The sequence below is a fragment of the Peribacillus sp. N1 genome, assembly GCF_054600815.1.
Window position 1 is genome coordinate 288,357 of the sequence record NZ_BAAHZO010000006.1, and the last position, 57,248, is coordinate 345,604.

Sequence of the window (57,248 nt, forward strand, 5' to 3'; positions counted from 1 at the left end):
CAGCTAACTGTTTTTTGAATGACGACAATGAATGAGGTAGAAGTCAACCCCATGCCTACACCGACAAAGAATGATCCCATGGCAGCAATCAGTGGCCCGGCCTCCGGCTTCATCCATACTAGGATCAAACTCCCAAGGACCAATGAGCACCCTCCAAGGAGGGAGGTTGATTTGAATCCTATTTTCATCAATAACCTGCCTGAGATCATTGATGCGATCGGCCAGCCAATCGACATGGCTGTCAATGTAAAACCAGCTACCGTGGGTGAGCGCTCCATCACGCCCTGAACGAATGTCGGGAGGAAACTTGATAATCCAATCATCATCACCCCTGTCGTCAGGGATACAAGGTTCGCAATCAGAATCGAACGCTCCTGCCAAATTTCAAATGGCATCATCGGTTCGGCCGCTTTCTTTTCCTGAAGGATGAATAAGATGAAGGTGATGATGGCCACTAATGCTAAGGAAATGACCGGAGCTGAAGCCCATGACCATTTCACTCCTCCTTCTACGAGTATCACCATAAGAGTGGATATGGATAACGTCAATAGCGCTGCACCCAAGTAATCGATATCACGTTTTTTCTTTTCGATTTTTTCATGAAGGAAAAGCCAAATCCCAATAAAAGATAATAAGCCCAAAGGAACATTAACCCAAAAGACAAGCTTCCATGTCAGGGATTCAACGAGCACGCCGCCCAAAGCGGGTCCCATGACCGCTGAAATGCCCCAAACGCTCGATAGATACCCTTGAACGCGGGCCCTCTCTTCATTTTTATAAATATCACCAACAATCGTCGAAGCTACAGGAGCTACAGCTCCCGCCCCGAATCCTTGTACAAAGCGATAAATGATGAGTTCCGTCATGGAATCGGCAAAGCCGCAAAGAATGGAGCCAATTAAAAAGACAACGATTCCAAACAATAAGACAGGTTTTCTTCCGAGAATATCCGATAGCTTACCATAAATCAAGACTGTTACGGCGTTCATTAGCAAATAACTTGAAAACACCCAGCTGTAAAGTGAAAAACCACCTAAATCACTTACAATGGCTGGCATTGCCGTCGAAACGATCGTTCCTTCAATAGCATTCATAAACATAGCCAACATGATGGCAGCTAGTATGAAGGGACGTTTCAATTTTTCATTCTGCACTTTTGCACTATCCACTGCTTGGCCCAATTCCCGCATCCTCCCCTTAGACCTTAATTGTTTTTATAGACTTTACCACTAGCTGGGTAGAATATGTAAAAAAACAAGAAAACTCGCCAACTGGCGAGTCTTGAGGTTAACCATCATTTTATGCCTTGCTTATTTATCAGGTGTATTTTGTTTAAATACCTTTTTCAAGATTGCCCTTCTCGTTAAGATACCTTCAAATACATGTTCGTCATTCTCTACACAGACAAACGGATGATCAATCAACAATTCCACACCCTTGGTCAATGTATCTTCAATATGCAGGCGAGGTATTTCTATATTCATTATTTCGGAAACTTTTTTATTCTCAAGATTATCAAATTCAATTCGCTCCAGTCCCAAGATTGAATCAAGAATGACTGGTGTGCTAATTAAACCATGCAGTTTATACATTGGATCTAACACAGGAATGGCCGTATAACCGCTCTTTGTTAATACCAATAGTGCATGTTCTAAATTATTGGTTACCTGCACGTGGGCCACGCGTTCAGAAGAAATCATTAAGTCTTTAACGCTGGTTTCCAATAAATCCCCATCATGAGTACCGATCATGTTAAAACCCCTTACCATATGTTTTTATATACAGCTCTTTCTATAGTTTAACATATGTAAGCGGAAAAGGCTCATTCCTAGACCAATAAAATCCCAATCGGCGGGATTTCCGCAATAGACCCTTAGCCCTTACTAGTTTTGATGTTAACCTGTTTAAAACCGCATTCCGGGCATTGGTAAATCACATTTTGGTTGGATTGTGCGGTTAATACATTTTCCATTTCCCTTTCCTCACCGCATGCCGGGCATATTACCATTGGATTTTTCATTTACATCCCTCCAATTAATAAGATGTCGTAAAAATCACTACTTCATTCAAGTAAAAATTGACCGGTTCAAAATAAAAAAGCCGCTTCCAATGGAAGGCGGCTTTTTGTGATTTTTTTAAGATTGAAGAAGATCAAAGATTTCAATGGTAATCATATCAATATTATCGAATTGATATTTAGATGATTTCCCTTTATCACTGTATACTTCAAGCTCGAACATTTCTGTTTTGCTGAAATATGTAACCTGGCACTTTTTCACACCATCTATTTCAAAAAAACGTTGAGCAGATTCAGATTCCTTCGCTTGCTCTTGAAGACTTTTCAATCTGGTAAGGATGCCCTGTAATTGAGACATACTCCCTCTCCTTTCTGAATAAAACCTTTTCGATAGGTTTCACTATACCATACTTTTCTATCCAGTAGCCACGCTGAAATAAATTCAGAATAATTTAAAACTTCATTCTTTACATGGCACTATTAACAGAATAAAATAAGGAATGGATTTTGTACATGAAAAATTTTCTGGGGGTAGATTCAGTTGCAAAACATTAGTGAGCTTGGATATCGCATTTCATTGATTGATGGTTTTGATTTGGATAGAAGAAATCGTACAGGAACATATGTAATTGCCGATGAAGACATCACCTTAGTCGAAACTTCTGCCAGCCCTTCCATCCCCCACTTAATGAAGGGGCTCGAACATTTGGGAATCGCCCTCGAAGATATTACATATATCATTCTTACCCATATTCATTTGGACCATGCAGGCGGAGCAGGACTTTTTTTACAACATTGTCCGAATGCGAAAGTGATCGTCCACCCAAAAGGCGCACGGCATCTAGAAGATCCAACACGTTTGATAGCTGGGGCTAAAGCGGTCTATGGTGAAGAATTCAACAAGCTTTTCAATCCGATATTACCTATTCCAATAGATAGAATCCTGACTAAACATAATAAGGAATCGCTAAAAACAAGTGAAAATTCCAAGTTGACCTTTTATGACACGCCAGGACACGCTAACCATCATTTAAGCATTTTCGATTCAGTTTCAAAAGGGATGTTTTCAGGTGACACCGTAGGCATCTATTATCGTGAACTCGATGAAGAAGGTTTGGAATTTTACTTACCGTCCACATCGCCAAACCAATTTAATCCCGATGCGATGCTTGCTGCAGCGGAATTGTATGAAAGCATCGGCGTCGAACGTATATATTTTGGTCATTACGGGGTATCGGAAAATCCTAATGAAGTCTATAAACAACTTCATTACTGGCTGCCTAAATTCGTGGAGACTGCCAAATCGGCATATAGGGAATATGCTGGCTTCGAGGAACAAGTGGCAGCTACCAGTAAAAATATTTTCACGAAGGTCGCTGTTCATTTAAGCGAAAAGGGAATCACAGCTGATCATCCTGTTTTTGATATCATTGCCATGGACCTTAACGTTTGTTCCATGGGATTGATAGACTACCTGATAAAACAGGATAAAGATCGGTAGAATGGTCCTTAAGGTTTTTTCCTATTCAAATGTCTTGGCATTCTCTATAATGAAAAAGTAACCCTTACCTAAAGCATACATGGAGGAATGAAATGAAAGACGTTACGCTCTATACCCAACCTGATTGCCCTCCCTGCAAAATCATGAAAATGTTCTTTGATGATAATAATGTCGTATACAAAGAAAAAGATATTAAAGCGGATGGACATGCACGAAAAGAACTAACGAATAAATATGGCGCCTATTCCACACCGACGGTCGTCATCGATGGGAAAGCCATTATTGGTTTTGAATTGGACGAAATAAAGAAAGAACTGAATATATAACAAAAAGTCCAGGGAAGGCTGTAACCTTCCTTGGACTTTTTCATTTCAGCCTCTATACTTTTCAGCTTTGAAGGACTTTCCTCTAAATCCCTTATTCCATTTTTTCACTTCCATACTTTACGTCCATTATCTTCCAAACCCCATTTTCCTTTTTCAAAGTAACTGATTCAACATGTTTTTCCATCGATACAGGTCCGTCACCTGTGTCCTGGAATTCCTCCTGAACATAAATGAAGTCACCGTTTTTCCCATATATAATTTCCGTATTTTTGTCGTAGCTGAAAAATGGGATATAATATGGTGCGAAATCTGATCCAAATGCGGTATAACCGCCATCGACTTTCACTACATTCGCTTGGACGAACTTCTCGATGAAGTCATCTGTGAAATGTTTATCCAACTTCCCTTCAATCGCTTCCTTAGTACGTACTTCCTCACTGATCGAACCTTGATTCTCCATGGCATCCTGTACTAAGGATAATACTTCCTCTCTATGTAAGCCCTCCGCTGAAGCAGTGAACCCTCCACTTAAAAATAAAAGGACGCTAGCAAGACAAGCAACTAAATATTTACTCATTACAATCATCTCCTAATTATAGAATTTCTCCTAATGATTCGGATTTTTGCCCATGTCTTTCAATACCCGTCAAGATCAAAGCCAAACTACAAAAATTAATTTCTCCGTTAGACCTTGAAACCATTGCCCATTCTTCACAATAAAAAAGAAGATTTCATGATATTGAAATCTTCTTCTTACACCTATCGAAAAGCATAGTAAAAAATAAAACCGGCAACCAAAATCGTCCCAACTAAAAGAGAAACTAATATCGGGTTCTTTAAATAAGGATGTTCTTTAACTGTATCATCGATAGTCGAATCATATCTGGCTTTCACTTTCTGTGCCCTTGCCACAGAATAAGTATAAAAGAGCAGATATAACGCCATGACTGTAACGATTATGATTAGAATCCAGATGTACGTGCTCAAAATATGTCTCCTCCAAGCGCATCATTTCTGCTTATCGTTACACATTTAAAGCGATTATATTCATGAATCGTTTTTTATAACAATGCTTCATTTTCATATAAATAACTATAAGAAAGATCACAGAAAATGTATTCCTTATTATTCAGGGGATATGAAAAGGTCCGAATGGTTTCTCCCGTTTCGATATCACTGTATAAATCGGATAGTATTCCTGTTTTCCGATTACGCATCTTTACGATATTTTCGAGAAAGTAAGGTCTCCAGCTCCAATTTTTATTCATATAGCTCGGTTGGACTAACCATTGCCCGTCCTTATGGAGGATATTGGGAGATTTTTGATACCCTTCTTCATCACAAATATAAAGCCGGAAACATACGGAATCCAACTTTTTCGCCAAAACTCCAAGAAACTCTTCATGGGAGCCGGCCCGTTTATGCTGCTTTAAGAAGTTTTGCATATTCTCGTTGAATTGCAAAGTCTTTTGATAAACGGCTTCAAGCTTCTTGGTCTCTAAAGAAATGAAAGACTGACATTCTTGATGGAATTTTTCACGAAGTAAATCTTTATTAATGAACTCGCCTTCCGGTTTCGCCAAAAAATACCCTTGATAATATCGTCCCCCATTCTTCCATGCAAAGCGAAGCTGGTATTCGGACTCAATGTTTTCAAATAGTAAATTGGCGCCGATTTTTCGTGCAAGCATGCTTAGAGAAAACAGGATGACCTGATAGGCATCTCCACCTGAAATGCGAAGCTGGTCCAGGTTAACTTTTAAAATATTCGGAGAAATCTGTGCGATTCGGTCCAATTGCGTATCTTCCCCTAAATGATCTAAAGCTATCTTAATCCCATATGTTTTAAAGTAAGCAAGCACATGCTGCAAAGGATCTAAGTTTTCCGGACTGATCGTGTCTGATAATTCCAGCACGATCCGGTGCATTTCCTCCGGTTGAAAATGACGATGTAATATCTCCATGAATTCTTCGCCATGATCCAGCATAAGCAAATTAGGATCTCTGTTGATAAAGATAAGAAAATCTTCACCATAGTCTTTTATTCTCTCCAAGGCAATTTCAAGTACGTAATTATCCACTTCCACCCTATACTCTTCCGGCACTGCAGAATCGTGAAAAAAAGGGCCAAGGCTTTTATATTCCGCCTGTTCCTCATAGCGCCCTAGAATTTCATACCCGATTACCTGATGTTGATCTGCACTGAAAATCGGTTGAAAGAATGGTGTCACCTTGTCTAAATTCTTTAATATCTTTTCTGTATCCATGATGCATCTTCCCCCTAATTACGAAAACACCAATATGCCAAAATTATACCATTAGTTTCCGGCATTGATAATAAATAATTTTAATTCCTACTGAACAACTCTTTTTTCAGAACATTAAAATACCCGTTCATCCTATCGTTTTGAAAAGAAATACATTGAAAAGGCATTGTCCATAAATGGAACAATGCCTACCGTTTTTTATGGTTAGTACAATGAACGCTGATTTCCTCTCCAGGCACTCGCTTTCCGCGGGCGGTCCGGGAGCCTCCTCGGCGCCTTTGCGCCTGCGGGGTCTCCCCTGGCCTCGCTTTTCCCGCAGGAGTCTCGTACCTTCCGTTCCAATCAACTTTGTTTAACTTTTAGATAGAACCCTTTGCCTAAAGTCTTCATGGTTTTAGAATTAATAAAACTTGATGTGATGAGGATGCATATCTGTGTCATCATCAAGATATAAAACCTATATATGCTAACGTAAAGAAACGATTGAGCTTGTATCCGCAGATGCAAAAGAAAAGCATGGTATGCATTGAATACTTTAAGGGGACTTAAAAAATTTTCGGCTGCGATGCTTACTTTCGCTGCGATTAATTCAAAGAAACCGAAGGCATTGTCCATAAATGGAACAATGCCTTCAGTCTGATCAAAAAGGGAAGAACCACGGAATTGTGATCACCATGATAACACCAATGAAGATCTGTATGGATATCCCGATCATGATAAAATCTTTATGCTTGTAATCACCCGCCGTCATGACAAGCGCGTTGGTAGTGGCAACCCTTGGAGTGGATAACGCCAAACTTCCAGCAACGGCAAGGCATAGAAACACAGGAAGCGGATCGATTCCTTGATTCACCGCAGATGTCAGGGCAATGGGCGTCATGATTACTGTCGCGGCTCCATATGGGATGAATTGGCTCAGTATCAGTGTCAGGAGGTAAAAGACCGCCAATATGCCGTGTGCCCCGATATTACTGAATAAAACGGCCAGCCAATCACTTATCATTCTCACTCCACCCGTATTATCCAAAGCAGCCGTTATTCCGAACATGGCAGCAATCAAGAGAACAGGTTCCCAGTTAATCTTTTGGTATGCATCCTCCATCGAACGGACACAGCCAGTAATCACCATCAACAACGCTGCAGTCAGTACCGATAATACAGCAGGGACGGACTCCATCGATAAAAGAATGACCATCAATGCAGTGATTCCCAATGCGATCCATGCTTTCCCCCTGGAGTTGACCGGAGAGCCATCTTCTGAAGTACTTCCAATAACGATGACATCCTGTAAATCCGAGGAAATCCTCTCAATGTTCTCCCATTCTCCATGTATCAGGATTGCATCTCCCGGTTTCAAGCGTTCCGTTCCGACATCCGCTTGAATATATTCGCCATTCCGATTGATTGCCAGCACATTACATTGGTATTTCTCGCGAAAATGCACATCTATCAAGGTTTGATTTTCATAATCCGAATTCGGGACGATTAATATTTCTGTCAATCCAAATCTACTGCTAAGAAAATGTTTCTTTATTTGTTCTGTATTGAAATGTTTAAACTCCAGTTCATAGTTAAGTGCCAACCTCTCGACTGCTTCTTCTTCTCCAAACACCAAAATGACATCTTCAGGATGAAGAACTTCATCCGCCCTGGCTGAAATCGTCAGCTGTCTTTGCAGCAGCGGCAATTGTTTGTCCTTTGGCTTCCGCTGGATTTCAATCAAAGTTAATTCATACTGAATAGGAAGCTGGAGGTCTGACAGCCTTTCTCCAACAATATCGGAAGTAGCGGGTATGTGCAGATAATGCAATCGGTCATACACTTTGTACATGCCGGCAAGCTCCCCTGCAGACAGTCCCTTGACACTGTTATTCGCGGCAATCGTTTTCTCGGGAAGCAACAGGCGCCCGAGTGTCAACATGAAGAATAACCCTGCTGCAAAGGCGATTAAGCCAACAGGTGTAAAGTCGAAAAATTCTAAAGTCCCTATTCCGTTTTGACGTAATACATCAGCGACGATCATATTGGAGGGAGTACCGGTAAGTGTTAATAGCCCCCCAATACTGCTTGCATAGGCAAGGGGCAATAAATACCTTGTCGGACTTGTTTTTTGTTGTAAGGCCATGCTCATAACGAGCGGAAGCAGTATGGAAACAATTCCTGTTCCGCTTAGAAATGCACTTAATATTCCTGCAGTCAGCATGACGATAAGCAGCGATTTCCATTCACTGCCCCCACATAAACCTAACAACTTATTTCCTGCCTTTTCCACGATTCCTGAATTTAACAGGCCGGCACCGACGATAAATAGCCCAGCCAGCATGATGACCACTTGATTCGCAAACCCGGCCACCAGTTCATCCAATGTAAGAATCCCCAATAAACCCAGTATGGAAAGTGCACTAAGTGCAATTAAATCAGCTCGAAATTTTCCTTGTATAAAAAGCGCAATCGCGCATAGAAGTATAATCAGTGTAATAAACATTGGTTCGGTCATCATGTTACCTCCGTATAGATGTTCAATTTCAAACCGGATACGGTTTCATCAAACCCCAGTTTACATGTTTTTCATAGGCTTATAGAAGATATTTTCTTCAATTTATGTATATTGTTTGTTAGTATGAGGAAGTAACATTTTTATATTAGATAGGTTGATTAATTTGAATAAACCCATATCAAGAAGAACATTCTTAAAGAAAAGTCTTGGTACATTGGCTACCATAACCGGTTTAGGTATTGGCGGAAACTATTATGCCCATAATTTGGAGCCGAAATGGTTAGAAATCAAGCACAAAATCATCAGACACCCGCTTATCCCAAAAAGTTTTCATGGCATGAAAATGGTCCAATTCAGTGATACGCATTTAGGCTTTCAATTTCAGCTTAAAGATTTACAAGCAATTGTCAATAAGATAAATCAACTGGACCCTGATGTTATTTTTTTTACCGGAGATTTAATGGACCAGCCTAATAAATACAAGGCTCACCAGAAAATCCCTCTCGTTTTGAATCAGCTCAAAGCGCCGCTTGGAAAGTTCAGCATCTATGGCAACCATGATCATGGGGGATATGGCTCAGAAATTTACAGTGATATCATGGAAAAATCCCATTTTACCATGTTGCAGAATACTTCAGCTAAGATAACCTTATTAACGGCTGAAGAAATAATCATTGCCGGGGTTGATGATGCCATGCTAGGAAAGCCGGATTTTGAAAAAGCCCTTTCCGGCATCCCGGAAGAAGTGTTCACCATTATGCTTTCACATGCCCCTGATCTTGCCGACATATCAAGGACTTACGACATCCAATATCAAATAAGCGGTCACAGTCACGGAGGCCAAGTACAAATTCCGTTTGCCGGTGCCCTTGTAACTCCTCCATACGCTGAAAAGTACCGGGAAGGCACATATGAAATCGATTCATTAACGTTACATGTTAATAGAGGGCTTGGCACTACCCGTCTCCCCTATCGTTTTCTTTCACGTCCGGAGTTGACTGTTTACGAATTACAAGCCGAAAAATGATAGAAAACGAAAACAGGGGAAAACCGCCAGACTTATTAACAAAACCTGTGCGGATAAAACAACTTGTTGCCATGTATCATTTATAATGGACTCCTATGAATTATAGCATTAGAAGTATATCGAGAAAACCAGGTCTTTTTTACCAGAATCAACGGTAATGCCATAAAGGTTATACCATACTTAAATAGCCACACAGGAAAGTGCCGATACACCCTAAAACAGACACCGTTATATAGATAAGGCTATCTATATAACGGTGTTTTCTAATAAGTTCAAGCGTTTCCATACTGAATGTCGAAAAGGTCGTAAAAGCACCCAGAAAACCTATCGTCAGAAAAACCTGCAAAGATAAAGCCCAGCTCTCTTTTTGCGGAAACACCAATCCCAGCCCGAAGGAACCTAAAAGGTTAATCAGTAAAATGCTAATGGGTATAGAGACCGCTGGCAAAAGCCTATTAAAAATAATCTGCAAGACATATCGAGAGGCCGCCCCAATAAAACCTCCTATAAAAACAGAAAGAAACTCAATCAAAGCGAGTCACCTATTTGTCTATTAAAAAGGCCCAGTCCGAGGAAACCAGCGACCAAACCAAATAAAAGCGTAGCTCCAAGATACAGTCCCGCCATTGGCAGAGAAGTCTGCAGTAGATTAACCACTTCTTGGGAAAATGTGGACATCGTGGTGAAGCCGCCGCAAAACCCGCTGCCCAGCACTAAAAAAACAAGCGACTTCTTTTTCGCGGCGAAATAGCCATTGATCATTCCAAGCAAAAAGCTGCCTACTATATTTATCAATAGGGTTCCAAACGGGAAGAAGGAATGGCCAGCAGTCAAGATTACGCAATAACGCAATATTGCTCCTGCCGCTCCTCCAAAACCGACTGCAAAGATGCTTTTTAATCGATCCATTTAGGTCCCCCCGAATTTTTCTCATAAGTAGACTCATTATAACAGATTAAGATGAAACAGGCTCTTTTCTTAAAAAAAACCATACTATGTAAAGAATTTGAGAAAAGGAGGCTAATTATGCAAACACAGTATTTTCCTTACTACCACTATCCACAGACCATGATGCTACAGAACGAATACAGAAATTCATATAGGAATGAATATGGACCTGAATATTGGAATGACGAGCGCTTCTTTCCTTTCTTTCCTCTATTGGCGCCTGTAGCTTTTGTTGCAGGATTGGCAATTGGGCCGTTGCTATTCAATAACCGTCCACCTGTCTATCCTCCATATCCTCCTCCATACCCGCCCGCTTACCCTCCTTACCCTGCTTATCCAGCTTATCCTGCTTATCAAGGCTTTCAGGGTTACCAGCAACAACAATTCGGCGCACAGGCTGGGGTATCCGAAAATATCAATATATACACTCAATAAGGATTGCACAGAAGGCGACATTGAACGCCTTCTTTTTCTTGGACCAAAAGCCGTCAGATTGAATTTTACTTCACTATATATTTTGAAGTGGTATAATATGAAAATGAATAGAAGGTAAAGTGTTAGGAAATGATGGTCATACCTTAGAGATGTACATGCATTGTTTTTTCACTATTTCTGCCTGGTTGCGCACACGTCTCTATTTCAACCAATATATAAGAACAGGTTTTGATTGAAGGACGTCTGTTTGTAACGTCCTTCTAACCTTATTAAGAAAAGGAGTTTCCATGATGAACCAAACGAAAGGACATTCTGAAAGGGATGAGTTTTCGATTAACTCCATTGCCCAAGCCGTGTTTATTGTCAATAAACATGCAAAGACTGCATTGGAGCCCAAAAATTTATATAATTTAAAACGGCTCGCATTAAGCAAGCTTATGCAAGAAGGAAAAGCGAAGAAGATTGGACTTCATTTCTCTGATAACCCTCGCTTTGCAGCACAACAATCCGACGTCATCGTCGAATGCGGATCATATGTTTTTCATTTACCTCCAACTAAGGAAGATTTGAAAAAACTACCCCACCTCGGCAGCCGGGCAGCCTCCATACGGAACCCTAAAGCCGCATTGTCATTATCCAAGGCAAAACAGATCCTGCAATCTTACGTTGGACAAGCAGGTGAAAAACAACCTAACCCTACCAACACCGAGAAAAGGGCTCACGGGCGTGGGTCGGTCAAGCAACCTTTCCACAATCCATTTCCATCCTCCTTTTTAGGAAAAGGTTCCAAGTATTAATCATTGATAAACCAAACAGGCCGTGAGGTAATGCCTCACAGGCCCGTTTCACATTCATAATACCAATCTGTCTATCAACTTTATTAGCTCTGCAATTTCTGGCTTGCTGATCTGTGCGTCAGCCCCTACGACCTGACCTTTATGACGCAGGCTGTCCGTAATCAAAGAAGAGAAAATAATCACCGGCAATCCAGCGAGTTCCCCGTTTTCCTTTATTCTTCTAGTCAAATGATGCCCATCCATTTGAGGCATCTCAATATCGGTAATCACCAGTTGCACTTCTTCTTCAACCACTTTTCCTGAATCAATTAAATTCTCCAGATAATTAAATGCATCAAGTCCATTTTCATAAAACTCCAAGTACTTGAACCCAGCTTCTGACAATGTATCAAACAGCAGCTTCCTCAGTAATGGAGAATCTTCTGCAATCAGGATTCTCTTGTCTGAATTTTGCCGGATACCAAGCTTTTTAACCTGTTGGATGTTTATTCCTGATTCGGGATTGATTTCGACCATTATTTTTTCAAAATCGAGTAATAGTAACATGTCACTATTTAATTTTATTACTCCGATAATCTGACTTTCAAGGCCTTGATACATATCTGAAGGCTTTTCGATTTGTGACCAGGAAATACGGTGGATCTGTGTTACGGTATGGACATGGAAAACCACTTTTTGCTGATTGAATTCAGCCACTATGAATTTATCCTGCTCAGGAGTTTCAGATGGCGGAAATCCTAAAGCATCCGCCACATTCACAACTGGAAGGACTTCTCCGCGAAGCTCAATGATCCCCTCCACATTTGGATGCGAATGCGGGACTAGCGTAATGGGGACAGGATTGATGATTTCCTTCACCTTAATTACGTTAATGCCGAATTTATTATTTCCGAGACCGAATTCCACTATCTCAAGCTCATTCGTTCCACTTTCAAGTAATATTCCTTTATTTGCTTCCATTGTTTCATCTCGCCCTTCTACTTTTTCATTTCATAATCCATAAATCATTTAACCGCTAGGAAAAATACCATGGTTTCATCAATGAACTCATACCTAATAATTCGGTTAAATATTTCTTTTGTTTAGGGCACAGCTAAAAAAAGAATCAAGAAGTGATTATTTATTAATACCAAACTAAAAAGGGACCCATCAGAGTCCCTTTTTCCATTCTCATTATTCACCACTGCCATACCGGCCATCATATCGATCGTAAGGCTGTCTCTTCGATAAAAACCTCCATATTGGGTGGATCAGCAAATAACGCCTTGCAGCCCTTCTAAACCCACTTAAAATAGCAGGTCAGTTGGGTCTTTTCATCTCCTTCGCGACCTTTTCTTTGGATTGAGCCATCCTTTTTTAACAAAGAATAAAAACATCATCAAGGCAATTCCGCCCATCATTCCAAGAATGAGGAAATAGCCATAATGCCAATTTAATTCCGGCATATATTCAAAATTCATCCCGTATACGCCCACTATGAAGGTCAGCGGCATGAAAATGGTAGTGATGACAGTCAATGTCATCATCGTTGAATTCATATTATTAGAGTTCACAGACAAATAGCTATCTCGGATATCTGACGAAAAATCTCGATACGATTCAAGCATTTCAGTCAATTTAAGAAGATGATCGTACACATCATTAAAATAAAGGTGCTGATCCTTCAAGTAATTCAGACGCTCTGATGAGATCATTCTGTACAATAAATCACGCATCGGCAATATGGTCCGACGGAGCTTGGACATATCTGTACGTAAATCGAAAAGCTGATCCATCAATTCGTTAATCGTGTCATTTTCAGTATTTTCCTCAATGCTGCCCAATTCGCTTTCTATTTTATAAACAGGCGGGAAAAATTCATCGACGATTCTGTCAATTATCCTATGCATCAAGAAAAAGGGACTTTGCTTCAACATTTTATTACCAGCAATTTCTTCCCATACTTTTTCCAGTTCAAGCATGTCTTCCTTATGAAAACTGACTATCCATTTTTCACCAACAAACATATCCAATTCCACTGCTTTAAATACCTTCTCCCTTAGAGCATGTATCACAAGAAATTGGTAGCCCTCATAAAAATCCATTTTGGGACGTTGGTTAAAATCATCCAGGCAGTCTTCGATTGCCAGCGGATGAAAGTGAAAATGATTGGTTAAAAGTTCGATTTCCTTGTTTGTGGGGTTGGAAAAATCCACCCAGTACCACTCGATATCCGAATTATTCATTTCGGTTAGCGGTAAACCAAAACTGACTTCATGATTAGAAGTTATTGCGCAAGTCCTTATCATATGTATCAACCCTCAAAATTTTCTTATCATACATTATACCTTTAATTCATTAATCTCAAAAAGTTTTCTCCCCCTCCAAACTAAATGATAAAATAGAATGAATGAGTCAAACATTGTACATAATTCATATAGTAAGAAAAGGGAGGATATTCATAGATGGAACATTTAATAAACCCTCTAGTAAAAGACGTTAAAATATCAGGAATCCGTAAATTCTACAATATGGTAGCTGATATCGAAGGCACCATTTCCTTAACGATAGGACAGCCTGACTTTCCAACTCCGATGCATATTAAACATGCTGCAAAACATGCCATCGATAATGACTATACCGTTTATACTCACAATGCGGGCTATTTGGAATTACGGGAAGCCGCTTCAAATTATGTAAAGGATAAATACAAGCTTAACTATGATCCGGAGAATGAAGTGATAGTGACCTCTGGTGCCAGCGAAGGCATAGACATTACGTTCCGGACGATCCTCACCCCAGGGAACGAAGTAATCTTACCGGGTCCGGTATATCCGGGATACGAACCCATCATAAAGATGTGCGGGGCAACACCTGTTTATGCCGATACAACAAAAAATGGATTTCGTTTGACTGCTGATATACTTGAAAAATACATAACTGAGCATACCCGGTGCATCGTTCTGCCCTATCCATCGAATCCGACCGGGGTTACATTATCTGCCGAAGAATTATTAGACATTGCCGAACTTGTCAGGGGCAAGGACATCTTCATATTGGCTGACGAGATATACAGTGAACTGGTATTCGATCAGGAGCATGTTTCGATTGGCACTTTCTTAAAAGAACAAACCATCGTCCTGAACGGACTGTCCAAGTCCCATTCCATGACCGGGTGGAGAATCGGCCTTCTGTTTGCGCCTGCAGCCATCTCTCAGCATCTCCTGAAGGTTCACCAATACAATGTGACCTGTGCCGCCTCCATATCGCAGAGAGCTGCCTTGGCAGCATTGACGGCAGGCAGAGATGATGCAATCCCCATGAAGACTGAGTATGCACGGAGACGGGAATACGTATTCAGCCGCTTACAAGCGATGAATCTGGAAGTAGTCAAACCAAATGGTGCCTTTTACTTTTTTATAAAGCTGCCTGAAGGCTATACCTCTTCGCTTGATTTTTGCCTTAAGCTTGTTCAACAGGAAAAAGTGGCAGTGGTCCCTGGAGATGCATTCTCTCCCCTTGGTGAAGGGTACTTCAGGATATCTTATGCATATTCCATGGAAACCCTTGAAAAGGCTTTGGATCGTATTGAGGCTTTTTTAGCCATAAAGTAACCGAAAATAAAGCGGCCTTCAATTGAATGAACAATTGAAGGCCGTTTTCCTATTTTCAAAGTTGTATGCTACCGAAGGTTTTTCACCAAGTCAGTCAATTAATACAACCTCCGTAAGAAACGAATTTCCCGATATCCCTCTTCCTTATTTGTCGTGGTAAGGCTCACTTCAACGATTGACCCAAGTAAATCAGCCATCACTTCTTCAAATTCCTTTGCGGAGCGCGGCTTTGAAAAACCTAAACTCTTCAATTCGCGCATCAGGATCTGAAAACCGGCATTCGTTTCGATATGACTGAATTTCACCGGCAGTATCAGCGGACTTTCATTCATTAATTTCAGATCCCAACGAATGGGCTTTGTTTGGTGAATGGTTTTTTCTCGCTTAAAACCTTCAATCCTTACAATATATCGACCATCTTCTAATTCCTGGAATTTCATATTGATATCATCGAATTCGCCCATAGCTTTCACTCCTTTTTGTAAAGGCTGTCGCTATCAGCTTATTCATGATATAGAAATGCTAGCACTAATTATAATGTTTATATAATGCTTGTGTACCGCTATTTTCCTCGCCAGCTTCTGCCAGCCCCTCATATAGGGATTTGCTCAGGCTTAATCCAGGAGCGTCCATTCCCATTCTTTCCGCTTCATCAAGTGCAATCTTCATATCCTTGATAAAGTGCTTGATATAAAAACCAGGTTCAAAATCCCCTTCAACCATTCGCGGCACAAGATTGGACAGTGACCAGCTTCCGGCGGAACCCGATGATATGCTCCTTAAAACCCGGTCCGGATCCAACCCGGCCTTTTTGGCATAGGAAATCGCTTCAGTCACTCCGATCATATTGGATGCAATGGCGATTTGATTGCACATTTTCGTATGCTGTCCTGAGCCAGCCGGGCCTTGATGGACAACATTGCTGCCAATGATATCAAAAATGGGCAGGACAGCTTCAAATGCCTCACTAGACCCGCCGACCATGATCGTAAGCTTCGCATCACGAGCACCGATATCTCCTCCGGAAACCGGTGCATCCAATGATTCCATGCCCCTTTTCTTGGCTTCTTCTGCAATTTTCACTGCCAAAGATGGAGTGGATGTCGTCATATCGATTAAATGGGTTCCTTGTTTCCCGTTCTCGATAAGCCCATTTTCCCCCAGATAGATTTCTTCCACATCACTAGGGTATCCCACCATGGAAATGATCACATTGGCTCTCTGCGCAATTTCCTTTGGTGCAGATGCCCACTTCGCTCCCTGTGAGAGCAGCTCACTTGCCTTATCTTTCGTCCTTGTATAAACAAACACCTCAAATCCCGCCTTAAGAAGATTTGCGGCCATGCTTTTTCCCATAACTCCTAAACCTATGAAGCCGATCACTTTGTTCGATTGCATATTGCAGATTCCTCCCAATCATTTTGTTTCAAAAAGTCTTAAATGGACTTTATCATTCCTCCGTCAACTAAATACGACTGGCCCGTTAAATATGTATTAGCGCCTGAAACAAGGAAAGTAACGAACCTTGCAAATTCCTCGGGTTCCCCATAACGGCCAAGAGGGATTTTGTTAATCGATTGTTCAGTCACCTCCTCAGGAGTGACGCCATGTTTCTCCGCATTCATTTCATCAAGGTGCTGAACGCGGTCTGTTGCGATTCTTCCTGGACCGACTGTATTGATCAAAATCCGGTCCGGTGCTAATTCTGAAGCTAACGTCTTTGACAATCCAACGATTGCCGTCCGGAATGTATTCGATAATATCAATCCTGGAATCGGTTCCTTAATGGATGAAGAAGCAATATTAACGATTTTCCCGCCCTGTTTTTTTAAATGTGGCAAGCTTTCACGGATCGTCCTGATGAAACTTAGTAAATTAAGTTCGAAGGATTGTTGCCATTCTTCATCATTGAAATCCGTAAATGAACCCCCTGGAGGACCTCCGGCGTTATTAATAAGAATGTCGATACCGCCGAATTCCTCAGCAGTTTGCCCAACCAGGCTTTTAATATCTTCAGCTTTTGTTATATCCGTTACCTTATAAGAAACTTTCCCCGTCCCAAGCTGCGATAATTCCCTTTGTACGGCTGCAAGCTTTTCTCCATCACGGCTTGCCAGCATGACATTTGCCCCTTCCTTAACCAATTCAGCTGCCATAGCCTTCCCCAAACCTTGACTTGAAGCTAAAATCAAGGCATTTTTCTTTTCCAAATGTAATTCCATATAATATTTAACCTCCATTTTCTTAAAATCATAATTCCATTATATCGTCATAACCGTAAAGTGAAAAATCTGAATAATCATTATTGTGATTTTTATTTACAAAAAATAGCCGGTTGGATAACCCAACCGGCGTCAAAGGGGGAAATGAGAATGTCAGCTGCCCTAATAGAGCTAAACAACTGTGCTTGCTTTTTATTTACCCCCATTTTGAAGCAATAAACATTTATTCTCAAATAATCAAGCAAGAATTACAGGACAGCACCCCATCCGAAGGTTCTGTGGATGGGGTGCGTTTTTCCTGATATATTTATTTCTTCAAAGCGTTAACTACCGCTTCTTTCACATTATCATTCGTATCCAGCCCTAAAACTTCCTGAGATAGTTTTTTCATCTCTTCAAGTGAAAGTTGGCTAATTAGAGAACGTGCTTTTAAAATCGAAGTGGCACTCATTGAGAATTCATCAAGGCCCAATCCGATCAATATCGGTATGGCCACTTCATCTCCAGCCATTTCCCCGCACATTCCGGCCCATTTCCCTTCTTTATGAGCTGCATCTATTACCATTTTAACCAGGCGTAAAATCGCTGGATTGTATGGTTGATATAAATAGGATACTCTCTCATTCATTCGGTCAGCGGCCATCGTATATTGAATCAAGTCATTAGTGCCAATGCTGAAGAAATCGACTTCCTTAGCAAAAATATCCGCCATCACTGCAGTTGAAGGGATTTCAACCATGATTCCGACTTCAATTTTTTCGGCAACTTGAACACCATTATCAAGCAATTCCTGCCTAACTTCAGCCAAAACGGCTTTAGCTTCGCGGAATTCAGCAAGCGTGGCAATCATCGGGAACATGATTTTCAAATCTCCGTAAATGCTTGCACGAAGCAGGGCACGGAGCTGAGTCCGGAAAATCTCCTGCTCATTTAAGCATAGGCGTATAGCACGGTATCCAAGGAAAGGATTCATTTCCTTAGGAAGCTCTAAATATGGCAGCTCCTTGTCCCCGCCAATATCAAGCGTTCTGACGACTACAGGCTTACCTGACATTCCTTCCAGCACAGCTTTGTATGCCTCGAACTGTTCTTCTTCACTTGGAAAGTCATTTCTGCCCATATAAAGAAATTCCGTACGATATAACCCGATGCCTTCACCGCCATTTTGATGAACGCCCTCAAGATCTTTCGGCGTACCAATATTGGCTGCCAATTCCACATGATGGCCATCATTTGTAACGGTTTTTTCATTAACCAGCTTAGCCCACTCAGCCTTTTGCATGGCATAGGCTTCCTGCTCCTCTTCGTAGCGTTTCACGAGTTCAGGAGTAGGATTGATGTGAACTTCACCCTTTAGCCCGTCAATTATGACCAAGTCACCATTTTCAATGGACGAGGTCACTGACTTCGCTCCAACGACTGCTGGAATTTCCAATGAACGTGCCATAATGGCTGAATGGGATGTACGTCCACCAATATCTGTCGTAAATCCTTTAACATATGCCGGATTCAACTGTGCTGTATCGGATGGAGTCAAATCCTCCGCAATGATGATCACTTCTTCAGCAATCATGCTCGGATTAGGAATATGAACACCTAAAAGATGTGACAGAACCCGTTTCGTGACGTCACGGATATCCGCCGCACGTTCCTTCATGTATTCATTATCCATTTGTTCAAACATCGTAATGAACATGCTTGCGGTTTCATTTAAGGAAAACTCAGCGTTGACGCCTTCTGATTGTATTTTATCCTGAATTGGAGTGATAAGTTCCGGATCAGCTAAAACAAGCAGGTGCGCGTCAAAGATAGCGGCTTTATCGGCCCCTAAATCTTTTTCGGCTTTATCCCTGATTATCTCCAATTCATTTGTTGACTTTTGAATAGCTTCCTTAAAACGGGATATTTCAGCCCCGACATCTTCTATGCTTCTTTTTTCAATCGATAAATCTGGCTCAGTCAGTCGATAGGCTTTAGCGATGGCTATTCCGTTTGAAGCTGCTATTCCACTAATCAAAGTGGACATTATTCTGCTAATCCTTCTCTGTTTAACGTTTCAGCAAGTGTGTTTAGTGCATCATTTTCATCGCTTCCTTCAGCAGAAATCGTAATTTCCGCCCCTTTGCCAATACCTAGAGACATTACACCCATAATGGACTTAAGGTTCACTTTTTTCTCTTTATAAGCAAGGTTTATTTCTGAATCAAATTTTCCTGCAGCTTGTACAAGCAATGTAGCCGGACGAGCGTGAATTCCTGTTTCTGCAGTTACTGTAAATGTTTTTTCTACCATATAAATCAATCTCCTTTAAGATAAATTAACAAAAATAGGTTATGTAAGGGGTTTTCTCCATCCATCAGGAAAGAAACGAAAAAAAGAAATGCCCTTTTCCTTATCAGGATAGCATTATCATTCCCAACAAACAAACCAAAACTATTGGTACCTACAAAATAGTACAAAAATATAGAAGGAACTGCAACTATTACTTTTCAGATTCTTCAATGTTTAAATGGACAGCTGTGCATTTTTGGTAAAAAAAGCCCTGAAACTCAGCATAATGAAAAGGACCACCGTTAATGAAACACTTCCGAGAATCCCGATTAGTATCGCAATCTGGTACTCAATAGCGATTAGCGGGCTTATCCCCGACAGGATTTGCCCTGTCATCATTCCTGGGAGGAAGATAATCCCCATCCCGAGCATATTGTTCAAAGTCGGGAGCACTGCCGAGTCGAATGCAGCATCCACATATTTCTTAACAGCCCTCGCTGGAGTCGCTCCAAGCATCAGCATCGCTTCTACCTTTTCACGATTACTGCTAATCCCATCATGGAGGTTTTTAAGCGCCAATGTCACTCCTGTCATCGCATTTCCCACGATCATTCCAGCAATTGGAATGAAATACCTCGGCTCATACCATGGGGTGAAATGGATCACGACCACATTAAAATAAAACAAGGCAGCCATGGGACCTGATAACATACTTAGGATAACCATCCTTTTGATTTTCTTATTAAGTGTATGGGACACTTGCTTAAAAATATTATGGATGGAAAACAGGGACATCGCACATAGAAATCCCAAAGAAAGTAAAGGGTGGGGATTTTCAAAGATATATGTCAAAACATAACCGGCGAGAACGAGTTGGACCGTCATCCGTACCGTAGCGAGCACGATTTGCTTTTCCCGTGAAATCCCGCGCCATTTCACGATTATGAGCAGGATTACTACAAACACGTAGGCCGCACAAAGACGCCAGAACTCAATATCTATTATCCCATTCGCCTCCATTAATAGTCACCCTCCTTCGCCTTTTTCAGAACGATCCTCTTTTCAGCACAGATGTCCGCAAGCTGTTTTGAATGGGTTATCATGATGACCGTTCCTTTTTCCCGCTTTACTTCTTCTAAAAAACGGCTCATGACCGTCAGCTCGGCTTCCTCATCGAGAGCCGAGGTCGGCTCATCCAGTAAATACACCTCGGGTTTCAATAAAAGTAGCCTCGCCAGTGCCAGCCTCTGTTTCTCCCCGCCAGAAAGATTCTCCGCCCCCTCGTCTAAAGACTTCTGCAACTGGACGGTTTCAAGTGCTTTAACCAATTCGGCTTTATCCTTTTTTTCCTGTTCCGTCAATTCCAGGCCAATCTGAAGATTTTCTTCAATCGTACCAGGTAAAGTGAACGGTGCCTGAGAAAGCATTGTGACTTTACGCCGGAGCTCTATCGGGTTGAATTTATCCAGCAGCTGATCCTTATAATAGATCGAACCGCTATCCGGGTCATCCATCCTGTTCAATAATCGGAGCAGTGAGGTTTTTCCTGCACCGCTTTCCCCAGTCAAGCAAGTAACCATACAAGCGGGTATTTTCAAATCATCAATTTTCAAAATCCCTTTATACCTAATATTTTCAAGCCTAAATATCATTTTGCACGCCTGCCTCCCTTACTCCACCATATCATTATAAGAAACTATCATGATACGGGGTAGCGATGCATGTAAAATTTTTCATTTTCTTTCGCTTTTTTATGGGTTAGTATTAGTCCTGCCGAATATATCCATGACGGACATGGAAAACACCTTAATAAATGGGGGGACTTATCATGAACGGAAATTCCTTGTTACATTCTTATCTGAATGTTTTTCTCCTGACTGCACTTTGCCTGATTACGTTGTCTGGCTGCCAGGCAGCATCAGATGACCAGATTAATCAATCCAAACAGGAAGATTCAATTTCAAATGAAGAAAAAGGCAAGACATTCACAGCCGAGATCATCAAAGTTGTTGACGGTGATACAGTAAAAATCAAAATGGATAATGGAAATGAAGAAACGGTCAGGCTCCTTTTGGTAGATACTCCAGAAACCGTGCACCCATCCAAGCCCGTTCAGCCTTTTGGACCTGAAGCAAGCAAGTTCGCCAAGGAACTCATGCCTGCTGGCTCTGAAGTGGAAGTAGAAACCGGCATAGGTGAAAGGGATAAATACGACCGGCTGCTGGCCTATTTTTATGTTGATGGCAAAATGGTGAATAAACTCCTGCTGGAAAAAGGACTGGCAAGGGTAGCTTATGTTTATGCACCGAACACGAAATATCTTGAAGAATTGGAAGATACTCAGAAACAAGCCCAAAGAGACGAAATCGGTATTTGGTCTATTGAAAACTATGCAACTTCAAAGGGGTTTGATGATTCCCATTCAAAAGAAGTAACAGTGGAAAATCCGACTGGATCTTGCAGTAACCCGCAAATTAAAGGGAATATAAACTCTAAAGGCAATAAAATATATCACATTCCTTCGGGCCAATATTACGAAATAACTAAACCAGAAGAAATGTTTTGTACCGAACAGGACGCACAGGATGCCGGTTTCCGAAAATCGCAAAGTTAACAAATTCAACGGTTTATCAATATGCCCGCTTCCGAACTCGCATTTGGAATTTTTTAGGGGTGATACAAAATGAAATACAACCAAAAATATTTCGTTACTGCTTTTCTCCCCCGCTTCCTTATTTTTAAAAACTAAATGATGATTTGGAAAATTACACATCTTTAAATGTACAGACTGCAGGCAAATTAAAAGAAGATCCGTTTGCCTGCAGTTTTTTATTTTAAAAAGATCCAGCGGATTTCAGAAATCCGCTCCCTTTCCGCCGTCTGCCTGCCTCCATCCAGATAGTTTCCATCATATGTATAATAAGCAAAGAAACAAGTAGGAACCTATTTTCCTTTAAAATAATGGTCGGGGTGAGAGCCTTTCGAACCTTCGTTATTATCCAGTTTGTAGACAAAAGGAGTTCTATCTTTTAAAACATATTTGATTGGAACTGAAGGCGTGAGACTCCTGCGGGAAAAGCGAGTGCCCTACCAAATTTTACAACCCCTCCAAAAAAAGTTTTATATTCACAATTCGGAATGAGACCTTTCCAAGCTCCCTTTTCTCTACAAACGGAGCATTCATGTGTATGGCTTTACATTGAATGAAGAGGAAAAACTAAAAAAAATAGTAGTGAATTGTTTCGGCACATCCAATATCAGGATGTGTTTTTTTCATTTGGTCACCTTTTTCAAGATTATCTGAATCTAGTTTTTCCCTTCAATAAGGTTCTTTTCAGCTCCCTTAAAACCCACTTTTTCCCCCTCCATTTTTCCGTTACGCATTTTGGCTATATATGATCGTTTTATTTATGGTAGAAGCACCCGGGAATACAGAAAAGTGCACTTTCTAAAGGTGACTTGCTTAATGGAAGATTTCTCAGCACTAACGAAGGAATTCACCCCGATGATCCATCATATTATCCGCTCACTTTCCATCTATAAAAATAAGGAAGAATATTTTCAAGTAGGCTTGATTGCTTTATGGGAGTCATTGGGGAATTTCAATGAGGAATACGGAAAATTCTCCAACTATGCCTATACGGTAATCAAAGGCAAAATTCTGAACGAATTAAAGCATCATCATAAATATGAGATCCGCACTGAACCCTTTGATTCCTTCATATTAGAGATTAAGGATCCTTTTACGATGCATGAAGAGGCCTTTGCCATCGATAATATCTTAACCTACACGGAAGGATTGACACTGAATCAGCAACGCTGGCTTTTACAGACATACCTCGAAAATAAAACAGTGTCTGAAATCGCTGAGGTCTATCAAGTCACTGCAGCAGCCGTCAAATCATGGAGAAAGTCCGCTTTAAATAAATTAAGGAACAAGTGATTTTTCCATTGTAAATAATTTGGGGTGGCTCAATCATGAGCCACCCCAAATTATTTACATCGATTAACTTCTCGCTTCTTCTAAATACGTATAAATTATCACACCGTTATGTTGGGCATTCCCCCGAAAATGTTTAAAGTCTTCCCTTTTAACAAGAATCTCACGAAAAGCTAAAAATTCTTCTTTTGTTATCCTGAATTCATCCATTTCCCGGTTCGCCAGTTTATCGAGTACTTCTTTTGCTTCATCTGCATTCATCATATTATCCTCCTTAATTATCAAATGTTCCATCATATTCAGACAGGAGAAATTCCGTTTTCATTTTAACATAAGCAGGCCACTAAATATAAATCAGAATTTTTTGAGGCCCTCTTGCTACATTATTCTTTACGTATGCTTTAAAATAGTGCAAACTGTATAGTAAAATATCATAATGTAAAATGATTGGCATATTTTGTACATAGAATTACATACTGGTACGTATAACTGCGTTTGCAATATATACCAAATTATGCCATATCATTACAGCTGGTCCATTTCAAGAATCGCACCTCCCTTTAAAAGTTTAGCTTACTGTACCGACATGAGAGATAACTAATTCTCTTACTGGCACTTCCCACGTCAAAATCTAAACGGCAAGATGTTCGAATAATCCAATTACTCCATAGTTACTTTTTGATCATTGGAAACAAAATGGGAAAGGATGATTACCATGAAGAAAGCGGAAGTTGGAAATATCATTGAATTTAGAGAAGGCTTAAAAGGAATCGTCGAGAAAGTGAACGAGAACTCAGTAATCGTGGACGTCACGTATATGGAAAATTATCGTGATTTGGAACTTGAACAGAAAACCGTCGTCAACCATAAAAATTATAAAATCATAGGTTAATACAAAACGGGATGGTTTCTCTATACCATTCCGTTTTTACTTTTTAGCGAGCGTATGAATTGATTCTTCAGTTTTTTGTAACCATTTCCATTTTACTCCGTCTAATTCATTAAAGGGCAAAACACTTGTATGTGGTGCAACATATCCAAATTCAGATTGGAATTTCTATCAGAAAGATGAGGGAAACAAATGACTCGTTGGACACGTTATATTGGCTGTGTCACATTCGCCGCTATTCTGCTGACTGGCTGCGGTACGACCACAGACGAAAATGCAGATGAGCCACAAGAAGGTTCAGTAAAGGAGGGGAACGAAGGCAATACCTCTCAAGGAGATAATCGTAATAACAAAATAAGACTGATGGAGCAAAACCTGCAATATTCAATTAACGGGGAAGCAAAGGAAAAAACAGCGTTCTTAAAAAAAAGTGATAATCAACCGTTCAGCCTTTATGTTTTGCAACAATTCAGATTAAGTGCCGAAGAACCTGGAAAGGATATTGTGTTCCTGACTGAAGATGACTCCATTTATATGAGAATAGAACTATTGAAGACGGATGTCAATTGGGATGAGGTGGAAAAAAATGTTCAATCCCAGCTGGAAAGCATTTCAGAAACGATTAGGGATCCTTCCCTTGAAATCGAGGGCGGCACGGGATTTGAAGTGGAAAGTGGGGATGATGTGATCACTTCCATATTGCTCAAGGATGAAAAAGCACCCGTCCGCTTAACTATGTTCACAAAAAAAGATCGAGATTACCGGGATGCTTTTCTAGAGATGGCTAAGACGCTGATGAAAGGATGAACATTGATTCCCCCCTGATGCGGAGGGCTAAGTTCAGGCCCCCCGTTCTTCATCACTCCTTCCCCGCCTTGCTTTTCCAGACCAGAATTAAAAAAAGGAGGCTTATGTATCCAAAAACCGGATAAATATATCCTAGTAACCTTCCATAGCCGAATTCACTAATGATCAAAGCTATTAAAAAAATCACCGCTATGATCAGCATGCTTGGCAATTTAATATAACTGCTGATTTGCCTCTGTAATCCATATATGTTTCCGATGACCGAAGTGAATATCTCCCCGTAAATCACCAAAATGAACATCCAATATAACTGACTGGCTGCCGTTCTCATAATAACTGCTGAAGGAATTTCATAACCATTCACGTCAGGAAGTGTCATAAGTGAAAAATGCCCCGTCAATAAAATGATCGTAAGGAATATCCCTCCAAGGATTGCTCCATGTTTAATGACCTTCTCATCTCGAACTTCATAAGCAACCGGAACCAGCACAGCCTGTGCCAAAGCAAGGTTAAAGGCTGTATAGGCAAATGGTGATAAAAGCATTTTCACGGTGATCACTTCATCTGGAACTTTTGTAAGGGTCTTAAAGAAATCCCCATTACCCAAAGTCGAGAAAAAAAGGATCAAACTAAAACAGATCATGATTGGTACAACAAACGAGTTCACAGTGAAAACACCGCGCATGCCCATCATCAGGACCAAGGATGCCAGAATGATCGTAGACCAACTTCCTATACTTTTAGACACGCCAAGTTGTTCTTCGAAAACGGCTCCAGAGCCCGAAATCATGACAGCTGTCACCCCTAAAAGCATGATAAGGAAGAAGATGTTGATGATTCCTGCTATTTTCCTGCCAAAAAGAAATTGATTGAACTCCTCATAAGAAGATGCTCTGATCTTTGCGGAAATGAGCATGATTTTCGTTCCAGTGAAAATGAAAATATAACCTGCTATTAAAATCCCGATAAAACCATAAAAGCCATAACGGGTAAAAAACTCGACAATCTCTTTTCCAGTTGCAAATCCTGCACCGACGACTGTGCCTACATAAACCGCTGCAATCTGAAAACTCCCTGACCACCTTGACAGCATACTCTCCCCTCCTCCCTACATTTATATGTAAGGAAGAGACATTTAAGACAAGCCGAGTAATATTCCTTTCGTCGGCTGTTTTTTTCCTGGGTTACTTCCTCTCATTGTGCAGTCTGAAACTCCTCATGCATTTCACTGTGAATCATCATTCCGAACGTATGAAAGATTTTAAAAAACGCTTGGAATAATCTCCAAGCGTTCAGACTGTAAACAAATTAATAAAAGTTCCAATTGATTTCAGAAATACGCTCCCTTTGCCGCCGACTGTCTGCCATGCCGCATCAAAGCAGGCGCCTGTGGGGTCTCGGCTAGTCAGTAATTCGGCAGGAGTGTCGCAAAATTTCTTCAATCCAATAATAAGGTTTCTTTCTATATAAAAAAGTGTTCATGAAGGATAACCAAGTCTTCTTTTATAATCATGGTTCGGAGTTAGACCATTCCTTCAAGTATCCAGTTCGTATCATCAAGCCTGATATTTCATAATGCCTTATCATCTATAGTGGAGAGCCATTCGTCTATCACCTTCACAACGGACTCTACAGTCCCGTCAACAAATGGGGATTTCAGATTCGCAGATTCAACGAGATCAAGAAAAGACTTGCTGCCTCCAAGTTGGCACAGATTCAAATAATCCTCCCAAGCCGTTTCATCTTTTTCAGTCGACCTTTTCCAGAATTGGAAAGCACAAATCTGGGCCAATGTATAGTCGATATAATAAAAAGGTGATTGATAAATGTGGCTTTGCCGCTGCCAATACCCGCCATTCTCCAAGAATTCATTTTCTTCATAATCGCGATGCGGCAAATATTCCATCTCGATCTTACGCCAAGCCTGCTTTCTTTCAACTGGTGAAGCATCAGGATTTTCATAGACAAAATGCTGAAATTCATCAACAGCCACCCCATACGGAAGGAATATGAGGGCACCGCTTAAATGGGAAAACTTATACTTTTCCGTATCTTCCTTGAAAAATAGCTCCATCCATGGCCAAGTTAAAAATTCCATGCTCATCGAATGGATTTCACATGCTTCATATGTGGGCCAATAATACTCAGGAATGTCAAGATCACGGCTGCGAAACACTTGGAATGCATGACCTGCCTCATGTGTCAAAACATCTATATCCCCGGAAGTTCCGTTGAAATTGGAAAAGATGAATGGAGCTTTATAGTCTTCTATAAAAGTACAATAGCCTCCGCTCTCTTTTCCTTTCTTCGCCACAAGGTCCATCAGGTCATTATCTATCATATAGTTGAAAAACTGATTCGTTTCAGGCGAAAGCTCCTTGTACATCTTTTTCCCGTTTTCGATGATCCACCCGGCATCGCCTTTTGGAGTGGCATTACCCGTTCTGAAATGGAAATTCTCATCATAATAGTTCAGGTTCTCCAATCCAAGACGTTCGCGCTGACGTTCCTTCAGCCGGGTGACAAGCGGTACCACTTCCTCTTTCACCTGCTTGCGGAATGAAGCAACCATTTCAGCATCATAATCAGTCCTTGTCATTCGATAATACCCAAGTTCCACGAAATTCCCATAACCGAGCGCTGTCGAAATTCCATGCCTCACCTTGACAAGGTCGTCGAATATACGATCCAATTCCTCCTGCTTTTCTTCAAAGAAACCGTAATATGCCTCACTTGCATTTTTCCTTAATTCACGATCCGAGGACTCCATAAAAGGCTGAAGCTGCGCTAGTGTTAATTCTTTTCCATCAAAGGGGATTTTTGCAGAGGCTATCAATTGTGAATATTCGCTTGATAATTTATTTTCTTTTTGCAGCTGTGGTATGATTTCGGGCGAAAAAGTTTTGAGTTGGGCATCTGCCAGGTCAAATAGTTGAGTTCCCCATTTCAACTCAAGCTCCTTGCGATATTTCGAGCGAACGAGTTCATTGTAAAATTTGGAGGTTAACTCTTCCATTTCAGGGGAGAAGTCATCTAAATAATCATTCTCCGCTTTATAAAAATCATCATTGGTATCAATGGAATGCCGTATATAGACCAAATTAAACATCGTACCTACATAATTTCGAATTTCATTTATTTCTTCCATGGCTTTTATTTGTGCATCGGCATTAGCAGCGTCAGTAAACTTTTCCAAAGCTTTCATGAACCGTGTTTTAATTTCATCCATTTCAGGACGTTTATATTCATACTCATTAAATTTCATATGTACGCTCCTTTTCACAATATAAAAACATTTTTTTCCTGTATAATCCAGAGTAACAGTTTCCAATCCAGGTCACATTCATCTTGTCACGGTTATCGTAATATAAAAATTCGCCACAGCGTTATTAAAAACCTCTATGTCCTCGAAACAAATTCAGGTTTTATCAGACATAAAAAAACCAGCACCTGCAGTCAATCCGGGTGCTGGTTCTTTAGCTAATTTTGGGCGGAATACCCAATCTTTTTAAGCAATTCGATCACGGTGGCCTTTTCATCCTGCGTAAGTACACTCATGATATCATCGATTCTTTTTTCATGCTCAGGAAATACTCCTTCAATGAAGGCCTTTCCTTTATCCGTTATTTTTGCAAAGGTTACACGGCGATCCTCTTTACATGCAATTCGCTGTAGATATTCCTTCTGTTCAAGTTTATCCACAACATAGGTAATGCTGCCGCTCGCCAGCAGGATCTTTCCGCCTATTTGCTGAAGAGGCTGATCCCCTTTATGATAAAGTAATTCCAGTACTGCAAACTCTGTTGGATTCAAACCCTCTTCAGCTATATGTTTATTTACTACATCATTAATGGATCGATGAGCTCTAGACATCACGATAAACAGTTTCAAAGACTGTTGGATGTTATTATTCTCCATAACTTCACAACCTTAAAAATTTTTAATTAAAATATCTTGAATTAAAAGTTATTATATGACATAAAGACTTCTTTGTCAATCTGCCCTGTTAGTATGCACTATTGTTTAATCAATCATTTTGATATACTTGAAAAAAAAGCTAAAGTAGTGACAAACATGAAAACAAGGCATAAATTCACCACATATCTACTTATTGTTATTTTACCATTAATTTTCCTCTCTATCATTTATTGGATGCATTTAGATCGTTCCATTCAAAAAGAAAGACAGGAACAAGCTAAATGGGCGGGAACGGTTTATCAAGAATACATAGATCAAGTTATCAGTGAAACGAAGGAAAGCCTTGAGCTGCTTAGCCTTAGCAGTTCCATGCTTTATATGGATGACAAAAAAACAGAACTTCTTTTGAAATGGATCAAAGATACAGATTCCAGGTATGCAGGAGTGTATTGGCTAAATCGCGACGGTGTGTCCATTTCAGGGACGAATAAGAATTTCCATCATAACTATTTAATTGAACAGAATGATATTGAGCGTGCCTTAAAAACTCAAAAAGCGGTTGTTGCAGAAACAAATGAGCTACATAGCCATGATTTTAATTATTTTTCCATTTTTGCTCCCATTCTGGATCAAGATAGAAAAGTGCAAGGATTTTTATTAGCACAAATCAGACTGGATCATATGGAAAAAAGATTAAAGATCCTTAACCCCGGTCATACCTTTAAATTGGAAACAAAGGACAAAACCCGAATTATAGATATGAATGCCGAAGGATTCACTGGACATTCAAAATGGGTGGATTTCCCTTTGACCGAAGTCGATTGGACACTGTCGGTCAAAGTGCCCGATAAGATTAACACAAATAACATGAATGTTTTTTTAATGCTTGTCTTTTTCACCTTCTTTTTTACTCACATGATCTATATCATCGTGGAGGAACTGATCGTTCGCAGGAATACCAAAAAACAAAAGTTACTAAACGAAAGCCAAAAAATAGATTTTGTCGGTACTTTAGCTGCCAGTACTGCACATGAAATAAAAAACCCACTTACCGGCATAAAGGGGCTAGTGCAATTATTGGTTGAAAAACACCCTGAAGAACAAGATCAGTTCTATTACTCTGTCATCATGAAGGAAATTGAACGGATCAATAGCATCGTCAGCGAATTTTTAATTTTAGGGAAGCCAATGGCCCAGACTTTATCCTTAAATGATATTCGCAGTATCATTGCTGAATTGAGACCAATAATAGAATCAGAAGCACGTCACTTCAATATTGAAGTGGAATGGAATATCATAAAGGAGCCGATCCGGGTTCATTGTACAAAGGACCAACTCAAACAAGTCATTCTTAACATTGCCAAAAACGGTTTCGAGGCCATGGAAGTTGGGAAAAAGTTAAAGATTCAAATTCACCATGAAAATGAATGGGCTAAACTCATGATCATCGACACCGGGCAAGGACTGAATGAAAAAGATATAGATAAAGTGTTCGATCCCTTCTATACATCGAAAAAGGAAGGAACCGGATTAGGGCTATTTGTGTGTAAACGAATTATTGAATCTTTTAACGGTACCATCGAGTTTTCAAGTAAACCTCAAATCGGTACAACCGTTACAATCAGCTTACCGCTGATAAAACATTCATAGCAATACATTGAAGGGTTTCATTTTTTTATGAAGACTAGTAACGATTCCGATTTATTTTAAGATGTCCTGCATACGGTGCATGCCTCTTGAATCTATTTATTGAATAGGTAAAAATCTCAATCAGGAAGAAGGAAATAAACAGATGGGAAGTATCGCTGCCATTAAAACAAAACCGCAAAAACAGGATATGACTCTTAAAATCATGATCATCATAGGCATATGTCATTTAATGAATGATTCTCTACAGGCCGTCGTACCGGCCATGTTCCCAATCCTCGAAAAATCAATGTCGTTAACGTATACACAGCTGGGGATGATTGCATTCTGCCTGAATATCGTCTCATCGCTTCTGCAACCGGCAGTTGGGTTCTATACTGATAAAAAGCCATTTCCATATGCATTGCCCATCGGGTTGACCAGTACTTTAATAGGGGTCATCATTCTTGCACTTGCCCCAAACTATACCATTATCCTTGGTGCAGTCATCTTGATGGGCTTAGGGTCAGCCATATTCCATCCGGAAGGCTCCAGGGTTGCCTACATGGCAGGCGGATCAAAGAGAGGCCTGGCACAATCAATTTATCAAGTCGGAGGGAATAGCGGGCAGGCACTTGCCCCGCTCATCACAGCCATCGTACTTGTTCCTTTTGGGCAAAAAGGCGCACTCTGGTTTGCCCTGGTTGCCTTAATGGCCGTTATCCTATTGCTGTATATTGCCAAGTGGTATTCCCAAAAGTTAGTTCACTTCCAGCCTAAAAAGCTTGCTGCGAAAGTAATCAATAAAGAGCGGTCCCATAAAGTGGCAAAAGCCCTGGTATTGATATTATTCATTATTTTTGCACGTTCTTGGTATGTATCTTGCATGACGAACTTTTATAGTTTTTATTTGATCGAGCAGTATTCATTCACGATAAAATCCGCACAATTTTTCCTATTTGCCTTTTTGGCCGCTGGTGCTGTAGGTACGTTTTTCGGAGGTCCGCTTGCTGATAGATTCGGGCGCAAAAATGTCATTTTCTTTTCATTCGCTGCCAGCATGCCACTAACAGCACTTTTACCATTCGTACCTCCTACAGCCGCTTTTATCTTATTATTGATGGCGGGATTCATTATAATGAGCAGTTTTTCCGTCACTGTAATATACGCACAGGAATTGGTCCCGGGGAAAGTCGGAACGATGGCAGGGTTGACTGTAGGGTTAGCCTTTGGAATGGGTGCCATTGGATCCGTTTCATTAGGAGCCATTGCCGATATAATTGGAATCGAATCCATGATTAAGCTAGTGGGATTCCTGCCATTGCTGGGAATCATCAGCATGTCACTGCCGACTGATCAAACATTGAAAAAATGGTATGCAGAAGAGTAACTGCAAAATTGTTATTTCCTGGAACATATTTTTTATGTCTAAATACAATAAATTATTGTTTCACCCAAAAATTTAAACTAAGTAACGATAAGTACCATACAAAGGAGAAATTTATGAGTGGAGTTTTATTAGGCAGCATCCTATCTGCTATGTCTACAGGGTTTGGTGCGTTACCGATCTTGTTCATTCAAGGTTCAATCACACATCGATTCAGAGACACTCTTCTGGCATTCACCGCTGGAATCATGATGGCTGCTTCGTTATTGAGCCTGATCCCGGAGTCTCTGGCCACTGGAGGGTATATTCAGCTAGTCATTGGAGTGTTTCTCGGGGTATTGACATTAACGATCATGGAAAAAAACATTCCTCATATCGATCTCAGCCATACGAAAAGTGGCATTCAGTTCGATGAAAAGGCTTTGCTCATCATCACTGCCATTACACTTCATAATATTCCTGAGGGTCTTTCCGTCGGGGTCAGTTATGCGTCTGATACAGCTGATACAGGTAACTTGATCGCTTTTGCCATCGGCCTGCAAAATGCTCCGGAAGGCTTGCTGGTGGCTTTGTTTTTAATTAATCAAAAAATTGGTAAACTCACAGCGTTCCTTATAGCAACCTTAACCGGTACCATCGAAATAATTACAGGATTATTGGGTTATTATTTAACCTCTTACATTGGGTTCCTGGTTCCATACGGCCTAGCCTTCGCCGCCGGGGCCATGCTTTTCATCGTTTATAAGGAATTGATTCCTGAAAGCCATGGGGATGGTAATGAACGCACATCAACCTATTCCTTCATCGTCGGCCTTTTGTTCATGGTAATTTTATTGGAAGTTTTGTAATTTCCCCCACCTACCATGGCTGGCTCCATCAAGTGAGTCAGCCCTTACTTTTCATTTATCAGTGTAATCCATTCAGAAAAATAAGGCCTCTAAACCAATCCCGATGCATGAAGGACACCTTCTGGTGACCTCTCCCGATATATATCCCAAGCCCATGAAAATTCCAAAGATATTTCTTGTGTATATGAGTCTTTCTTTAATTGTTTTAAATGATATGTTCGTAAAGGTTCCTTCATGAGAAATCGCAAAAAGGGGATTGTCTCCCTGCCTGCCAATTTAAAAGGTCATGCACGCATTCAGTTCCCTTAATAGGTTATGTCATCATTAAAGGGCTGCTGCACTATAACAACCATTTCTTCCCGCTTATTTCTCACTTCCGATGAATGATGTTGAAGGATCAAATACTCATTTATTAGTTTATCAAGCTGCTCGCTTTGGCGAAGGGTATACTCATGACCTAGTCCATACATTTTGGCTAACTCCATCATTTCCCAACGCTTCATTCGAATCTCAGAACAAATTTCCATTGCACACCTAGAATTCATAACAACATTCACTACTCCTGCCCTTTTAAAGTTACATTATAATAAAGAAGTATTACAAAATATGCCTTATATGTAAATAGATTCGCAAAAAAAGACAAAACTTCTTAAATTGCGATAAAGCTTTACCCACCAGCAGACAGGATATGACGGAAATTTCTAACCATAAAACCCTGATAATGATCAGGAAGAATCATATGAAGCCAGCTCCGAGAAATGATTCGAAAGTTACCCAGTTTGAGGGGATTATTAGTTTCCGCTTAATTAATTCGGCACAGTTCCTTTTTATGAAAGCACAACATTTTTTATGAGCTTAATTGTGATTCCAAGATAATAATGATGGAACAAAAAAAGGAATCCAATAAAGGATTCCCCAGACTGTAGAAAATTCGAACAAAAGCCAGTCTGCCTGCAGTTTTTTAGGATAAGTACTATTTGTCCACTCCAGGCACACGCTTTCCGTTCCAATCCCTTTAATAAATTAGATAGAACCTTTTTTCACGAAAAACGTCCTAGTTATTCTCAGAATCCGCTCCCTTTCCGCCTACTGCCTTCCAAGCCACATCAAAGCAGGCTTAGCCAGTTATTCGGCAGTAATGTCGCAAATATCTTTTACTCGAAAGGCAAATAAATATGAAAGCTCGTCCCTTTTCCCACTTCGCTTTCCACCTCTATATAGCCATTGTGCTCTTCAATGATTTTATAGCTGACCATGAGCCCCAGTCCGGTTCCCCTATCCTTCGTCGTATAAAAAGGTTCGCCCAATTTTTTTAGCATTTCCGTTGAAATCCCCATACCTTTATCGGTAATTGAGATGCAGCCGTATTTCTCTGAAAACCGGCTTGTTTTAATTTGAACAGATCCGCCATCCGGCATGACTTCCAATGCATTTTTGATGATGTTAATGAACACTTGCTTTAACTGGTTCGCTTCACATAAAACCTTAAATTCCTCTTCTTCAAAGTCTGTCTCGAATTGAATATTTTCCAACAGTGCCTGAGCGGCCAGTAATTCTAGTGTCTCTCTCAAAATTGTATGAACATCCTGTTTAAAAATTTTTAGTGCCTGCGGCTTTGCCAGTACCAAAAATTCCGTGATAATGGATTCGATTCGCTTAATTTCGGATGTTATCACATGAAAATATGTGGAAAACTCCCCCTTGACACCATCTTCAAGTAACTGGATAAAACCTTTTAAGGCTGTCATTGGATTCCTGATTTCGTGAGCAATTCCGGCCGCCAGTTCACCAACGACATTCAAAGTATCCGATTTCCTGATCTGTTCCTGCATTTCGAGATTTTTACTCACATCTCGGAAAATGCTTAAATTCAGGTTCGAATATAAATTTTTCCTTGTCAAAAATTCAATATGCTTTACTCTTCCATCTTCGAATGTTATTGGAATGATGGATGAGTAGACCTCATGCTTATAAACATTTTCAATGTGAGCGTTCAAGACAGGAGCATTTTCAGGAATTTTTTTGATGAATCCCTTAACAGATAAAGAAAGCAGTTTACGCTTTGAAATCTCCAATATTTTTTGACCTGCTTCATTAATATCCGTGAACCCTTCATGATTCCAGAGAATCAAGCCGTCTAATGTTCCCTCAAAAATCTTCCTGAACTTCTTCTCACTATCCCTTAATTCCTTCTCAATCAACCAGCGCTCACTGACATTTCGAAATATCGTTACGTTATACCCGTCACCTTCATGTTTTTTGGCAGTCAATTCAAGCAATTTAATTTGGTTATTAGGCATTTTATAAATCAGCTCACCCCGAACTTGGGTGTCTCTTTCAAACGTTTCCATCATCTGACCAAAATGGTGATTATTGCTGTACACGTATTTCCAGATATAACTGCCTATCAAATCCTCTCTGCTGGATTCGAATATTTTACATGCTGAATGATTGACCCGAAAAATGATTCCATCATCATTCCAGAATATGATCGCATCCATCGACTGGTCGAATAATTCCGCAAAAATCCGTTCGCTCGTTTCTAACTTTTTTTCTATTATATTTGATTCTGTAATTCTTCGAAGCACCGACATATATAATTCATTTCCTACCGTTGAACTTATGGAAAAAGTAAAGTGATGCAGTTCATCCCCAACCTTAATCTCTACCTCTCCTTTGAAGTTCGACTCATAAAAGGCTCTTTGTATGCTCTCATCCCAATATCCCCGATAATCAGGGGATATGAGGTCCCTCATATTCTTACCGACAATCTCTTTTTTCGGGATGCCCATGACATGGATAAAGGCATGGTTCACTTCCATGATTATTCCTGAACTGTCGAATAGAACGATACTTTCTATGGCTGTATCAAAAATGTCCAAAAACATCTGCCTTGACATCCTTGTTTCCCTTGACGAAGAAACATCCAATGTCACATCCCTCAAACGATAGAACTGCTGTCCTTCGGAAAGCTCGCCTATACGCATAAACTCTATTTGCTTAAGGGCTCCGGTATGAAGCTGGATAATTTGCCTTTCAGGTTCATTCGAGGTTTTTAGGGAACTTGACACTTCCTGATTATTTAAAGGGATGACATCGAGAAAATCTGTTATCTTCATGGACTCCAGCTGATTTTTCGATGATTCCAGCAGGGCACATGAGGCATCATTGGCAAAAGTGATACGCAGTTCCTCATCAACCCTAATATAAGGCTCTGACATTGAATTGAAAATATTCAAAAACCCTTCGATTTGTTTATTCAATTTTATAATTTCCTGTTTATATCCCGTTTCATTCTCATAACCGATATTCATATTAACCCCCCTCATCAAAACCCCAACTTACCAAACTTTATTCGACATCCATCTTGATTTTCCTCGGTATTTTCGAAAAACGATAAAATTACAAAATTTTACTATATATCAAATGATAGTATATTGAATACTATAAAACTTCGCGTTAAGCTTAATTTAAGATTTTTATAATAAATTTAATAAATATTGATTTCGTACAAGGTATTTAGGGTATAAGAGATAACAATGCTTTCTTTCTAGCTACCTTAAAAATTTATTAAATGGAGGCAACAATGAAACAACGTGATTTTTTCTTCGATAACGCCAAGTTCATTCTCATGGCCTTTGTCGTCTTTGGACATTTGCTGAATACGTATATACATGACAGTGAAACGATTTATGCTTTATATAAAACCATTTATTCCTTTCACATGCCTGCCTTTATCCTGGTTTCAGGCTTCTTTGCAAAAGGTTTTTATCAAAAAGGGTATTTAGGTAAAATTACTAAAAAACTGATTTTACCCTACATCATTTTCCAATTGATATATACCGTTTACTATTATTTTTTATATGAACGTTCTGCCATCAACGTAGACCTGCTTGATCCCCAATGGTCGCTATGGTTCTTGATCAGTTTATTCTGCTGGAACATCATGCTGCTTGGTTTTTCAAAGCTAAAGCCATCAGTAGGCATAGGTTTATCCATCTTAATCGCATTATTGATTGGATATATTGACAATATCTCCAATTACCTTAGTCTTTCCAGGACATTCGTTTTTTTCCCGATGTTCTTGATCGGATACCATTTAAGCAAGGACCATTTAAAAAAACTTTTCACTCCCAAAATTCGTTTGGCTTCACTTAGTGTCATGTTAGTGATTTTTATCGGATTTTATTTAAATACCGATATCAATTATAAATGGCTGCTCGGTTCGAAACCATATGCCGAACTTGAAGATGCGACAATCGTGTCCATGTTCAAACGTCTGGGATTTTATGGATTGAGCATAATTTCAGTGTTCAGCTTCCTTTCATTCATCCCACGCGGACAATATTTCTTTACGAATTGGGGTAAACAAACCCTTTATGTCTATCTGCTGCATGGTTTCTTCATTCGGTTCTTCCGTGAAAGCACCATACAGGAATACTTCAGCAATACCGAGAGCTTCATCATGCTCGCCGGTCTCTCTTTCTTGATTACGGTGTTATTATCAAGTGAAATGATCGCTACGATGGCACAGCCGATCATCGAATTGAAGGCGACCAAAACAAAACGTTTCATGACTAAAACAAAAGAATATATTAAACAAGCTTTTTAAATAAAACGGATGAAGCATTTTCTGCTTTATCCGTTTTTATTTCATATCGACCTTCAAGGGAAAAGATTCCCCTTCAATACAATAACTCATTTTTCAAATGAAGCACGCTATGGTAAAATTACTCGTTAGTGCTTGTTGGCTTAAAAAGACATGTACACGAAAGGAGTCAGGCGTTTACTTTACGCCCTTTAACATGAATATAATAATCAGTACTCTTAATGCAAAATATATCCATACATCGCTATCCATCCGATATTTAAAAGCTTATGCCCAGCCAGATTATGATGTACAGCTGGCGGAATATACAATAAAAGATCCGATTATGAACATAGTTGGTGACCTTCATTCCAAAAAACCTGACGTAATCGGGTTCAGCTGCTATATTTGGAACATCGAGGAAACAATGAAGGTCGTAGCCATGCTGAAGAAGATCAATCCAGAATTGGTTATCATCCTGGGCGGACCTGAAGTCACCTATGATGTTGGGGAATGGCTTGATCAGATTCCCGGGGCTGATTTCATCGTAATTGGCGAAGGTGAAGTTACCTTCAAGGCCCTTTTATCTGAAATCGAAGGTTCGAATGACTATAAGAAGGTCGGCGGCATTGCGTATCGGCAGGATGGGAGAAAAATCATCCAGCCTCAGAACGGCAAGGTTGATTTAAAATCCCTCCCTACTCCATATCGTTTGGAGGAAGACCGCGGAGACCTATCTAAACGTGTCACCTATATCGAAACTAGCCGAGGGTGCCCGTTCAGCTGCCAATTTTGCCTTTCATCGATTGAAGTGGGTGTCAGGTATTTTGATCGAGAAAAGATTAAAGAAGATATCAGGTACCTTATGGCTAATGGTGCCAAGACAATTAAGTTCGTTGACAGAACGTTCAATATCAGCCGAAGCTATGCCATGGAAATGTTTCAATTCCTAATCGATGAACATCTTCCCGGTGTGGTTTTCCAATTCGAGATCACGGCAGACATCATGCGTCCGGAAGTTATCCAGTTCTTGAATGATAATGCCCCTGCAGGATTGTTCCGCTTTGAAATAGGAGTACAGTCGACGAATGATCATACGAATGATCTAGTAATGAGAAGGCAGAACTTCGAAAAACTGACAAGGACCGTAACCATGGTAAAAGAAGGGCAGAAAATTGATCAGCATTTAGACCTTATTGCAGGTTTGCCTGAAGAAGATTATCATTCTTTCAGAAAGACCTTCAATGATGTTTTCGAGCTCAGACCCGAAGAGATGCAGCTTGGTTTCTTAAAGATGCTTCGTGGCACTGGCTTACGGATACGTGCCGATGAACACCAATATATATACAGCGAACATGCTCCCTATGAAATCCTGGGGAATAATGTTTTATCCTTCGATGACATTGTCCGCATTAAACAAGTTGAAGATGTCCTTGAAAAATACTGGAACGATCATAGAATGGACCATACCACGGAATATCTTGTCCAAACGGTATTTCAATCACCGTTCGACTTCTTTCAAGATTTCGGTACCTATTGGGATGAACAAGGGTGGTCACGAATCGGACATCAGCTTGAAGACTTGTTCAGACGTTTACAGCAGTTTTTGGCTTCCCGGGAATCAGCCGAACTGAAAAACATTATCGGACTCATGAAATTGGATTATTTCATCAATCAAAAATACAAACCACGTAAACCTTGGTGGGAAGCTTCATTAGATAAAAATGGGCGGAAAGAGATATATGAAGATATTCTGAATAACCCTGGACAGCTTGGTTCCTCTTTCACAGCTTTGGCCCTTAATGAAAAGGAAATACACAAACACACATTGCTCGAGGCACTTCCCTTTGATTTGGAAACGTATTTAGCTGAGGGAACAATCGTCGATAAACCATCGTTCATGCTTGCCTATTTTGATCCGAGTGGTAAGGGATCAACGATTTTCCCTCAATCAAAATCTGGCAGCATCATACTTTAAGAATAAGGACGGACCCAAGAATTGGGTCCGTCCTTATTTACTTATCACTTTCACGTTTTTTATTTTCTTTTGCCAAAATCTCATAAATTTTTGTTGCGTTCATATCGCCGCTGAATTCGATTCCAAATTCCGTCCGTACATGTTCCCCCATCTTTTCCCCGCTGTCCCGTTTTTCTTTATCCATTAACTTCTTCCTTTTCTGCCCTGCTTTGAATTGCGGTTGGCACCTTTCATCGCGTTTTCCTCCATTGCGAACTCATTGGAAAATTCATTTTCAGCTTGGTTTCTTTTTGGCGTTTTACTTGCTTTGACAGCACCATCCACATTGGCTTTCCGTTTCATTTTCATCCACCCTTTTTAATATAGTTTACTTCTTTAGAATGGGGTAAAAATGCCGGAAATTATTCAGGGATAATATAGGGACAGACGAGAAAAATAACCGTAAAACGGAAAGGGAGTCGCTATATGAAAAAAAAATTGGATTCACCAATTATCGACGATACACAACCGCACCAAATTAACGCACCAAGCTTTAAAGGAACCGGCATAAAACCAAAGGCTCCATTCGTTAATGATTATGGAGTCGTCATCGGCGACAGTAAATATGCATCCGAAAACTCACCACTTGAAAATTGGAGTGAAGATACAGATCCGGAAATCATGGCTGGAGACGAATGGATACACCCCACCAATGATATAGGCTGGAATACAACTGAAAACCGTGAATTGTTAGAGGCTAAAAGAGCACCGCAGCCGCCTTTCATGCATCCCGATAAGGATGTCAGCACCGATGCGGATTGAGTCGTTCTAGAAGGGCAAGAATCCCATTATCATACAAGGGGTGCATCACACCCCTTCTTCTCATTTAACCTGCAAAATCAACTTCCCTTTTGTTTGACGTGCGTTCATTTCCTCATGGACGGCTGCTGCCTTTTCAATTGGATAGATGCCGCCGATGGTTAGCTTAAGTTCCCCAGACGCGACGTATGCAAAAAGTTCTTGAATGCTGGGCAACAGTAAATCTGGGTGTTTCATGATCTGTGGCAGAAAAAAACCTACAACGGATTGATTGCGCCTCATTAATTGCTGCGGATTCATCGTATATGGCTTACGGCTGGCATTACCAAAAACAACTAGACGTCCGAAGGGTGCCAAACATTTCAATGTTTTATTGAAAATATCCCCTCCAGCCATTTCCAGCGCCACGTCGACTCCCTTTCCTCCCGTGACCTCACGGACTTCCATTTCCCATCCTTCTTTCGTGTAATCGATGAGTTCATCTGCCCCCATCTCTTTAGCCAGTTTCAACTTTTCCACTGTGCTGGCTGTGGCAATCACTTTTCCAGCCCCGAAGATTTTGGCTAGCTGGACAGCAATCGTTCCTACTCCGCCTGCAGCAGCATGGACCAATACCGTATCCCCCTGTTGCATGCGTCCCATTGTCTTTAAAATATGATAGGCGCTCAGACCTTGAAGGGGCAGGGCAACAGCTTCATGGAAATGAATGGCATCAGGAAGCGGAATGGCCGAGAACTCATCAGATAGGGCGTATTCCGAATACCCACCTGATTCAATTAAACTCACGACCCTTGTACCAGGTTTGATTTTAGTCACCTTTCCACCAACTTCCACCACAACGCCAGCCACTTCCGCACCTGGAATGAAAGGAAGCGGCGTAGGTACTACATATTGCCCTTCCCTTCTGGCTGTATCTGCATAATTGACGCCGACACAATCGATTTCAATCAGAACTTCATGCCCAGTTGGCACGGGTCTTTCCATTTCAGTCAATTTCAGTACTTCCGGTCCGCCGTATTCTTCAAAATGAATGGCTCTCATCTTTATCCCTCCCTTATTAATTCCCTGTAAATTCCGGTTTTCTCTTTTCTTTGAATGCTGCAACTCCCTCCAGATGATCTTCTGTTGAAGCCATCAAGGTTTGCGTGATGCGCTCCTGTTCGAGTATTTCATCAAGTGTAGCCGTAAATGAATGACTTACGAGCTTTTTCATCATTCCATAAGCCTTTGTCGGTCCATTTGCCAGCTTTTCCGCAAGTTTCAATGATTCTTCTTCAAATTGATTGAGTGGGTATAAATAATTAATGACACCTAACTGGTATAAGCGCTCCGCAGAAATCGGTTCGGCAGAAAAGAAGAGCTGCTTTGCAAGATGGGGCCCTACTAACTTAGGTAAAAAATACGAGCCCCCTCCATCAGAAATCAGGCCTACCTGTGAAAAACTCATGGCAAATTGACTATCATCGGAAGCCACGATCAAATCACAAGCGAGTGCCAAATTGAATCCTGCCCCTGCCGCAAATCCATGGACGGCAGCGATTACGGGAACCTCAGAAGCATCGAGAGCCATTATGCATTCGTTCATTCTGCCGACATGATCATACAATTGACCTGCAGAGGCCTTCCCCATCGACTTTACGTCTCCTCCTGCAGTGAACGACCTTCCCGCCCCTTTAATGACGACGGCCCTTATATGTGGTGTATGTTTTACATCCTTAATCGCTTTCGTTAAGCTTGCGATCATATCAGGACTAAACGCATTCAAACTTTCAGGACGATTCAAAGTAAGGATCATTACATTATCGATTACTTCTGTCAATAAGTGTTCTTTTAACATTTACCCATCCCCTTTTTCTATTTGATCAACCAGCCGCCATCCACCAATAAATCCGTCCCAGTCATATAGGAAGCCTCCGGGGAAGCAGCAAAGGTAATGACATTACTTATTTCCTCCGCTCTCCCCACTCTTTCCAGTGCCGTGTTCCGTTGAATGGACTTTACGAATTTTTCATTTTGCAATCCATCCTCCGTCAATGGAGTTTCAATGAATCCAGGTGATACGGAATTGACCCGAATGCCGACTGCAGCGAGTTCCAGTGCCAATGATTTAGTTAAACTGATGACACCTGCTTTAGCAGAGCTGTAATGCGGGATGAATGCACCTGCCTGATGCCCTGACAGTGAAGCCACATTCACGATTGCCCGATTGGCGGAGCCTTCATTGCCACTGCCCGCTCCTTCTTCCATCACTTTCCCCAAGTACTTGGAAACAAGAAAGACACTTTTCAAATTGACATGCTGAATCATATCCCAATCAGCAGCAGATGTATCCAAAAGCTTCGAGGACTTTGATCCACCTGCGTTATTGATTAAAATGTGAAGGTCACGATATTGTTCCTTCACATACATGGCCAGATCTATTACATCCTCCTCGACGGTAACATCTGCAGGGAAAATGTCGGCCACGGGAATCGTATGCCTCGCATTGATTTCTGCAGCAGCCTCCTCCAGCTTTCCTTTCGTCCGCCCTACCAATATCACTTTTGCCCCTTCGTCAGACAAGCGCATCGCTGTAGCTTTCCCAATACCGGAGCCTGCACCTGTCACCACCGCTATTGATTGTGAAAACCTCATCCCCTTCACTCCTTATCTGGATTTTGAACTACGTTTCCTGCCTTTTCAATTCAGCTTTGATCCTTCCATCCACCAACTCCGGGACAAGATCCAACGAACCTTTTTGCGCCGCCAATTCCAAATCGGCGATCAAACTATGTTTGTCAAACAGCTGTCCGACATATGATGATTTCAGGATATCAAAGGCATTTTCGCTATTCGTGCGATAAAGCGCATTGGCAGCCTTTGCTGCATCGTTGAGTATGAAAGAGCCTTGCGACCCAGCAATCAGGCAATCTATCAAATGACCTGCACCGTAAAAGTCTTCCAGACTGAATTCACCTGAATTTCCCGAGCAAACGATGATGATCGTTTCTGTTTTATGATGTTTTTTTATTTTTTCTGCAACAGACGGATTATTCAACAAAGATGCGATATAAACCTTTTTGGCAGCTGCAGAATTTCTCAGCGCAACCGTTCCATTAGTCGTTGAAAGTATTAATGTTTTGCCGCGTACCAACTTACTCAATAGCGTCGGACTCGGATACATTAAATCATCAACCGGCTTAGCTTTTAGTTCCCCTGCAACTACAACATCCCCATGGTCCAATTCCTGGCTTTTCACCAAGGCATCCACTGGATCCATGACAGGTATCACCTGGCGTGCTCCCTCATGAAGTGCTGAAATAATCGTAGTGGTCGCTAATAATACATCAAGTACGACCGCAACTTTCTCTCCTTCTTGAAGCTTTTTTCCATCTATCTCTTCTTTTTTTAGCAGCAAATGAATGTTTTGTATATATTCCATATATTAAACTTCCTTCGCAGCTACATTTGCTGCATGAGTGAGTAAGCTTTTAACCATTTTTCCGAGATTGGAAAAACGGGGATCATTAGTCTGGCCTTTTTTATATCGATAATAAATTTGCTGAAGAATGACAGCCAACTTAAAGTAACCAAATGTTAAATAAAAATCGACGTTGGAAACATCCCTGCCGCTTCTAGCTGCATACATCTCGATAAATTCCCTTCGTGTCGGGAAACCAGGTAAAGTGGTGACGGATGCTTTACCCACACCGATTTTGATAAGTTCCGGATCACCGCTTTCCGTCCAGTAGCTTAAAGCCACTCCTAGATCGGCTAACGGATCACCAACGGTGGACATTTCCCAATCAAATAAACCAACCATCTCTGTAAGGTCCTGGTTAAACATGGCATTATTGATCTTATAGTCATAATGGATAATGGAAGTCTGGCTATGTTTCGGGATATACTGTTGAAAATAATCGATGAGCGGTCGAATTTCCTTGATTTCATCTGTCTTTGCTCTCTCATAGCGGAAAATCCATCCGCGCACTTGTCTTTCAATGAACCCTTCAGGTTTGGAGATTTCCACCAACGCAGTTTTCTCATAGGGAATCGAGTGAAGATCAGCAAGCCGATCGACCATGACATGAGAAAGCTGTATGCACTTTTCAACAGTAGGCTCGATTCCCTTGGGAAATTCGGTATCTATTACAATTCCATGTTTCCTTTCCATTAGGAAAAAAGGGGCCCCCGCAATCGATTCATCATCCGAGAACAGAATAGGCTCGGGAGCCGCTTGAAAATATGGGTTGATTGAGGAAAGGATATGATGTTCACGCTTCATATCATGTGCCTTTGGCGCAACAGGGCCAAGCGGTGGCCTTCTTAGAACAGCCTCCCACTCACCAATTTTCAGCTGATAAGTCAAATTGGAATAGCCCGTTGAAAATTGTTGCAATTCTAACGGTTCATTTGGAAGGTCCAATACATTTTTTCTTAGGAAACCTTCTAATGCACCAATATTCAGTTCCTCGCCGGGCCGAACAGGAATCGTATCGCCAACCATGTTCTTCCACTCCTTCATTCTAATTATGAACAAGATGTGAAATGAGTTTTTCTTTAATCATTTCAGGAATAGGTTCACTTTTTTGATTCAAAAAATTAAAACAAACTAAAACTGCACTTCCCTTAGCAATGATTTCCCCAGTTTGTGAGCAGAGGATATCATGGGCCATTTCACAACTTTTCGTCCCTACCTTTTTTATAGATGAACGAATGGTCAAGAGTTGATTGAAATATCCCTGAGCAATAAAGTCGCATTTAGTGGAGGCTAACAAAAAGTTCCATGACTCGACATTCGTAGCTAAGCCCAAAGCTTCAAAAAATTTCATGCGCGCTTCTTCAAGGTAAATGAAATAGCTTGTGTTATTGATGTGGCCCAAAGCATCCGTTTCGGAAAAACGGACGTCGACTTCCAATTCATGCATAAGACCCCTCCTTGAATTAACGATGTACAAAAGCAGGTTTACGTTTATCCAAGAAAGCGGAAACCCCTTCTTTAACATCTTCAGTTTGGAAGATTTCTTCAAAAAGATTCGTTTCAATCTCCAGACCTTGTTCAAGCGTGGCTTCACTTCCTTCATTAATCGCCTTCTTGATTCTCGAAAGTGCCTGAAGTGAGTGCCTTGTCATTCGTGAGGCCAAGATTTTCGCTTCCGATAAGCCGCAGCCTTGCTCGACGACTTTATTGACAAGCCCGATTTTTTCCGCTTCCATGGCACCTAGCGGATCACCGGTAAATATAATCTCTTTTGCCTTTGCGTTTCCGACAAGTCTGGACAAACGCTGTGTACCGCCAGCTCCAGGAAATAAGCCTAATTTCACTTCCGGCAGACCAATTTGAACCTGTGTTTCAGCCACTCGCAAATCACAGGCCAGAGCCAGTTCACATCCGCCGCCCAAAGTCAGGCCGTTTAATACAGCTATTGTAGGTTTAGGAAACTGGTCTATTTTGGTTAGGACGGCATGACCCTCCTTTACAATTTCCTTCATATTCGGGTTCCCCATCATGCTAGGGAATTCTTTTATATCAGCACCAGCCGCAAATGCGATATTGCCTGCACCTGTTATGAGTACCGCAACTGTTTCATTATCTTTTGAAAGTTCATCGAATGTTTCTCCCAAGTCCCTGAATACTTGTTTACTGATTACGTTTAATGGAGGATTATCGATGGTGATGATCGCAAGCTTATTTTCCTTAACCACTCTAATTAATTTTGTCATCGATTCTTCACCCCTTGATTTGGATAATCATACCAGCCTTTTCCTGTCTTCCTTCCTAAATGCCCTTTATTCACCTTTTCTGCTATACAAGCATTCGGCTTGTCTTCTGGATTTCCAGTTTCATTGTATCGCTGCTGCATGACAAAATATCCTACATCAATACCTGATAGATCCATCAGTTCAAAAGGGCCGATGGGATGGCCTAAAGCTTTCCTGCAAATTAAGTCGATATCCTTATAATCCACAATTCCTTCTTCATACAAATATAGGGCCTCACGCTGCAACGCTCCCAAAATTCTATTGGCTACGAATCCCGATATCTCTTTTCTCAACAAAACTCCTGTCCTATTCATTTTCTCTGTCACTTCCATCGCAAGCTCGGCTGTTTCCTCCGATGTTTGATCACTCATGACAACCTCAACGCAATCCATAACTAGAGGCGGAAAAAAGAAATGCATATTAATAAACTTATCCGGGCGATTCGTCACACTCGCAAGCAGGCTATTGACGATTGTTGAACTATTCGTAGCAAAAATGGTTTCCGCGGGGGCGAATTCTTCAAGTTTAGCGAAGACCTCCTGTTTCACATCAAGTTTTTCAACTACCGCTTCAATGATCAGATCAGCCCCACTCGCCGCTTTCTCAAGATCGGTAGTATATTGAAGACGGCTAAAAGCAGCCAATTTACGATCTTCAGACAATTTTCCTTTTTGAACCCATTTAGTCAAAATGACGTCCAGTTTTTCTTTGGCTGTATTCAACGCGAATTCCTGAACATCCTGAAGAATCGTTTCGTACCCTCCAAGTGCAGCAAGCATCGCAATTTGATGCCCCATCTGCCCGGCCCCAATTACGGTTATCGATTGAATTTGCTTGTTGGCCATGACTTCTATCTCCCTTCGACTAACTGGTTAGTATGTTACCTGGTCACGCTTCAATTCCCTGCAGAATCATCCCCATAAAAATGGAGGCAACTTCCTGTTCATTTTTTTCACCTTCTGGGTCGAACCAATGATAGCTCCAATTGGCTACACCCAAAATAGCGAAAGAGATGATGGATGCATCGAGATTGGAACGTAGTTCTCCGCTCTCGATGCCGCTAATCAGCACTTGCTCGATTTTATTACGGAACTCATCCCGCTTAGGAAGGATTTGTGCAAGTTTTTCGTCACTTAGATTTTTCATTTCACGGAAAAAGACCGTTGCGCTGGATTTTTTGGTTTTTATGCTTTTTATAAGCATATATACCATATCGAAAAGCTTATCCTTACAGCTTTTCCCAGGTTCCGAAATGATCATTTCCTGCTCACTAAGCAACTCGTCTATATAAGCGAGATGAATATCCATAAGCAATTGCTCTTTGCTCGTAAAGTAATAATAAAACGTTCCCTTCGTCACCCCGACCGATTCGACGATATCAGAAATCGACGTTTCACTAAAGCCCTTCTTTTCAAATAAGCGTATGCTATGTTCTGTCATTTTTTCTTTCATGTAAGCACCCTCGCAATCTGTTAAAATTTCAGCTGAATTGATATCATACGCTTTCGTACTATCAAAGCCCTCTTATTTCCTGGAAAGTTCTTCTCTTAAAGCCCGCCTTAAAATCTTTCCGACATTTGTTTTCGGTAACTCTTCACGAAATTCAACGAAATGCGGAACTTTATAGGCCGATAGGTTGGCACGGCAGTAGTCGATGATTTCCCGCTCATTTGCCGTTTTATTATTTTTAAGTACAAGCACCGCTTTTACCGACTCTCCTCGGTACGCATCCGGAACGCCGATGACAACCGCTTCCTGGACAGCAGGATGTTCATAAAGCACTTCCTCCACATCTCGCGGATATATATTATAACCACTTGCGATGATCAAATCTTTTTTCCTATCGACAATATAGAGATACCCGTCATCATCAACTTTGGCGATATCACCCGTATAAAGCCAACCATCTCTAAGGGTTACCGCCGTTTCCTCCGGCATATTCCAGTACCCTTTCATCACTTGTGGTCCCTTGACGACCAATTCCCCCATTTCGCCAGTGGCCACTTCTTTTGTCCCGTCTCCCAGGTCCATCACTTTATATTCAGTCGAAGGGATTCCGATCCCGACGCTCCCCGGCTTCCTTTTTGCAAATACCGGATTACAATGAGTTGTTGGCGAAGCTTCCGTAAGACCGTAGCCTTCCAATATCTTTGCACCTGATTTTCGTTCGAACTCACGCAGCAGTTCCACGGGCATCGGTGCACTTCCGCTGTTACAGACCTGAATTGAGCCCATTCCATATTCTTCTGCCCTCGGGTGATTCGTCAACGCTACATACATGGTGGGAACACCAGGAAAAGTGGTCGGCTGTTCACGCTTTATCGTTTCCAGCACTTCTTCTATTTCAAATCGTGGCAGCATGATCGAGTCACCCGCGATATACACGGATAAATTCATTGCGGACGACATTCCAAAAACATGAAAAAGCGGGATGACCGACAGTGTTCTTTCAGTACCTATTTTTAATTCATGCTTGAAGAATTCATACGTTTGAACGACATTGGCCAGAATATTGCTGTGTGTCAGCATCGCTCCTTTTGAACGGCCAGTCGTTCCTCCTGTATACTGAAGAACGGCTATATCATTTTCCGGATCGATTGATACTGGATTGATTTTGCCATCTCCTGTTTTCATGAATTGGTCAAACGAAGCATCAGGCTGAAAATCTGCATCCGAAGTCTGCAGGCTTACGACGATAATATTTTTCAAATTTGCATGTTGCTGTACACTTTTCACTTTCGGGTATAATCCGTCCAATACCACGATCGTTTCTGCACCGGAGTCTTGTAAAATATGCTGCAGCTCCCTTTCAACCAGCATTGGGTTAATTTGTGTGATAATGGCTCCTGTTGTCAACGAACCATAATACGCAATGACGTATTGCGGACAGTTAGGCAGCATGATGGCGACACGGTCGCCTTTTTGAACACCTTTTTTTTGCAGGGCTGAAGCAAAGGCTTGCGACGCATGAAAAAGTTCCTGATAGGATATCTTTCGGTCATAAAAAGTAATAGCTGTATTGTTTGGATGGGACTGAGATGCATTTTGAAGGATTCTTTGCATCGGAAACTCAGGGACTTTGATTTCCTTTGATATTGAATCAGGATAAACGGACAGCCATTTTTTTTCATTCATCATTTCATACCCTCCAGCCATATTTACTTACCTTTCATTACTTTGCATGTGAACCCCCATCGACGATCAGGATATTTCCAGTCACAAAATCAGATGCCTTCGAGGCAAGGAAAACCGCTGCCCCTTTTAAATCATCATCACTCCCTAATCTTTTTAGCGGAGTGGAATCCAAGATAGGATTCTTTCCTTGCTCAAGAACCCCTTTCGTCATTTTTGTCGGAAAGAATCCAGGTGCGATTGCATTTACATTGATATTATGCTGACCCCATTTAACAGCTAAATCCTTCGTTAAAGTAATGACCGCCCCTTTACTCGTATTATATCCGACCGTATCGAGCACCCTAGGGTCGGTCCCCCCTAATCCGGCGACGGAAGCGATATTTATGATTTTCCCATGTCCCTGCTCAATCATGACCCTGCCTGCTGTCTGGCTCATGATAAAGGTTCCGGTTACATTGACATTCATCACCTTCTGCCATGCTTCAAGGGGCATGTCGACGGCCGGTGCCCCCCAGGATGCCCCGCTATTGTTTACTAAAATGTCGATGGCACCGAATTCTCGGCAAGTTTCGTTAACAACTTCCTGTACATCTGACGGATTGGTGATATCACACTTGAAGGAAAGCGCCTTGACTCCAAGCTTTTCGATTTGTGAAGCAACTTCGTCGCATGCCTCCTTCTTCCTTGAACAAAGAACGACATTCGCCCCAGCTTCGGCAAAGCCAGTCGCTATTTGTGCTCCCAATCCTCTCCCTCCGCCGGTTATGATCGCCGTCTTTCCAGTCAAATCGAATAAATCGGTAACTTTCATATTTTCACCTCATGCTTTTGTTGGTATTTTCGAAGTTCTATTTTAGCAACTTGTGAGCGGTGAACTTCATCTGGCCCATCAGCAAGCCTTAACGTCCGTGCATTTGCCCAATGTGCAGCAAAAGGGAAATCATCGGAGATCCCTGCAGCTCCAAAGCCTTGGATGGCCCTGTCCAGCACTTTCAATGCCATATTTGGTGCCACCACTTTTATCATGGCAATCTCCGCCTTCGCTTCCTTGTTCCCGACAGTATCCATCATATAAGCGGCTTTTAGGGTCAGAAGTCTCGCTTGTTCGATTTCAATCCGTGAATCGGCGACCCACTCCATGATCACACCTTGTCTCGCCAATGTTTTACCAAAAGCGACACGGTTTTGAATGCGCTTACATAATTCTTCAAGTGCTCTTTCAGCAGCGCCGATCAGCCTCATGCAATGATGAATCCTTCCGGGTCCGAGTCGTCCTTGGGCAATTGCAAATCCTTTGCCTTCACCCCATAGAATATTCGTTGCCGGGACCCTCACATTTTCAAAAGTGATTTCAGCATGGCCATGCGGGGCATGATCATAGCCAAACACAGGGAGCATTCTCTCGATTTTGACACCCGGTGTATCCAGCGGTACAAGAATCATTGACTGTTGTTCATGCTTGGACGCCTCAGGATCTGTCTTACCCATGACGATGGCAATCTTGCATCGAGGATCGCCTGCTCCCGAAGACCACCATTTTCGGCCGTTTATGACATACTCATTACCCGTCTTTTCTATCCTGCATTCGATATTGGTCGCATCGGAAGACGCCACTTCCGGTTCCGTCATCGAGAAGCATGAGCGGATTTCCCCAGCAAGCAAGGGCTTCAGCCAGCGTTCTTTATGTTCCTCCGAACCGTATCGCACCAACACTTCCATATTACCTGTGTCCGGCGCATTACAGTTGAAGATTTCAGGTCCTATCGTCGACCTACCCATGATTTCACAAAGCGGGGCATATTCTAGATTTGTTAAACCCGCACCGTAATCGCTATCAGGTAAAAATAAATTCCATAATCCTTCTTCCTTTGCTTTTGCCGTCAATTCAGATAATATCGGGGGTATTTCACTCCAGCGGCTCTTCTGTGCTTCGAGCTGCTTTTTGTATATTGATTCATTTGGGTATACGTACTTTTCCATGAATTCCGTTAACTTCTTTTCCAAGTTTTTCACCTTTTGAGTATGCTCAAAGTTCAAATTGAATCCTCCTTTTAAATTAACTGACCGGTTAGTATGTTATTACTTTTAAAGTATATACACAACATTCAGATTTTTTCAACAATTAAATCATTTATTTTCTTATCATTCAACGCCCTGTACCTGGACCTTTTCTTTCCCACTATATTCCTTTTTTTGGACGGTGGGAAATATACATACGATTTTCGTACCTTTTTTCAGTTCACTTGTGATGAAAACTTTTCCGCCATGATTTTCGATGATTCTAAAACAAACGGAAAGACCCAATCCTGTTCCTGATGTTTTTGTAGTAAAAAATGGTTCTCCTACTTTTTGCAGGGAGGTTTCCGGAATACCCTCCCCTTCGTCCAAAATGCTCAAAAAAACTTCCCCATTTTCCCCATTTATGCTTACAAAAATATTTCCGCCATTCGGCATCGATTCTATGGAATTTTTTATCATGTTTATTAGTACTTGCTTGATTTGGTTTTCATCAAAGTACATAAAAATAGGTTCCGAATCATAATTTTTATGAATTTGAATATCGTTCAGTACGGCGTTTGTCTCCAACAACGTCACGACATGGTTGCAGCTTTCCTTTAAATCCTTCTCAAGAAAAACCGCCTCAGCAGGTTTCGATAGCAGCAAGAGTTCATTCAGCACTTGCTCAATTCGATTTATTTCCGAAAAAATAATATCATAGTACTCCTGCTTTTCGGCACCGCCATCTTTAATCAACTTCACGAATCCCATTATCGCTGTCATCGGGTTCCTTACCTCATGTGCAATCCCTGCCGCAAGTTGGGCAGCCGTTGATAATTTGCTTGATGTGATTGCCAAATGTTCGTTTAGGCTCACAAGCTTCTCTTCCGCATGTTTACGTTCATTGATTTCCGATAATATGCCCGCCGTCCCGATGAATTTCCCAGCGTCATCATAAATTAGTTTAACGAATGCTTCAACCCAACTTGTTCCCTTTTTCGCATTTAGTTTGATGTCCGCGCGAAAGTATTTATTCCCTCGATGAAAGGTGTCCGCAAAGGCCTTTAATACATCCTGATAAGAATTTTTATCCATATGTTTAGAAAAGTGAAGCCCCAGGGATTCATTCACGGTTGCACCACTCATCGATTTCCATGCCGGGTTTAAGTACAGCCAATTTCCTTTATCATCCGTCTGGAAAATAACCTCATTGAAGCTATTGACCAGTTCTTTGGAGTAATTGGAGATAATGCGATAACGCCCTTCGCTATCCTGCAATAAAGCAATCGTTTTACGTTTATGATCAAAGTTGGCACCCAAACACCAGGCTATGGTCAAAATTACGATTAAATATATTCCTGCAAAGGCGGAAAACCTGCGTTCTTCATGACCCAGCCACCCTATATAAGGCAGTATCAATATGAAGAAAAGGGCAGGGACAAAGATTCTTCCTGTATATTTCTTCACTTCTTCCACCTCCTTACCAAAATGATTTAAACTTCATCTGATCGAATTCCAAGTAAGGGATTAAATTAGCATATCTTTTAAATAGAAATGGTGGAAAACTCACTTATAGGTAAATTTCAACATTTTATCCATGATTCCTGCAAACAACACAAAAAACCTTTCCACGGGTGGAAAGGTCACTGTTAAACTTAAATCATTTACCCTATGATGACGCGTTCTTTTGGATAATGGAAATTTTCCGTAACTTCTTTATGGCCTATGATATACAGGAGGGAGGTTATCCCGACACGGCCAATGAACATAATGATCATGATGACAATTTTACCGGTATTGCTGAGGTCAGGCGTTATTCCCATCGAAAGGCCGACTGAGCCGAAAGCCGAACATACCTCAAAAATGATTTGCATCAAAGTGAAATTTTCGGTAATTGATAAAATGAAGACCGCCATTATGCAAAGGAGGGATCCCATGATCATAACTGCAGTCGCTTTTCGGATATCATCGGGGTGAATTTCCCGTTTGAACACTTTAATGGAACGCCTTCCTCTCATGAAATTCCATAAAAATAGAATCATGATGGCTAATGTAGTTGTCCGGATTCCTCCCCCGACTGAACTTGGGGATGCTCCAATGAACATCAAAATGCTCATCAATAAAAGGGTCGGTTCCGAAAAGTCACTCACATTCATTGTTGCTAACCCACCGCTTCGAGTATTGGAGGACATAAATAAAGAGTAGAAGAACGATTCATGCCAGCTCTTATTTTTAAAGAATCCATTTATTTCCAGGAGGTAAATCAGGATCGTTCCCCCAATTATAAGGGAAAAGAAGGTGACTGAGGTCAGCTTCGTGAACAAAGAAAAATGAAACTTATAAGTACGGGCCCTATTGGACAAAAACTCTTTCAGCTCAATTAAAACAGGAAACCCAATGGCGCCAAGGGTAAGCAGGATAATCGTAATGAACTGTACAAAATAATCGTCTTTAAATGGAATCATCGATATACCGGTAATATCAAAACCAGCATTCGTGGTGGCACTTACGGCTAAAAATAAGCCATTTAAAAAGGCCTCTTTCCAGTCTGGAAAAAAATTCAGAAAGTAAATACCTAAAACGAGAGCTCCAATCATTTCAATTACGACAAATATCTGAATGATTTGGATCAATAATTTAACAAGGCCCGAAAGATTCGATTGATTTTGATCAGTCATGATCAATTGCCTTTCCTTCAAACCGATTTTCTTTCCCACTATAAGCCAGAAAAAGGTTCCGAGTGTCATGATGCCAATACCGCCAAATTGGAGAACGAACATTAGAATGAAATAGCCTACCTCATTATACACTTCAGGCAAACTAACAACTGTCAGACCTGTCACACTAACTGCACTTACGGCTGTGAATAAAGCATCCATGAATTTAAATTCCACGCCTGGCTTCAGAGCAACCGGCAAGCTCAACAGTACGGTCGAGATAGTGACGGCCAAAAAATAATAACCGACAATAAGCTGAGCTGGTGTTAACTTTGATAATATTTTTTTGATAGCAAACATAAAGAGTTTCCTTTCTTACTCCTATATAGTTATGTGAATCACATAACCATTAAATATCTAGTTTACCTTTTTTTCATTCTTTTTTCCATTCTCTTTTAAAACTGACTTACTTACAACAAAAAGGCAGGTTTACCAATAAGTTTGGTACTGCTCATATAAGTAAAACTCGACATTCTACTTATACTATCATTACAGCGGCAAAAGCCGTTGAAAAAGTAAAGGGGAGATTTAAAAATGGCTAACAGCAGTAACAATCTTCTTGTTCCTGGAATCGAACAAGCATTAGAACAAATCAAATATGAAATTGCATCTGAATTTGGTGTACAATTAGGTTCCGATACTTCAGCACGTGCCAATGGTTCAGTTGGCGGAGAAATTACGAAACGCCTTGTACAACAAGCACAATCTCAACTTAAAGGTCAATAATTCCTAACACAATTAAATATCCATGGCTAAGAGTCCAGCTGCATGCTGGACTCTTTTTAATCATTATGTCCATTTCCTTTTCCATTATTGCCGATACCCCTTTTCGACTTATCCCAATCTTGTTTATTTTGCTTATGCTGTTTTGCTTGCTTATCTTGTTTATTTTGCTTATGCTGTTTTGCTTGCTTATCTTGTTTATTTTGCTTATGCTGTTTTGCTTGCTTATCCCGATTAGCCTGCTTCACTTGGTTAGCTTGTTTATTTTTACTTTCGTGCTTTAAATGATCATTATTATTTTCTTTGGCTGAAGAAACTTTTTTCTCATCGAACTTTTTATCATTCTTTTCATTTTTCTGCTTGTTCTTTGATTGGTTGCTGTGGTCGCTTTCGGATTTTCCTTTTGTCTCGTTGCTTTTTTCCTTGTGTCCATTTATTGCATCCCGTTTTCCAATTGTATCTTCCCGTTCAGTTTGTTTCTTAATTTTGGAAACTTCCATACCCGCATTTTTCCGTTCAGTCGGTTTGGCTTCATTGGCCGGCTTTTGCTTTATTTCAATTTCATTATTCTCTTTTTTCTTTTCTCCATCCGATTTGTTTTCCGTACTCAGCGTTACGCTCTTCTCTTTCGGAATAACAACCTTATCCTCGACTTTTTTATCAGGTGCTGGAGCAGGCTCCCTCTTATTGACTTTTACCTTATCCTTATCTTTATCTTCATTCAACTTCTTTTCGAGATACTTACCAGTGGATATGCCTTGTTCCCTTGCTTGCTTCCGATCGCTTTTTGTTGCCTGGATCACTTTCATTTTTGTGTTAGAAACATTATCCTGCTCAGAAATTTCTTTTATCTCTTCTTTTAAATTCTTATCCAGTTCTTTATCTTTTTCCAATAACGTTGTGGAAACCACAATTTGTTTATTTCCTTTCAAATAACCAAGTTGCTTCGTCGTTTCAACGATCCGGTTTGTAACAGTCTTTATATCCTTGCCTTTCCAGTCCTTCAGCTGACCAATCACAAGCTTGCCGTCTTCATTTAAACCGGTAAGTTTGAGAACTTCTAAATCATCGTCAAGCTCCAATTCAATGCTTGGATTCACATCTATCGTCATATATGCCGACACAGGACCAGAGAAATAAGAAGGAAGAATCGAAAACAGAATCAAGAAGGTGGAGGCAATGCTTAGCACGGCCGTTTTTTTGAAAGATGAATGAAAATTGGAAAAGGCTAAAGTGAACTTTTGTTTAGCAGGTGAAAAAGTGATTTCCTCACCCACTTCATATACCCGTTCCTGCCTTTTGGTTTTCAGAAATTCACCCTCGGGGGTCAATAGGGTAACAAATCGCTTATTAACTGAAAGAATAACTCCTTTTTTCATTCATCGATAGCCCCTTTTATATAATCATTCAAATACAAAAAATCTCCGTTTATTATGATTGCCACAGCAATGATGTACTTTCTGTTCCGTTCAATCGTTTTTCTGCTTACTTCCACTTTTCCCTCAAGCTGTTTTACGGGCAGCCGCTTTTTTGCAAACAGGATTTCTTTCAGTTCGTCATCTTCCATTAACAATTTAGCGATCATAATAGCTCCCTTCCTGGCATCTGCATGTTTGGGAGAGTTTTCAACTAAATCCTCAAATGACAGACCAAAATCCTCTAGATGGCTTATATAAAGCAGAATTTCTTCTTTTCTTCTTTCCGATTCCTTCTGCTTCTCGTATTCATTGATGGAATTTTCATTATCGATATATATATGGCTTTGCTCATTATCATCATTCAGTGATAAATCCAATAGGACTTCTTTTTGTTTGGACTGGCTTCTTATATAATCTATAACCCTTCGTTTAACGAGGGTTTCGGCAAATGCCAATAAAGAACGGCCTTTTTCCGGGGAATATTTATCGATTGCCTCGTTAAATGCAATCAGTCCAATACTGAATTCATCATCTGATTCGTATATGTAACGTTTGCAAACCGATGACACTGTTTTCGCAATAAAAGGTTTGAATGACTCTATGGTATCATTACGAAGGCTAATATCGCCTTGTTGAATTTTCAATACGGTTTCTTCTAAAGAACGCTTTTTTTTGAATGCTGTTAACAACAATCCAAGCATTTGCTCACCTCGCTCCTGTTGAACATAAAATACGCATCAACATACTTATCTTAAGCGGAGGGAGTCTAAAAGACAGTACCAAAAGAACTATTTTTGCATTAAAAATTAAATCACATAATATATCAACATGATAA

The 57,248-nt window shown here is 40.8% G+C and carries 60 protein-coding genes (1 of these 60 only partly in view); 17 read left to right on the forward strand and 43 right to left on the reverse strand.

The features are described 5' to 3' along the window. From ACYP5M_RS22190 to ACYP5M_RS22205, 4 genes are all read right to left on the reverse strand, one after another. Nucleotides 1-1,181 carry the 5' portion of an MDR family MFS transporter gene (locus ACYP5M_RS22190; protein WP_434169010.1) on the reverse strand. The gene continues 325 nt to the left of window position 1, outside the view, so only the first 1,181 of its 1,506 coding nucleotides appear in the window; the start codon lies at nucleotides 1,179-1,181; its stop codon lies off the left edge, out of view. Between the two features lie 129 nt (nucleotides 1,182-1,310). Further along, the gene (gene cbpB, locus ACYP5M_RS22195; protein ID WP_101224526.1) at nucleotides 1,311-1,751 is read right to left on the reverse strand and encodes a cyclic-di-AMP-binding protein CbpB; all 441 of its coding nucleotides are present in this window, start codon (nucleotides 1,749-1,751) and stop codon (nucleotides 1,311-1,313) included. Nucleotides 1,752-1,873: 122 nt separating this feature from the next. Next, a complete protein-coding gene (locus ACYP5M_RS22200) occupies nucleotides 1,874-2,020 on the reverse strand; it encodes a hypothetical protein (protein ID WP_202190634.1) in 147 nt (48 codons plus the stop codon). Between the two features lie 115 nt (nucleotides 2,021-2,135). Next, nucleotides 2,136-2,375: a YkuJ family protein gene (locus ACYP5M_RS22205; RefSeq protein WP_034314086.1), complete on the reverse strand. Its 240-nt coding sequence runs from the start codon at nucleotides 2,373-2,375 to the stop codon at nucleotides 2,136-2,138. A gap of 183 nt (nucleotides 2,376-2,558) precedes the next feature. On the opposite strand from ACYP5M_RS22205, the gene ACYP5M_RS22210 reads away from it, so the two are divergent. Both ACYP5M_RS22210 and ACYP5M_RS22215 read left to right on the forward strand, forming a co-directional pair. Next, a complete protein-coding gene (locus tag ACYP5M_RS22210) occupies nucleotides 2,559-3,518 on the forward strand; it encodes an MBL fold metallo-hydrolase (protein ID WP_434169009.1) in 960 nt (319 codons plus the stop codon). Between the two features lie 92 nt (nucleotides 3,519-3,610). Beyond that, a complete protein-coding gene (locus tag ACYP5M_RS22215) occupies nucleotides 3,611-3,844 on the forward strand; it encodes a glutaredoxin family protein (RefSeq protein WP_061462251.1) in 234 nt (77 codons plus the stop codon). Nucleotides 3,845-3,935: 91 nt separating this feature from the next. Here ACYP5M_RS22215 and ACYP5M_RS22220 read toward each other — a convergent pair whose 3' ends face one another. From ACYP5M_RS22220 to ACYP5M_RS22235, 4 genes are all read right to left on the reverse strand, one after another. Beyond that, complete coding sequence (locus tag ACYP5M_RS22220; protein ID WP_157831112.1) at nucleotides 3,936-4,421, reverse strand: DUF3993 domain-containing protein; 486 nt, start codon at nucleotides 4,419-4,421, stop codon at nucleotides 3,936-3,938. A gap of 182 nt (nucleotides 4,422-4,603) precedes the next feature. Further along, nucleotides 4,604-4,831: a hypothetical protein gene (locus ACYP5M_RS22225; protein WP_101224523.1), complete on the reverse strand. Its 228-nt coding sequence runs from the start codon at nucleotides 4,829-4,831 to the stop codon at nucleotides 4,604-4,606. Nucleotides 4,832-4,905: 74 nt separating this feature from the next. Beyond that, on the reverse strand, nucleotides 4,906-6,111 hold the full coding sequence (locus ACYP5M_RS22230; protein WP_241590442.1) for an EAL domain-containing protein: 1,206 nt from the start codon (nucleotides 6,109-6,111) through the stop codon (nucleotides 4,906-4,908). A gap of 640 nt (nucleotides 6,112-6,751) precedes the next feature. Further along, nucleotides 6,752-8,608 (reverse strand): SLC13 family permease, encoded by a 1,857-nt coding sequence (locus tag ACYP5M_RS22235; RefSeq protein WP_230177602.1) that lies wholly within the window; start codon nucleotides 8,606-8,608, stop codon nucleotides 6,752-6,754. Between the two features lie 163 nt (nucleotides 8,609-8,771). Between ACYP5M_RS22235 and ACYP5M_RS22240 the strand changes: the two genes are divergently transcribed. After that, a complete protein-coding gene (locus ACYP5M_RS22240; RefSeq protein ID WP_101224520.1) occupies nucleotides 8,772-9,635 on the forward strand; it encodes a metallophosphoesterase in 864 nt (287 codons plus the stop codon). A gap of 169 nt (nucleotides 9,636-9,804) precedes the next feature. On the opposite strand, the gene crcB is transcribed toward ACYP5M_RS22240, so the two are convergent. Beyond that, nucleotides 9,805-10,167 carry a fluoride efflux transporter CrcB gene (gene crcB / locus ACYP5M_RS22245; protein ID WP_434169007.1) on the reverse strand — a complete coding sequence of 121 codons (363 nt, stop codon included), beginning with the start codon at nucleotides 10,165-10,167 and terminating at the stop codon, nucleotides 9,805-9,807. Continuing rightward, on the reverse strand, nucleotides 10,164-10,544 hold the full coding sequence (locus tag ACYP5M_RS22250; protein WP_459735528.1) for a fluoride efflux transporter FluC: 381 nt from the start codon (nucleotides 10,542-10,544) through the stop codon (nucleotides 10,164-10,166). Before ACYP5M_RS22250 ends, crcB begins: the two co-directional genes overlap by 4 nt. Before the next feature lie 162 nt (nucleotides 10,545-10,706). On the opposite strand from ACYP5M_RS22250, the gene ACYP5M_RS22255 reads away from it, so the two are divergent. Further along, on the forward strand, nucleotides 10,707-11,018 hold the full coding sequence (locus ACYP5M_RS22255) for a hypothetical protein (RefSeq protein WP_434169633.1): 312 nt from the start codon (nucleotides 10,707-10,709) through the stop codon (nucleotides 11,016-11,018). 290 nt (nucleotides 11,019-11,308) lie between these two features. After that, nucleotides 11,309-11,815: a YkyB family protein gene (locus ACYP5M_RS22260; protein WP_101224517.1), complete on the forward strand. Its 507-nt coding sequence runs from the start codon at nucleotides 11,309-11,311 to the stop codon at nucleotides 11,813-11,815. A gap of 54 nt (nucleotides 11,816-11,869) precedes the next feature. Here the strand turns inward: ACYP5M_RS22260 and ACYP5M_RS22265 are convergent, their stop codons facing one another. Both ACYP5M_RS22265 and corA read right to left on the reverse strand, forming a co-directional pair. Further along, nucleotides 11,870-12,775 (reverse strand): chemotaxis protein, encoded by a 906-nt coding sequence (locus tag ACYP5M_RS22265; protein WP_402941653.1) that lies wholly within the window; start codon nucleotides 12,773-12,775, stop codon nucleotides 11,870-11,872. Nucleotides 12,776-13,128: 353 nt separating this feature from the next. Then, nucleotides 13,129-14,103: a magnesium/cobalt transporter CorA gene (corA, locus tag ACYP5M_RS22270; RefSeq protein ID WP_434169004.1), complete on the reverse strand. Its 975-nt coding sequence runs from the start codon at nucleotides 14,101-14,103 to the stop codon at nucleotides 13,129-13,131. A gap of 156 nt (nucleotides 14,104-14,259) precedes the next feature. On the opposite strand from corA, the gene ACYP5M_RS22275 reads away from it, so the two are divergent. Next, nucleotides 14,260-15,408: an aminotransferase A gene (locus tag ACYP5M_RS22275; RefSeq protein WP_459735529.1), complete on the forward strand. Its 1,149-nt coding sequence runs from the start codon at nucleotides 14,260-14,262 to the stop codon at nucleotides 15,406-15,408. Nucleotides 15,409-15,506: 98 nt separating this feature from the next. On the opposite strand, the gene ACYP5M_RS22280 is transcribed toward ACYP5M_RS22275, so the two are convergent. The 7 genes from ACYP5M_RS22280 to ACYP5M_RS22310 form a co-directional block, all read right to left on the reverse strand. After that, on the reverse strand, nucleotides 15,507-15,872 hold the full coding sequence (locus ACYP5M_RS22280) for a hypothetical protein (RefSeq protein ID WP_034314117.1): 366 nt from the start codon (nucleotides 15,870-15,872) through the stop codon (nucleotides 15,507-15,509). 64 nt (nucleotides 15,873-15,936) lie between these two features. Further along, nucleotides 15,937-16,806 (reverse strand): NAD(P)-dependent oxidoreductase, encoded by an 870-nt coding sequence (locus ACYP5M_RS22285; RefSeq protein WP_402941648.1) that lies wholly within the window; start codon nucleotides 16,804-16,806, stop codon nucleotides 15,937-15,939. 38 nt (nucleotides 16,807-16,844) lie between these two features. Beyond that, on the reverse strand, nucleotides 16,845-17,630 hold the full coding sequence (locus ACYP5M_RS22290) for an SDR family oxidoreductase (RefSeq protein WP_434169001.1): 786 nt from the start codon (nucleotides 17,628-17,630) through the stop codon (nucleotides 16,845-16,847). Between the two features lie 307 nt (nucleotides 17,631-17,937). Next, on the reverse strand, nucleotides 17,938-19,656 hold the full coding sequence (gene ptsP / locus ACYP5M_RS22295; RefSeq protein ID WP_434169000.1) for a phosphoenolpyruvate--protein phosphotransferase: 1,719 nt from the start codon (nucleotides 19,654-19,656) through the stop codon (nucleotides 17,938-17,940). Beyond that, nucleotides 19,656-19,922, reverse strand: a complete 267-nt coding sequence (locus ACYP5M_RS22300; RefSeq protein WP_034314127.1) for a phosphocarrier protein HPr — start codon at nucleotides 19,920-19,922, stop codon at nucleotides 19,656-19,658. The genes ptsP and ACYP5M_RS22300 overlap by 1 nt, the downstream gene beginning before the upstream one ends. Before the next feature lie 213 nt (nucleotides 19,923-20,135). Next, nucleotides 20,136-20,921 (reverse strand): ABC transporter permease, encoded by a 786-nt coding sequence (locus tag ACYP5M_RS22305; RefSeq protein WP_230177609.1) that lies wholly within the window; start codon nucleotides 20,919-20,921, stop codon nucleotides 20,136-20,138. After that, nucleotides 20,921-21,550, reverse strand: a complete 630-nt coding sequence (locus ACYP5M_RS22310; protein WP_459735545.1) for an ABC transporter ATP-binding protein — start codon at nucleotides 21,548-21,550, stop codon at nucleotides 20,921-20,923. The genes ACYP5M_RS22305 and ACYP5M_RS22310 overlap by 1 nt, the downstream gene beginning before the upstream one ends. A gap of 179 nt (nucleotides 21,551-21,729) precedes the next feature. Between ACYP5M_RS22310 and ACYP5M_RS22315 the strand changes: the two genes are divergently transcribed. After that, nucleotides 21,730-22,515, forward strand: a complete 786-nt coding sequence (locus tag ACYP5M_RS22315; RefSeq protein WP_459735530.1) for a thermonuclease family protein — start codon at nucleotides 21,730-21,732, stop codon at nucleotides 22,513-22,515. Between the two features lie 852 nt (nucleotides 22,516-23,367). After that, complete coding sequence (locus ACYP5M_RS22320) at nucleotides 23,368-23,844, forward strand: sigma-70 family RNA polymerase sigma factor (RefSeq protein WP_434168997.1); 477 nt, start codon at nucleotides 23,368-23,370, stop codon at nucleotides 23,842-23,844. A 63-nt stretch (nucleotides 23,845-23,907) separates the two neighbouring features. Here the strand turns inward: ACYP5M_RS22320 and ACYP5M_RS22325 are convergent, their stop codons facing one another. Beyond that, complete coding sequence (locus ACYP5M_RS22325) at nucleotides 23,908-24,102, reverse strand: hypothetical protein (RefSeq protein WP_101224508.1); 195 nt, start codon at nucleotides 24,100-24,102, stop codon at nucleotides 23,908-23,910. A 454-nt stretch (nucleotides 24,103-24,556) separates the two neighbouring features. Here ACYP5M_RS22325 and ACYP5M_RS22330 point away from each other — a divergent pair, with 454 nt between their 5' ends. Next, nucleotides 24,557-24,733: a YkvS family protein gene (locus ACYP5M_RS22330; protein ID WP_064505160.1), complete on the forward strand. Its 177-nt coding sequence runs from the start codon at nucleotides 24,557-24,559 to the stop codon at nucleotides 24,731-24,733. A 189-nt stretch (nucleotides 24,734-24,922) separates the two neighbouring features. Next, entirely contained in the window at nucleotides 24,923-25,537 is a 615-nt protein-coding gene (locus ACYP5M_RS22335; RefSeq protein ID WP_427573973.1) for a hypothetical protein, read from the forward strand. Nucleotides 25,538-25,589: 52 nt separating this feature from the next. Here ACYP5M_RS22335 and ACYP5M_RS22340 read toward each other — a convergent pair whose 3' ends face one another. The 3 genes from ACYP5M_RS22340 to ACYP5M_RS22350 form a co-directional block, all read right to left on the reverse strand. Then, nucleotides 25,590-26,630 (reverse strand): YkvI family membrane protein, encoded by a 1,041-nt coding sequence (locus tag ACYP5M_RS22340; protein WP_459735531.1) that lies wholly within the window; start codon nucleotides 26,628-26,630, stop codon nucleotides 25,590-25,592. A gap of 477 nt (nucleotides 26,631-27,107) precedes the next feature. Then, entirely contained in the window at nucleotides 27,108-28,802 is a 1,695-nt protein-coding gene (locus tag ACYP5M_RS22345) for a M3 family oligoendopeptidase (protein ID WP_434168995.1), read from the reverse strand. A 215-nt stretch (nucleotides 28,803-29,017) separates the two neighbouring features. After that, entirely contained in the window at nucleotides 29,018-29,455 is a 438-nt protein-coding gene (locus tag ACYP5M_RS22350) for a MarR family winged helix-turn-helix transcriptional regulator (protein WP_034314147.1), read from the reverse strand. Nucleotides 29,456-29,611: 156 nt separating this feature from the next. On the opposite strand from ACYP5M_RS22350, the gene ACYP5M_RS22355 reads away from it, so the two are divergent. The 3 genes from ACYP5M_RS22355 (at nucleotide 29,612) to ACYP5M_RS22365 (ending at nucleotide 33,316) form a co-directional block, all read left to right on the forward strand. Next, a complete protein-coding gene (locus ACYP5M_RS22355; protein WP_434168994.1) occupies nucleotides 29,612-31,105 on the forward strand; it encodes an ATP-binding protein in 1,494 nt (497 codons plus the stop codon). Between the two features lie 142 nt (nucleotides 31,106-31,247). Continuing rightward, on the forward strand, nucleotides 31,248-32,471 hold the full coding sequence (locus ACYP5M_RS22360) for an MFS transporter (protein ID WP_101224503.1): 1,224 nt from the start codon (nucleotides 31,248-31,250) through the stop codon (nucleotides 32,469-32,471). Between the two features lie 113 nt (nucleotides 32,472-32,584). Further along, nucleotides 32,585-33,316, forward strand: a complete 732-nt coding sequence (locus ACYP5M_RS22365; protein ID WP_101224502.1) for a ZIP family metal transporter — start codon at nucleotides 32,585-32,587, stop codon at nucleotides 33,314-33,316. A 305-nt stretch (nucleotides 33,317-33,621) separates the two neighbouring features. Here the strand turns inward: ACYP5M_RS22365 and ACYP5M_RS22370 are convergent, their stop codons facing one another. Further along, on the reverse strand, nucleotides 33,622-33,861 hold the full coding sequence (locus ACYP5M_RS22370; RefSeq protein WP_434168993.1) for an aspartyl-phosphate phosphatase Spo0E family protein: 240 nt from the start codon (nucleotides 33,859-33,861) through the stop codon (nucleotides 33,622-33,624). Nucleotides 33,862-34,470: 609 nt separating this feature from the next. Further along, on the reverse strand, nucleotides 34,471-36,630 hold the full coding sequence (locus tag ACYP5M_RS22375; protein WP_434168992.1) for a PAS domain S-box protein: 2,160 nt from the start codon (nucleotides 36,628-36,630) through the stop codon (nucleotides 34,471-34,473). 272 nt (nucleotides 36,631-36,902) lie between these two features. On the opposite strand from ACYP5M_RS22375, the gene ACYP5M_RS22380 reads away from it, so the two are divergent. Both ACYP5M_RS22380 and ACYP5M_RS22385 read left to right on the forward strand, forming a co-directional pair. Next, nucleotides 36,903-37,928, forward strand: coding sequence for an acyltransferase family protein (locus ACYP5M_RS22380; protein ID WP_434168991.1), 1,026 nt, complete (start codon nucleotides 36,903-36,905; stop codon nucleotides 37,926-37,928). 193 nt (nucleotides 37,929-38,121) lie between these two features. Next, nucleotides 38,122-39,882 carry a B12-binding domain-containing radical SAM protein gene (locus ACYP5M_RS22385; RefSeq protein ID WP_101224498.1) on the forward strand — a complete coding sequence of 587 codons (1,761 nt, stop codon included), beginning with the start codon at nucleotides 38,122-38,124 and terminating at the stop codon, nucleotides 39,880-39,882. Between the two features lie 37 nt (nucleotides 39,883-39,919). Here ACYP5M_RS22385 and ACYP5M_RS22390 read toward each other — a convergent pair whose 3' ends face one another. Next, entirely contained in the window at nucleotides 39,920-40,066 is a 147-nt protein-coding gene (locus tag ACYP5M_RS22390; protein ID WP_157831111.1) for a hypothetical protein, read from the reverse strand. Continuing rightward, the gene (locus ACYP5M_RS22395) at nucleotides 40,066-40,224 is read right to left on the reverse strand and encodes a hypothetical protein (RefSeq protein WP_094246584.1); all 159 of its coding nucleotides are present in this window, start codon (nucleotides 40,222-40,224) and stop codon (nucleotides 40,066-40,068) included. Before ACYP5M_RS22395 ends, ACYP5M_RS22390 begins: the two co-directional genes overlap by 1 nt. Before the next feature lie 123 nt (nucleotides 40,225-40,347). On the opposite strand from ACYP5M_RS22395, the gene ACYP5M_RS22400 reads away from it, so the two are divergent. Then, nucleotides 40,348-40,683, forward strand: a complete 336-nt coding sequence (locus ACYP5M_RS22400; protein ID WP_101224497.1) for a DUF3905 domain-containing protein — start codon at nucleotides 40,348-40,350, stop codon at nucleotides 40,681-40,683. Between the two features lie 60 nt (nucleotides 40,684-40,743). Here ACYP5M_RS22400 and ACYP5M_RS22405 read toward each other — a convergent pair whose 3' ends face one another. The 14 genes from ACYP5M_RS22405 to ACYP5M_RS22470 all read right to left on the reverse strand — a co-directional run bounded on the left by ACYP5M_RS22405 (nucleotide 40,744) and on the right by ACYP5M_RS22470 (nucleotide 54,572). Next, entirely contained in the window at nucleotides 40,744-41,721 is a 978-nt protein-coding gene (locus ACYP5M_RS22405) for a quinone oxidoreductase family protein (RefSeq protein ID WP_434168990.1), read from the reverse strand. Between the two features lie 16 nt (nucleotides 41,722-41,737). Beyond that, the gene (locus ACYP5M_RS22410) at nucleotides 41,738-42,517 is read right to left on the reverse strand and encodes an enoyl-CoA hydratase/isomerase family protein (protein ID WP_459735532.1); all 780 of its coding nucleotides are present in this window, start codon (nucleotides 42,515-42,517) and stop codon (nucleotides 41,738-41,740) included. Nucleotides 42,518-42,534: 17 nt separating this feature from the next. Next, the gene (locus ACYP5M_RS22415; protein ID WP_434168989.1) at nucleotides 42,535-43,314 is read right to left on the reverse strand and encodes an SDR family NAD(P)-dependent oxidoreductase; all 780 of its coding nucleotides are present in this window, start codon (nucleotides 43,312-43,314) and stop codon (nucleotides 42,535-42,537) included. Between the two features lie 28 nt (nucleotides 43,315-43,342). Next, nucleotides 43,343-44,101 (reverse strand): 2-phosphosulfolactate phosphatase, encoded by a 759-nt coding sequence (locus ACYP5M_RS22420; protein WP_434168988.1) that lies wholly within the window; start codon nucleotides 44,099-44,101, stop codon nucleotides 43,343-43,345. 3 nt (nucleotides 44,102-44,104) lie between these two features. Next, on the reverse strand, nucleotides 44,105-45,166 hold the full coding sequence (locus ACYP5M_RS22425) for a phosphotransferase family protein (RefSeq protein ID WP_459735533.1): 1,062 nt from the start codon (nucleotides 45,164-45,166) through the stop codon (nucleotides 44,105-44,107). 19 nt (nucleotides 45,167-45,185) lie between these two features. Continuing rightward, nucleotides 45,186-45,587, reverse strand: a complete 402-nt coding sequence (locus ACYP5M_RS22430) for an acyl-CoA thioesterase (protein ID WP_101224492.1) — start codon at nucleotides 45,585-45,587, stop codon at nucleotides 45,186-45,188. 16 nt (nucleotides 45,588-45,603) lie between these two features. Further along, entirely contained in the window at nucleotides 45,604-46,383 is a 780-nt protein-coding gene (locus ACYP5M_RS22435) for an enoyl-CoA hydratase (RefSeq protein WP_434168986.1), read from the reverse strand. Then, entirely contained in the window at nucleotides 46,380-47,267 is an 888-nt protein-coding gene (locus ACYP5M_RS22440; protein ID WP_434168985.1) for a 3-hydroxyacyl-CoA dehydrogenase family protein, read from the reverse strand. Before ACYP5M_RS22440 ends, ACYP5M_RS22435 begins: the two co-directional genes overlap by 4 nt. A 43-nt stretch (nucleotides 47,268-47,310) precedes the next feature. Continuing rightward, nucleotides 47,311-47,874, reverse strand: coding sequence for a TetR/AcrR family transcriptional regulator (locus tag ACYP5M_RS22445; protein ID WP_260356997.1), 564 nt, complete (start codon nucleotides 47,872-47,874; stop codon nucleotides 47,311-47,313). Nucleotides 47,875-47,946: 72 nt separating this feature from the next. Continuing rightward, a complete protein-coding gene (locus ACYP5M_RS22450; protein WP_402942927.1) occupies nucleotides 47,947-49,557 on the reverse strand; it encodes a long-chain-fatty-acid--CoA ligase in 1,611 nt (536 codons plus the stop codon). Nucleotides 49,558-49,594: 37 nt separating this feature from the next. Then, nucleotides 49,595-50,368: an SDR family oxidoreductase gene (locus tag ACYP5M_RS22455; protein ID WP_452445076.1), complete on the reverse strand. Its 774-nt coding sequence runs from the start codon at nucleotides 50,366-50,368 to the stop codon at nucleotides 49,595-49,597. After that, nucleotides 50,365-51,594: an acyl-CoA dehydrogenase gene (locus ACYP5M_RS22460; protein ID WP_402941608.1), complete on the reverse strand. Its 1,230-nt coding sequence runs from the start codon at nucleotides 51,592-51,594 to the stop codon at nucleotides 50,365-50,367. The genes ACYP5M_RS22455 and ACYP5M_RS22460 overlap by 4 nt, the downstream gene beginning before the upstream one ends. A gap of 105 nt (nucleotides 51,595-51,699) precedes the next feature. Next, nucleotides 51,700-53,022 (reverse strand): ATP-binding protein, encoded by a 1,323-nt coding sequence (locus tag ACYP5M_RS22465; RefSeq protein WP_459735534.1) that lies wholly within the window; start codon nucleotides 53,020-53,022, stop codon nucleotides 51,700-51,702. Between the two features lie 197 nt (nucleotides 53,023-53,219). Then, nucleotides 53,220-54,572, reverse strand: coding sequence for a TrkH family potassium uptake protein (locus ACYP5M_RS22470; protein WP_101224485.1), 1,353 nt, complete (start codon nucleotides 54,570-54,572; stop codon nucleotides 53,220-53,222). A 234-nt stretch (nucleotides 54,573-54,806) separates the two neighbouring features. Between ACYP5M_RS22470 and ACYP5M_RS22475 the strand changes: the two genes are divergently transcribed. Further along, a complete protein-coding gene (locus ACYP5M_RS22475) occupies nucleotides 54,807-54,998 on the forward strand; it encodes an alpha/beta-type small acid-soluble spore protein (protein WP_034314196.1) in 192 nt (63 codons plus the stop codon). A 56-nt stretch (nucleotides 54,999-55,054) separates the two neighbouring features. On the opposite strand, the gene ACYP5M_RS22480 is transcribed toward ACYP5M_RS22475, so the two are convergent. Then, the gene (locus ACYP5M_RS22480; protein ID WP_459735535.1) at nucleotides 55,055-56,374 is read right to left on the reverse strand and encodes an anti-sigma factor domain-containing protein; all 1,320 of its coding nucleotides are present in this window, start codon (nucleotides 56,372-56,374) and stop codon (nucleotides 55,055-55,057) included. Next, on the reverse strand, nucleotides 56,371-57,114 hold the full coding sequence (gene sigI / locus ACYP5M_RS22485) for an RNA polymerase sigma factor SigI (protein WP_434168981.1): 744 nt from the start codon (nucleotides 57,112-57,114) through the stop codon (nucleotides 56,371-56,373). The genes ACYP5M_RS22480 and sigI overlap by 4 nt, the downstream gene beginning before the upstream one ends. Nucleotides 57,115-57,248 lie beyond the last annotated feature (134 nt).

Coding starts and splice junctions, on each gene's coding strand:
- cbpB (WP_101224526.1), bottom strand. CDS start 1,751: ATGATCGGTACTCATGATGGGGATTTATTGGAAACCAGCGTTAAAGAC.
- ACYP5M_RS22200 (WP_202190634.1), bottom strand. CDS start 2,020: ATGAAAAATCCAATGGTAATATGCCCGGCATGCGGTGAGGAAAGGGAA.
- ACYP5M_RS22205 (WP_034314086.1), bottom strand. CDS start 2,375: ATGTCTCAATTACAGGGCATCCTTACCAGATTGAAAAGTCTTCAAGAG.
- ACYP5M_RS22215 (WP_061462251.1), top strand. CDS start 3,611: ATGAAAGACGTTACGCTCTATACCCAACCTGATTGCCCTCCCTGCAAA.
- ACYP5M_RS22220 (WP_157831112.1), bottom strand. CDS start 4,421: ATGAGTAAATATTTAGTTGCTTGTCTTGCTAGCGTCCTTTTATTTTTA.
- ACYP5M_RS22230 (WP_241590442.1), bottom strand. CDS start 6,111: ATGGATACAGAAAAGATATTAAAGAATTTAGACAAGGTGACACCATTC.
- ACYP5M_RS22235 (WP_230177602.1), bottom strand. CDS start 8,608: ATGACCGAACCAATGTTTATTACACTGATTATACTTCTATGCGCGATT.
- ACYP5M_RS22250 (WP_459735528.1), bottom strand. CDS start 10,544: ATGGATCGATTAAAAAGCATCTTTGCAGTCGGTTTTGGAGGAGCGGCA.
- ACYP5M_RS22255 (WP_434169633.1), top strand. CDS start 10,707: ATGCTACAGAACGAATACAGAAATTCATATAGGAATGAATATGGACCT.
- ACYP5M_RS22260 (WP_101224517.1), top strand. CDS start 11,309: ATGAACCAAACGAAAGGACATTCTGAAAGGGATGAGTTTTCGATTAAC.
- ACYP5M_RS22265 (WP_402941653.1), bottom strand. CDS start 12,775: ATGGAAGCAAATAAAGGAATATTACTTGAAAGTGGAACGAATGAGCTT.
- corA (WP_434169004.1), bottom strand. CDS start 14,103: ATGATAAGGACTTGCGCAATAACTTCTAATCATGAAGTCAGTTTTGGT.
- ACYP5M_RS22275 (WP_459735529.1), top strand. CDS start 14,260: ATGGAACATTTAATAAACCCTCTAGTAAAAGACGTTAAAATATCAGGA.
- ACYP5M_RS22280 (WP_034314117.1), bottom strand. CDS start 15,872: ATGGGCGAATTCGATGATATCAATATGAAATTCCAGGAATTAGAAGAT.
- ACYP5M_RS22285 (WP_402941648.1), bottom strand. CDS start 16,806: ATGCAATCGAACAAAGTGATCGGCTTCATAGGTTTAGGAGTTATGGGA.
- ACYP5M_RS22290 (WP_434169001.1), bottom strand. CDS start 17,630: ATGGAATTACATTTGGAAAAGAAAAATGCCTTGATTTTAGCTTCAAGT.
- ptsP (WP_434169000.1), bottom strand. CDS start 19,656: ATGTCCACTTTGATTAGTGGAATAGCAGCTTCAAACGGAATAGCCATC.
- ACYP5M_RS22300 (WP_034314127.1), bottom strand. CDS start 19,922: ATGGTAGAAAAAACATTTACAGTAACTGCAGAAACAGGAATTCACGCT.
- ACYP5M_RS22305 (WP_230177609.1), bottom strand. CDS start 20,921: ATGGAGGCGAATGGGATAATAGATATTGAGTTCTGGCGTCTTTGTGCG.
- ACYP5M_RS22315 (WP_459735530.1), top strand. CDS start 21,730: ATGAACGGAAATTCCTTGTTACATTCTTATCTGAATGTTTTTCTCCTG.
- ACYP5M_RS22320 (WP_434168997.1), top strand. CDS start 23,368: ATGGAAGATTTCTCAGCACTAACGAAGGAATTCACCCCGATGATCCAT.
- ACYP5M_RS22325 (WP_101224508.1), bottom strand. CDS start 24,102: ATGAATGCAGATGAAGCAAAAGAAGTACTCGATAAACTGGCGAACCGG.
- ACYP5M_RS22330 (WP_064505160.1), top strand. CDS start 24,557: ATGAAGAAAGCGGAAGTTGGAAATATCATTGAATTTAGAGAAGGCTTA.
- ACYP5M_RS22335 (WP_427573973.1), top strand. CDS start 24,923: ATGACTCGTTGGACACGTTATATTGGCTGTGTCACATTCGCCGCTATT.
- ACYP5M_RS22340 (WP_459735531.1), bottom strand. CDS start 26,630: ATGCTGTCAAGGTGGTCAGGGAGTTTTCAGATTGCAGCGGTTTATGTA.
- ACYP5M_RS22345 (WP_434168995.1), bottom strand. CDS start 28,802: ATGAAATTTAATGAGTATGAATATAAACGTCCTGAAATGGATGAAATT.
- ACYP5M_RS22350 (WP_034314147.1), bottom strand. CDS start 29,455: ATGGAGAATAATAACATCCAACAGTCTTTGAAACTGTTTATCGTGATG.
- ACYP5M_RS22355 (WP_434168994.1), top strand. CDS start 29,612: ATGAAAACAAGGCATAAATTCACCACATATCTACTTATTGTTATTTTA.
- ACYP5M_RS22360 (WP_101224503.1), top strand. CDS start 31,248: ATGGGAAGTATCGCTGCCATTAAAACAAAACCGCAAAAACAGGATATG.
- ACYP5M_RS22365 (WP_101224502.1), top strand. CDS start 32,585: ATGAGTGGAGTTTTATTAGGCAGCATCCTATCTGCTATGTCTACAGGG.
- ACYP5M_RS22370 (WP_434168993.1), bottom strand. CDS start 33,861: ATGAATTCTAGGTGTGCAATGGAAATTTGTTCTGAGATTCGAATGAAG.
- ACYP5M_RS22375 (WP_434168992.1), bottom strand. CDS start 36,630: ATGAATATCGGTTATGAGAATGAAACGGGATATAAACAGGAAATTATA.
- ACYP5M_RS22380 (WP_434168991.1), top strand. CDS start 36,903: ATGAAACAACGTGATTTTTTCTTCGATAACGCCAAGTTCATTCTCATG.
- ACYP5M_RS22385 (WP_101224498.1), top strand. CDS start 38,122: ATGAATATAATAATCAGTACTCTTAATGCAAAATATATCCATACATCG.
- ACYP5M_RS22390 (WP_157831111.1), bottom strand. CDS start 40,066: ATGGATAAAGAAAAACGGGACAGCGGGGAAAAGATGGGGGAACATGTA.
- ACYP5M_RS22395 (WP_094246584.1), bottom strand. CDS start 40,224: ATGAAACGGAAAGCCAATGTGGATGGTGCTGTCAAAGCAAGTAAAACG.
- ACYP5M_RS22400 (WP_101224497.1), top strand. CDS start 40,348: ATGAAAAAAAAATTGGATTCACCAATTATCGACGATACACAACCGCAC.
- ACYP5M_RS22405 (WP_434168990.1), bottom strand. CDS start 41,721: ATGAGAGCCATTCATTTTGAAGAATACGGCGGACCGGAAGTACTGAAA.
- ACYP5M_RS22410 (WP_459735532.1), bottom strand. CDS start 42,517: ATGTTAAAAGAACACTTATTGACAGAAGTAATCGATAATGTAATGATC.
- ACYP5M_RS22415 (WP_434168989.1), bottom strand. CDS start 43,314: ATGAGGTTTTCACAATCAATAGCGGTGGTGACAGGTGCAGGCTCCGGT.
- ACYP5M_RS22420 (WP_434168988.1), bottom strand. CDS start 44,101: ATGGAATATATACAAAACATTCATTTGCTGCTAAAAAAAGAAGAGATA.
- ACYP5M_RS22425 (WP_459735533.1), bottom strand. CDS start 45,166: ATGGTTGGCGATACGATTCCTGTTCGGCCCGGCGAGGAACTGAATATT.
- ACYP5M_RS22430 (WP_101224492.1), bottom strand. CDS start 45,587: ATGCATGAATTGGAAGTCGACGTCCGTTTTTCCGAAACGGATGCTTTG.
- ACYP5M_RS22435 (WP_434168986.1), bottom strand. CDS start 46,383: ATGACAAAATTAATTAGAGTGGTTAAGGAAAATAAGCTTGCGATCATC.
- ACYP5M_RS22440 (WP_434168985.1), bottom strand. CDS start 47,267: ATGGCCAACAAGCAAATTCAATCGATAACCGTAATTGGGGCCGGGCAG.
- ACYP5M_RS22445 (WP_260356997.1), bottom strand. CDS start 47,874: ATGAAAGAAAAAATGACAGAACATAGCATACGCTTATTTGAAAAGAAG.
- ACYP5M_RS22450 (WP_402942927.1), bottom strand. CDS start 49,557: ATGAATGAAAAAAAATGGCTGTCCGTTTATCCTGATTCAATATCAAAG.
- ACYP5M_RS22455 (WP_452445076.1), bottom strand. CDS start 50,368: ATGAAAGTTACCGATTTATTCGATTTGACTGGAAAGACGGCGATCATA.
- ACYP5M_RS22470 (WP_101224485.1), bottom strand. CDS start 54,572: ATGTTTGCTATCAAAAAAATATTATCAAAGTTAACACCAGCTCAGCTT.
- ACYP5M_RS22475 (WP_034314196.1), top strand. CDS start 54,807: ATGGCTAACAGCAGTAACAATCTTCTTGTTCCTGGAATCGAACAAGCA.
- ACYP5M_RS22480 (WP_459735535.1), bottom strand. CDS start 56,374: ATGAAAAAAGGAGTTATTCTTTCAGTTAATAAGCGATTTGTTACCCTA.
- sigI (WP_434168981.1), bottom strand. CDS start 57,114: ATGCTTGGATTGTTGTTAACAGCATTCAAAAAAAAGCGTTCTTTAGAA.